Origin of the sequence: Moorena sp. SIO3H5 (assembly GCF_010692395.1) — a bacterium.
Taxonomy (GTDB): Bacteria; Cyanobacteriota; Cyanobacteriia; order Cyanobacteriales; family Coleofasciculaceae; genus Moorena.
In genome coordinates this window covers 1-53,979 of sequence record NZ_JAAHHS010000008.1, presented here as the reverse complement: position 1 = coordinate 53,979, position 53,979 = coordinate 1, and the positions used below count along the sequence as shown (strand labels likewise).

At 43.3% G+C, this 53,979-nt stretch carries 45 protein-coding genes and 2 pseudogenes; 21 read left to right on the top strand and 26 right to left on the bottom strand.

The window, feature by feature from the left end; all coding sequences use genetic code 11:
- From cbiB to F6K52_RS02280, 3 genes are all read right to left on the bottom strand, one after another.
- On the bottom strand, positions 1–848 hold an 848-nt coding region (gene cbiB / locus F6K52_RS02290; RefSeq protein ID WP_293073456.1), incomplete at its 3' end, for an adenosylcobinamide-phosphate synthase CbiB.
- The gene (locus F6K52_RS02285) at positions 848–1,237 is read right to left on the bottom strand and encodes a GFA family protein (protein WP_293073453.1); all 390 of its coding nucleotides are present in this window, start codon (positions 1,235–1,237) and stop codon (positions 848–850) included. The genes cbiB and F6K52_RS02285, both read right to left, overlap by 1 nt.
- 17 nt (positions 1,238–1,254) lie before the next feature.
- Positions 1,255–1,698, bottom strand: a complete 444-nt coding sequence (locus F6K52_RS02280; RefSeq protein WP_293073450.1) for an Rrf2 family transcriptional regulator — start codon at positions 1,696–1,698, stop codon at positions 1,255–1,257.
- Positions 1,699–2,345: 647 nt separating this feature from the next.
- Between F6K52_RS02280 and F6K52_RS02275 the strand changes: the two genes are divergently transcribed.
- A complete protein-coding gene (locus F6K52_RS02275; protein WP_293073447.1) occupies positions 2,346–2,759 on the top strand; it encodes an AbrB family transcriptional regulator in 414 nt (137 codons plus the stop codon).
- Between the two features lie 482 nt (positions 2,760–3,241).
- On the opposite strand, the gene F6K52_RS02270 is transcribed toward F6K52_RS02275, so the two are convergent.
- The gene (locus tag F6K52_RS02270) at positions 3,242–4,585 is read right to left on the bottom strand and encodes a glycosyltransferase family 39 protein (RefSeq protein WP_293073444.1); all 1,344 of its coding nucleotides are present in this window, start codon (positions 4,583–4,585) and stop codon (positions 3,242–3,244) included.
- Positions 4,586–5,615: 1,030 nt separating this feature from the next.
- Here F6K52_RS02270 and F6K52_RS02265 point away from each other — a divergent pair.
- The 3 genes from F6K52_RS02265 (at position 5,616) to F6K52_RS02255 (ending at position 10,649) form a co-directional block, all read left to right on the top strand.
- Positions 5,616–7,544, top strand: coding sequence for a cation:proton antiporter (locus F6K52_RS02265; RefSeq protein ID WP_293073441.1), 1,929 nt, complete (start codon positions 5,616–5,618; stop codon positions 7,542–7,544).
- A gap of 251 nt (positions 7,545–7,795) precedes the next feature.
- The gene (locus tag F6K52_RS02260; RefSeq protein ID WP_293073438.1) at positions 7,796–9,010 is read left to right on the top strand and encodes a decarboxylase; all 1,215 of its coding nucleotides are present in this window, start codon (positions 7,796–7,798) and stop codon (positions 9,008–9,010) included.
- A 301-nt stretch (positions 9,011–9,311) separates the two neighbouring features.
- The gene (locus F6K52_RS02255; RefSeq protein WP_293073435.1) at positions 9,312–10,649 is read left to right on the top strand and encodes a hypothetical protein; all 1,338 of its coding nucleotides are present in this window, start codon (positions 9,312–9,314) and stop codon (positions 10,647–10,649) included.
- Positions 10,650–10,653: 4 nt separating this feature from the next.
- Here F6K52_RS02255 and F6K52_RS02250 read toward each other — a convergent pair whose 3' ends face one another.
- Entirely contained in the window at positions 10,654–12,375 is a 1,722-nt protein-coding gene (locus F6K52_RS02250) for an asparagine synthetase B family protein (RefSeq protein ID WP_293073432.1), read from the bottom strand.
- Positions 12,376–12,733: 358 nt separating this feature from the next.
- On the opposite strand from F6K52_RS02250, the gene F6K52_RS02245 reads away from it, so the two are divergent.
- The 3 genes from F6K52_RS02245 (at position 12,734) to F6K52_RS02235 (ending at position 16,619) form a co-directional block, all read left to right on the top strand.
- On the top strand, positions 12,734–12,946 hold the full coding sequence (locus F6K52_RS02245) for a hypothetical protein (RefSeq protein WP_293073429.1): 213 nt from the start codon (positions 12,734–12,736) through the stop codon (positions 12,944–12,946).
- Between the two features lie 795 nt (positions 12,947–13,741).
- Entirely contained in the window at positions 13,742–14,869 is a 1,128-nt protein-coding gene (locus F6K52_RS02240) for a patatin-like phospholipase family protein (protein ID WP_293073425.1), read from the top strand.
- Complete coding sequence (locus F6K52_RS02235) at positions 14,859–16,619, top strand: hypothetical protein (RefSeq protein ID WP_293073422.1); 1,761 nt, start codon at positions 14,859–14,861, stop codon at positions 16,617–16,619. The genes F6K52_RS02240 and F6K52_RS02235 overlap by 11 nt, the downstream gene beginning before the upstream one ends.
- Before the next feature lie 274 nt (positions 16,620–16,893).
- Here the strand turns inward: F6K52_RS02235 and F6K52_RS02230 are convergent, their stop codons facing one another.
- Positions 16,894–17,067 (bottom strand): hypothetical protein, encoded by a 174-nt coding sequence (locus F6K52_RS02230; protein ID WP_293073420.1) that lies wholly within the window; start codon positions 17,065–17,067, stop codon positions 16,894–16,896.
- Here F6K52_RS02230 and F6K52_RS02225 point away from each other — a divergent pair.
- On the top strand, positions 17,066–17,500 hold the full coding sequence (locus F6K52_RS02225; protein ID WP_070396139.1) for a helix-turn-helix domain-containing protein: 435 nt from the start codon (positions 17,066–17,068) through the stop codon (positions 17,498–17,500). The genes F6K52_RS02230 and F6K52_RS02225 overlap by 2 nt on opposite strands.
- Here F6K52_RS02225 and F6K52_RS02220 read toward each other — a convergent pair.
- From F6K52_RS02220 to apcB, 5 genes are all read right to left on the bottom strand, one after another.
- Complete coding sequence (locus tag F6K52_RS02220) at positions 17,478–17,780, bottom strand: hypothetical protein (protein ID WP_293073416.1); 303 nt, start codon at positions 17,778–17,780, stop codon at positions 17,478–17,480. The two genes, F6K52_RS02225 and F6K52_RS02220, sit on opposite strands and share 23 nt — an antisense overlap.
- Positions 17,781–17,861: 81 nt before the next feature.
- Positions 17,862–18,443, bottom strand: coding sequence for a Uma2 family endonuclease (locus F6K52_RS02215; RefSeq protein ID WP_293073413.1), 582 nt, complete (start codon positions 18,441–18,443; stop codon positions 17,862–17,864).
- Positions 18,444–18,570: 127 nt separating this feature from the next.
- Entirely contained in the window at positions 18,571–19,146 is a 576-nt protein-coding gene (locus F6K52_RS02210) for a Uma2 family endonuclease (protein ID WP_293073410.1), read from the bottom strand.
- A gap of 33 nt (positions 19,147–19,179) precedes the next feature.
- The gene (locus tag F6K52_RS02205; RefSeq protein WP_293073407.1) at positions 19,180–19,863 is read right to left on the bottom strand and encodes an SOS response-associated peptidase; all 684 of its coding nucleotides are present in this window, start codon (positions 19,861–19,863) and stop codon (positions 19,180–19,182) included.
- Positions 19,864–20,154: 291 nt separating this feature from the next.
- A complete protein-coding gene (gene apcB, locus F6K52_RS02200; RefSeq protein WP_293073404.1) occupies positions 20,155–20,664 on the bottom strand; it encodes an allophycocyanin subunit beta in 510 nt (169 codons plus the stop codon).
- Between the two features lie 852 nt (positions 20,665–21,516).
- Here apcB and glnA point away from each other — a divergent pair.
- Positions 21,517–22,716, top strand: a pseudogene (glnA, locus tag F6K52_RS02195) (type I glutamate--ammonia ligase); the annotation flags it as partial.
- 313 nt (positions 22,717–23,029) lie between these two features.
- A complete protein-coding gene (locus F6K52_RS02190) occupies positions 23,030–23,209 on the top strand; it encodes a hypothetical protein (protein WP_293073401.1) in 180 nt (59 codons plus the stop codon).
- A 306-nt stretch (positions 23,210–23,515) separates the two neighbouring features.
- Here F6K52_RS02190 and psbU read toward each other — a convergent pair whose 3' ends face one another.
- Positions 23,516–23,989, bottom strand: coding sequence for a photosystem II complex extrinsic protein PsbU (gene psbU / locus F6K52_RS02185; protein ID WP_293073465.1), 474 nt, complete (start codon positions 23,987–23,989; stop codon positions 23,516–23,518).
- A 571-nt stretch (positions 23,990–24,560) separates the two neighbouring features.
- Here psbU and F6K52_RS02180 point away from each other — a divergent pair.
- From F6K52_RS02180 to F6K52_RS02165, 4 genes are all read left to right on the top strand, one after another.
- Positions 24,561–25,199 (top strand): peroxiredoxin, encoded by a 639-nt coding sequence (locus F6K52_RS02180; protein WP_293073398.1) that lies wholly within the window; start codon positions 24,561–24,563, stop codon positions 25,197–25,199.
- Positions 25,200–25,487: 288 nt separating this feature from the next.
- Positions 25,488–26,474, top strand: a complete 987-nt coding sequence (locus F6K52_RS02175; RefSeq protein ID WP_293073395.1) for a cysteine synthase A — start codon at positions 25,488–25,490, stop codon at positions 26,472–26,474.
- A gap of 568 nt (positions 26,475–27,042) precedes the next feature.
- The gene (locus F6K52_RS02170; RefSeq protein ID WP_293073392.1) at positions 27,043–27,408 is read left to right on the top strand and encodes a hypothetical protein; all 366 of its coding nucleotides are present in this window, start codon (positions 27,043–27,045) and stop codon (positions 27,406–27,408) included.
- Positions 27,409–27,713: 305 nt separating this feature from the next.
- Positions 27,714–28,307 carry a sigma-70 family RNA polymerase sigma factor gene (locus F6K52_RS02165; RefSeq protein ID WP_293073389.1) on the top strand — a complete coding sequence of 198 codons (594 nt, stop codon included), beginning with the start codon at positions 27,714–27,716 and terminating at the stop codon, positions 28,305–28,307.
- Positions 28,308–28,385: 78 nt separating this feature from the next.
- Here the strand turns inward: F6K52_RS02165 and F6K52_RS02160 are convergent, their stop codons facing one another.
- Together F6K52_RS02160 and F6K52_RS02155 are read right to left on the bottom strand one after the other, a co-directional pair.
- Positions 28,386–28,751: a hypothetical protein gene (locus F6K52_RS02160; protein ID WP_293073386.1), complete on the bottom strand. Its 366-nt coding sequence runs from the start codon at positions 28,749–28,751 to the stop codon at positions 28,386–28,388.
- Between the two features lie 403 nt (positions 28,752–29,154).
- Positions 29,155–30,297 carry a glycosyltransferase family 1 protein gene (locus F6K52_RS02155; protein WP_293073383.1) on the bottom strand — a complete coding sequence of 381 codons (1,143 nt, stop codon included), beginning with the start codon at positions 30,295–30,297 and terminating at the stop codon, positions 29,155–29,157.
- Between the two features lie 33 nt (positions 30,298–30,330).
- Between F6K52_RS02155 and F6K52_RS02150 the strand changes: the two genes are divergently transcribed.
- Positions 30,331–30,573, top strand: coding sequence for a hypothetical protein (locus F6K52_RS02150; protein ID WP_293073380.1), 243 nt, complete (start codon positions 30,331–30,333; stop codon positions 30,571–30,573).
- Here F6K52_RS02150 and F6K52_RS02145 read toward each other — a convergent pair.
- Together F6K52_RS02145 and F6K52_RS02140 are read right to left on the bottom strand one after the other, a co-directional pair.
- Positions 30,502–33,072, bottom strand: coding sequence for a CHAT domain-containing protein (locus tag F6K52_RS02145; RefSeq protein WP_293073377.1), 2,571 nt, complete (start codon positions 33,070–33,072; stop codon positions 30,502–30,504). The two genes, F6K52_RS02150 and F6K52_RS02145, sit on opposite strands and share 72 nt — an antisense overlap.
- A gap of 206 nt (positions 33,073–33,278) precedes the next feature.
- Positions 33,279–33,599 carry a hypothetical protein gene (locus tag F6K52_RS02140; RefSeq protein ID WP_293073374.1) on the bottom strand — a complete coding sequence of 107 codons (321 nt, stop codon included), beginning with the start codon at positions 33,597–33,599 and terminating at the stop codon, positions 33,279–33,281.
- A gap of 6 nt (positions 33,600–33,605) precedes the next feature.
- On the opposite strand from F6K52_RS02140, the gene F6K52_RS02135 reads away from it, so the two are divergent.
- A complete protein-coding gene (locus F6K52_RS02135; protein WP_293073371.1) occupies positions 33,606–33,938 on the top strand; it encodes a hypothetical protein in 333 nt (110 codons plus the stop codon).
- 73 nt (positions 33,939–34,011) lie between these two features.
- On the opposite strand, the gene F6K52_RS02130 is transcribed toward F6K52_RS02135, so the two are convergent.
- On the bottom strand, positions 34,012–34,716 hold the full coding sequence (locus F6K52_RS02130; RefSeq protein WP_293073368.1) for a hypothetical protein: 705 nt from the start codon (positions 34,714–34,716) through the stop codon (positions 34,012–34,014).
- A 62-nt stretch (positions 34,717–34,778) separates the two neighbouring features.
- Positions 34,779–38,963, bottom strand: coding sequence for a beta-ketoacyl synthase N-terminal-like domain-containing protein (locus F6K52_RS02125; RefSeq protein ID WP_293073365.1), 4,185 nt, complete (start codon positions 38,961–38,963; stop codon positions 34,779–34,781).
- Between the two features lie 790 nt (positions 38,964–39,753).
- On the opposite strand from F6K52_RS02125, the gene F6K52_RS02120 reads away from it, so the two are divergent.
- Positions 39,754–40,239 carry a hypothetical protein gene (locus F6K52_RS02120; protein ID WP_293073362.1) on the top strand — a complete coding sequence of 162 codons (486 nt, stop codon included), beginning with the start codon at positions 39,754–39,756 and terminating at the stop codon, positions 40,237–40,239.
- Positions 40,240–40,724: 485 nt separating this feature from the next.
- Here the strand turns inward: F6K52_RS02120 and F6K52_RS02115 are convergent, their stop codons facing one another.
- Together F6K52_RS02115 and F6K52_RS02110 are read right to left on the bottom strand one after the other, a co-directional pair.
- Positions 40,725–43,379, bottom strand: a complete 2,655-nt coding sequence (locus F6K52_RS02115) for a COR domain-containing protein (protein WP_293073359.1) — start codon at positions 43,377–43,379, stop codon at positions 40,725–40,727.
- A 26-nt stretch (positions 43,380–43,405) separates the two neighbouring features.
- Positions 43,406–43,549 carry a hypothetical protein gene (locus F6K52_RS02110; RefSeq protein WP_293073356.1) on the bottom strand — a complete coding sequence of 48 codons (144 nt, stop codon included), beginning with the start codon at positions 43,547–43,549 and terminating at the stop codon, positions 43,406–43,408.
- Positions 43,550–43,710: 161 nt separating this feature from the next.
- On the opposite strand from F6K52_RS02110, the gene F6K52_RS02105 reads away from it, so the two are divergent.
- A complete protein-coding gene (locus F6K52_RS02105) occupies positions 43,711–44,007 on the top strand; it encodes a UPF0175 family protein (protein ID WP_293073353.1) in 297 nt (98 codons plus the stop codon).
- A gap of 58 nt (positions 44,008–44,065) precedes the next feature.
- On the opposite strand, the gene urtE is transcribed toward F6K52_RS02105, so the two are convergent.
- The 4 genes and pseudogenes from urtE to urtC all read right to left on the bottom strand — a co-directional run bounded on the left by urtE (position 44,066) and on the right by urtC (position 47,759).
- Positions 44,066–44,767 carry an urea ABC transporter ATP-binding subunit UrtE gene (gene urtE, locus F6K52_RS02100; RefSeq protein WP_293073351.1) on the bottom strand — a complete coding sequence of 234 codons (702 nt, stop codon included), beginning with the start codon at positions 44,765–44,767 and terminating at the stop codon, positions 44,066–44,068.
- 624 nt (positions 44,768–45,391) lie between these two features.
- Positions 45,392–46,129: pseudogene (urtD, locus tag F6K52_RS02095) on the bottom strand (urea ABC transporter ATP-binding protein UrtD); the annotation flags it as partial.
- Entirely contained in the window at positions 46,119–46,328 is a 210-nt protein-coding gene (locus tag F6K52_RS02090; RefSeq protein ID WP_293073349.1) for a hypothetical protein, read from the bottom strand. The gene F6K52_RS02090 and the pseudogene urtD, both read right to left, overlap by 11 nt.
- 264 nt (positions 46,329–46,592) lie before the next feature.
- The gene (gene urtC / locus F6K52_RS02085) at positions 46,593–47,759 is read right to left on the bottom strand and encodes an urea ABC transporter permease subunit UrtC (protein ID WP_293073347.1); all 1,167 of its coding nucleotides are present in this window, start codon (positions 47,757–47,759) and stop codon (positions 46,593–46,595) included.
- A gap of 150 nt (positions 47,760–47,909) precedes the next feature.
- Between urtC and F6K52_RS02080 the strand changes: the two genes are divergently transcribed.
- Positions 47,910–48,044 carry a hypothetical protein gene (locus tag F6K52_RS02080; RefSeq protein ID WP_293073345.1) on the top strand — a complete coding sequence of 45 codons (135 nt, stop codon included), beginning with the start codon at positions 47,910–47,912 and terminating at the stop codon, positions 48,042–48,044.
- A gap of 136 nt (positions 48,045–48,180) precedes the next feature.
- On the opposite strand, the gene F6K52_RS02075 is transcribed toward F6K52_RS02080, so the two are convergent.
- The gene (locus F6K52_RS02075) at positions 48,181–49,350 is read right to left on the bottom strand and encodes a branched-chain amino acid ABC transporter permease (RefSeq protein WP_293073342.1); all 1,170 of its coding nucleotides are present in this window, start codon (positions 49,348–49,350) and stop codon (positions 48,181–48,183) included.
- A gap of 187 nt (positions 49,351–49,537) precedes the next feature.
- A complete protein-coding gene (gene urtA, locus F6K52_RS02070; RefSeq protein WP_293073339.1) occupies positions 49,538–50,830 on the bottom strand; it encodes an urea ABC transporter substrate-binding protein in 1,293 nt (430 codons plus the stop codon).
- Between the two features lie 735 nt (positions 50,831–51,565).
- Between urtA and F6K52_RS02065 the strand changes: the two genes are divergently transcribed.
- Positions 51,566–53,143, top strand: a complete 1,578-nt coding sequence (locus F6K52_RS02065) for an ATP-binding protein (protein ID WP_293073336.1) — start codon at positions 51,566–51,568, stop codon at positions 53,141–53,143.
- A gap of 134 nt (positions 53,144–53,277) precedes the next feature.
- Positions 53,278–53,979, top strand: a 702-nt coding sequence (locus F6K52_RS02060; RefSeq protein ID WP_293073329.1) for an iron uptake porin, incomplete at its 3' end; no start/stop codon positions are given.

The following is a 53,979-nucleotide window of genomic DNA, read 5'->3' as shown; positions in this document are numbered from 1 at the left end:
TCACCACTGTAAAAATTAGTCCCCCCCAGCTGAACCTCCAAAATCGCAGCAAAAGCCGATTCACTCCAGCCAGAGTTAGGACTCGGATCAGCAATAGCATCACGGCTACACAGACGCCAGACCTGCTGAGGTTTTCCAGACATCAAGGCTAGGGTAAATACGGTTAATCGACAGGGGATCCAGGTTAGTAAATCTTCGAATTTAGCAGTAAACCAACCTAAATGCGTGTAAGGCTCTCGACGGTAACCGACCATCGAATCTAAAGTACTGGCAGCTTTATAAGCTAAGGCCAGAGGAACACTACCAACTCCAGGAATCAACGCTCCAACAATGGCATAGAACAGAGGGGCTGTGACCCCATCGGTAGTGTTTTCCGCCACCGTTTCTAGGACAGCTCGTAGGATTTCCGACTCAGAAAGATTTTCTGTATCACGACCAACATATTGACTTAATCGAGAACGGGCTAGTTCTAATTCTCCGGCAGTTAAAGGTTGTAATACATCCACTGCTGCTGCCCGAAGAGAGCGACCAGCAAAACAACTAGCTAGCAATATCGTTGCTATGCCTATACCCAAAAATGGATTGAGCCAGATTCCTAGGAAGACAATAAACCATCCAGCTACTCCACTCCCAATAATTAGTCCAATACCCAACCCAATTCCTGCTAGGCGTCGTTGCCAAGGCTGCTGCCATAAGTTAATGGCTAACTGAGTAAAGTGAGAGATTACCCAGCCCATAACCTGCACTGGATGGACCCAACCCCAAGGATCACCGATCAGATAATCCAGACTAGCTGCCAACAGCAAAATGACACCATTAGTATGGTTATTAACCAGGATTTTAACCACTACTTTCTAATTTTATCGACATTCTCTTCCCAGTTCGCCCCATCAAAAGGAACAATGGTAAATCGAGATAGAACATCACCGTCAAAGCAACGTAGGTTGACAGAAATCCCATTGGGATGAGAGCGGGGTCGATAGAAAGGATGAATGCCACAGATTTGGCAGAATGTGTGCTTTGCCGTGTGAGTGTTGAAGGTATAAGTAGTCAACACTTGATCTCCCTTTAGTAAGCTAAATTGCTCAGGGGAGACAATCACGTGTAAGATGCCCTTTTTTTTACACATCGAACAATTGCAATCAATTGCCTGATGCTTGTTGACAATTACCCGGAAGCGGACAGCGCCACAATGACAGCCTCCCTCATAAGTAATCGGTTCGTTACTCTTTTTCATGGTTACGAAAAATTGATTCAAACAACGAAACTGGTTTCTTCTCCCATAGCCGCTTGCCAACTACGGGCATCATAATAAAGATCAGCAAGAGTTATAGTGTACAATGCTTCTTTAAGCTTTTGATGCAAACGATGCCAAAGTGTAAATGTAACCCAGTCTTCGGCTTGACCAGCGTCTGGGGTATGGTGGGGTAGTGGTTCGATAGTTTCACCCACTGCTTCTAGGATTTTGCCGAGGGAAATTTGTGTGGGTTCATAGGCTAATTGATAGCCTCCTTGAGCTCCACGAACTGACTTGACTAAGCCAGCACGGCGCATCTCAATCAGTAGTTTTTCTAGATATGGAGCTGGTAGACCTTGGCGTTTAGCGATCGCTCTAACCGATGTCGGTCCATACCCTGGTCTTAGGCTCAGATCTAGTAGTGCCTTAACACTGTAGTGTCCACGAGTGGTGAGCTTCATAATAAAATAGCAATCCAATCGGAAAGTGGACGTGGGAGTTAACCGGACAATTTCTTTGAAAGACGCTTAGTCGGAAACGATTTTATGACCTGTTTAAAGATCACGCTCGTTTAATGCACTCAGCTATCAGCATCAAGAGCAGGGGGAACCAAGGAACCCTCTCATCCTGAAGACTATACTTTGAGCGGTATGCTTTTAGCTATCGGCGTGCGATGCAGAAGCTTATATCTTAGACTATCAATGGCTGATAGCTGATAGCCCTTTGTCTGAATGCAACAGCTCAAAGAAAGTATAAAATAGTGTCACCCAATGGAGATAGCCATTGACTTGTGACAGGGATGGAAAGTACAGGTGGCTGGTGGGGAAATTGCCTACAAGAGTAGCCCATACTCTTTTAGCCAATTTTCCCGTCACCCTAGGCAATTTTCCTGTGACCCAGATGATCAAAGTTGTTCACAACCTATTCACAACCTATTGGTCTAGTTGAACGGTAGTTAAAAACTGACTATTAACGAACAAACTTGACACTATGGGTGTAATATAGTTTCATATACTGATATTAAACTAAGATTTTGTTATCTTAGTTGACAGTCAGTCCAGTAGAAATGCTGGATACCACTTAAGTCCTTAGTATTAGATTCAAGTTAATGGCTAGAAAGAAAAACATGTCTGCTCCGATCGTTCCTCTGCAGGGACAAGAATTGGTTGATAAAGTCAAAAGCCTAGGTAACCTGAGCAAAGAAGAAAAAGCTAGAGCCTGTGGCTACTACACCGTGACAAAAAACGGAGTAGAGCGAGTCAATATGATGAAGTTCCTCAATGCCCTTATTGATGCAGAGGGGATTGAATTAGACAGCAAAGTCAATGGCAATGGTCGTGGCGGACGCAGTGCCAGCTATCGGATTAGTGTGCAGTCTAACGGCAATCTTCTGATTGGCTCGGCTTACACGAAACAAATGGGTTTAAATCCAGGGGACCAGTTTGAAATCACCCTGGGACGCAAGCACATTCACCTTAAACAAGTTGATGAAGCAGAAGAAGAAGCACTTGAAGCATCCTGATCCGAATAGACAAGGCTTAGAAGGCCGTAATCGGTAAATGTGCTGTTGCTCAAAACGTCAGCATTCCGCCGTCAGTTATCAGCATTAGCGTTACTTGAAACCCTGTGCAAGTAGTAAAGAATTAATGATGCCCTCAAGAGAACCAATCCACGAGGCTTTAAACGGTAAGTGTGGTTTGAAAAGGAGCCCATAAGCTTACTCTCTTGATAAACCCAGGCTCCCAAAACATTAGCTGTTTGCAAAGACGGAAAGTAGCGCGTCAGCTGACTGCTGATAGCTGAAGGCAAACCCGATCACTGTCTGCTCGCGAAAGGGGTGTATCAATTTCCATCCCCATTTATGGAAACTTCCCAATAAGGCTTTTAATAACTCAATTGGGATATTGTATAAAAAACATCCAGTCAGGGGCATCATCAATTCTTCTGGCTGGCTTCAGTTTCCATTGCTCAAGGAGACCAGTATTAAGCAATAATTAAGTTGAACTAGATCAGAAATTCCAAAATCCCATGGTCAGAAGACATCAAAATCAGTAGTGAAATATAGCTTCCCCAGAATAAAATTACCATAAATTGTCTATCCCGTCGCGCAACCAACATCCCTGCTATAACCATGGTTAAAGGGACACAAGCGAAGAAAAGCCAGGAGCTGAGGTCAGGAGCTTTTGTAATTCCAAAGTGAAGCATAACAGTAATGGTAGCAAGACCTAGCAAACTCAAACCAATACTCCAAAAACGGGGATAAGATTTGCCAGAAGGCCAATGCCAAATCTCTGTAAGTTGGGCTCCACCAGCAAGGGCTAATGCTGGGTAAACTGGCAACACATACTCAGGCAATTTAGTGACAAAAAAAGAAATGGCGATCAAATAACCGCCAGCCCATACCAGTACTAATTTAGCCCAGCCCCAATGGCGATTCTGCCAAGCCTGCTGTAACCAGTAGTAAAAGAATAGTAACCAAGGTGCGGAAAATTTTAACATTTCCCCCAGGTAATACCAAGGAAGAGGATTTTGTCCATCCTCTGCTTTCCAGATCGGGCGTAGGGACTGGTAGAGAATGGCTTTAGTTGTAGTAACGGCTCTTTGATCCTGTACCAGCAATGGAACAGTGTACCAAGCAATAGCAGGACTATAGCCTAAAAGCAATCCCAACCACCAATAAGTAGAGGTCAGCAGTCTGGGAGTATCCCATGCTAGAAACAACAAAGTGATCGCTGTGATCAACAATGCCACCAGGATCCCCTTAGTAAGGAAAATCAAGGCTAATCCGATCCCCGCTGCCAGTGACCAGCGTGAGTCCCGACGCGATCGCAACACACACCACATCATCAACACCACAAAGCACAGATTAGCTCCATCCAGGATGGCCATACGCCCATAATGGGCTATTGGTAAGAAAGTTAGGTAAATCAAGCTAGAGAAAATAGCCTTCTGACGGCAGGGGAAGATTTCTCTAGCAAGACCATAGACTAGCAGTACCGACAGAACACTGAGGATGGCACCAGGTAAGCGCGTAGTCCACACATTGATACCACCAAACTGATAAGCCACCGCAATTAGCCAGGCTAGTAGGGGGGGGTGTTCAATTAGGGTTTCACCTTCGAGAGTTGGGTAAAGCCACTGCCCAAATTCCCCTGAGGCTGAAAGGAGTTGACTAGCAAGATGACTGATGCTTTGCTCTACCCCTTTCAAGGAGCCACTGCCCAAATTGATGCTAAACAACAATAGTGCTGCCAGGAGTAACCCTAACAGCGACAATCTCTCAATCCAGCGTTGAGTTCTACGTATGCGGTTTCCCGAGCCACCCCAAGTAAATGTTTTATGATCCATAAATTTACGTTTACCTTTACCTTTACCAATAATTCATAATTAAAGCTAGAAGTTTAACAAAAAACCATTAACGAAGCTAATTTTACCCTTCCCCACCAGACCACGAGCCATAATCAAATTTTTCGCTTCTACTTGGGGGATTATCCCACTGCTCTTCGCCATCCTATCTAATCTACTAACCCCGTTGTCTGGTGTTATTGACCACCGCAGTACAATTTTTACCTTTAACCTTTCAATTATGTCCTAAAACTAATCGTCTCTAACTAATCGTCTCTAACTAGTTAACAGGCAATTTTATTAAGCTGTTTACCCTTAGTGATGGCATGTCCGTTGTGGAACTGAGGTTGCTCAACTATCCAGCATGAATTAAAATTTAATTTTTTTTTAAATTACCAATCAACGTAGAAAAACCTTTGACCTATGAGTAGTGTGAGCTATGGCTCAAATCAATGATTAGATTGGTAAGCAATGGCAAGGTCTGACAATTATACACAAGATAAACACAATATCAACAAAACTAATTAGACAAGTAGGAGGATGACCTGGTAACAGACACTCTCAAAGCTCCCCATGACTATTTACACTCGCGTGGGTCTTATCTCCGGGAGGAAGTGTTGGTCAGCAATCGTTTAAGTAAGACACAACAGGAAACAGCTTTGCTTATAGTCTTGAGTAATTCAAACTTGAATTTTTTTCAAGACCTGTTGCCAAAGTTAAAAAATATTCTCCAGAATCCTTACCTGTTCACTGTTCCGAAGTTCCAAAGTTGCCTACTTCTGTAATAAGTCCTATGAAAGTGATACACTACCAGGACACAAAGGGCATGCTTAAGATAGGCTATAGACGGTTTTATTACTGTGACCTATAGCTCAGTCATTGACCATCGACTGCTACGAGCAATGTTCTAGAACTTACCTCAAGTTCAGATTCACTGCTAACCGATCACTTGTTGACCAAGCCAGCCCATGGAGTTGAACACAGAATAATGAGGAATTTCTACCTAAGTTGATCACTTGCGACACTTACGCATATGGAAAGCTCATTTGAACTAACCCTACAGATGGTTATCGCCATCTTCGCTGGGATCAGTGCCCAGGTAATGGGTGAGTATTTAAAAATTCCCAGCATTGTCTTTTTGCTGATGTTTGGCACTCTACTCGGACCCGATGGCTTCGGTCTTTTGCACCCACAGAAGCTAGGGGTTGGTCTAGAGGTAATTGTTGCCCTCTCAGTGGCAGTTATTCTGTTTGAAGGAGGGCTCAACCTAGATCTGCGGGATCTGGGCAAAGTGTCTGGTAGTCTGAGAAATCTAGTTACCATCGGAACACTTATTACCCTGTTAGGAGGTGGCATGGCGGCTCACTGGCTAGGGGAGTTTCCTTGGCCGATTGCTTTTCTCTATGCCTCTCTAGTGGTGGTCACCGGACCAACGGTGATTAGCCCTCTGCTAAAACAGGTGAAAGTGGATCGACGTGTAGAAACCCTCCTAGAAGGGGAAGGGGTTCTCATTGATCCAGTCGGGGCAATTCTGGCAGTGGTTGTCCTGGACACAATTTTAAATAGTGATGGTGGTGCAAATGCAGCATTTGCGGGTCTAGGTCTTCGTTTGAGCATCGGTGCTGTGATTGGGGGCTTAGGGGGCTGGTTAATGGGGTTTCTTCTCAAGCAAGCACGCTTCATCTCAGAAGAACTCAAAAACTTGGTGGTACTGGCTGGCATGTGGGGTTTGTTTGGCTTAGCTCAGATGGTTCGCTCTGAATCCGGTCTGATGGCAACGGTAGTGGCTGGAGTAGTTATGGGAGCCTCTGACCTGCCTGAAGAGCGCTTGTTGCGACGCTTCAAGGGACAATTAACTGTCCTTGGGGTTTCCATGTTATTCGTACTGCTCTCCGCTGACCTCTCAATCGCCAGTGTGTTTGCCCTAGGCTGGGGCAGTATCTTTACTGTCTTGGTGTTGATGTTGGTGGTGCGCCCCATCAGTGTGGTGGTTTGTACTTGGAATAGTGATCTCAATTGGCGGCAAAAATTATTTGTGTCGTGGATTGGTCCTAAGGGAATTGTCAGTGCTTCTGTGGCTTCCTTGTTTGCCATTCTCCTAACGGAACGGGGGGTTAATGGTGGTGACTCGATTAAAGCCTTGGTATTCCTCACAATTATGTTGACGGTAGTTTTACAGGGTTTGACCGCTCGCTGGGTCGCCAAATTGCTAAAACTTAACCCAGAGGACGAGGCAACTGGTGCTGTAATCATCGGTTGTAATCCCATGAGCCGTCTGATTGCTCGTTTGTTTCAAGAGCGAGGAGAGTCTGTTGTGCTGATTGATACAGACCCAGAAGCCTGCCAAAAAGCAAGGGACGAAAATCTGCGAGTTTTCCAAAGCAGTGGTTTGGATGTGGATGTTCTAGAAGAAGCTGGCATCGAATCGGTGGGAACGTTCCTAGCAATGACCAAGAATGGTGAGATTAACTTGGTATTGGCTCAACGAGCAGCGGAGGAGTTTAATCCACCGCGAGTCTTAGCTGTGTTTCCTCGTGACCCCCAAGTCAATAGCAACAATAATAAAACCAAGGTTAATCAGGCCTTCATAGCACAACTACCTATCAAAACTTGGATCCAGCACATTAATGATGGGCAAATAAAGTTGGGCAAAACCACTCTCAAGGAAGCTGGATTTGGTTTTCAGCGAGCTCATCTAAATGCCTTAATTCGCGCTGGAGAACTGGTACCTTTGCTAGTGGAAAGGGAAAAGAGTTTTCAAGTGGCGAGTGGGAATGAAGATTGGCAACCGGGGGATAATATTATTTACTTGCTCCATGACCCTAGACCAAAACTTCTGAAGCGTTTATCCGGTGGGACTTCTTCGTCTCGTCTGGCCCTCGAAAAGCTACCCAAAGTGGAGGAATTGCCAATTGCTACAGCGGTATCGAATACAACAGTAGATGAAAGTAGTGTGAACTAGATGTATAGCAAAGGGAACAGGGAACAGCGGATCTGGGAGTAGGCAATATGGCATAACAAATTATCACAATTCCTACAGGGATACCTGTTGCACCTAGAATACAAATAATGCTATTAGATGATAATGGTATTATTTGGTTGATAATCCAACAAAATTCACAAAATCTATCGGGTTAAATCTTTTGCAAGTTATAAATTAACTTGCTTTTTTTTTTGCCATCAAAGAGATTAATTTTAGGCAAAACCCTATCAATGATGCATCCTACTATCCTCGACACCCGAGGCCCCAACTACCAGGAACTTCTAAGTATCTATGGTTCTCCCCTTTATGTGTATGATGGCCTAGGCTTGAGAAAAACCATTGAGCAGATTACCCAGGCTATTCCCTATCCCCACACTAGGTTTCGCTTTGCGAGTGTCACTAATGGCAATATCTCCTTGCTCAGGATTTTTCGCGATGCCGATTGGGGACTCCATGCTAATACACCTGGTGATATTTATCTGGGTATGCTGGCTGGGTTCGTACCCCAACAGATTGTTTACAGTGGCAGCAATCTCAACCGTGCCGAAATGGTGCAGGTCCTAAATTGGGGAGTATCTACCCTTAATCTCGATAGTTTGGCACAATTACAGCTCTGTTGCGAGGTCTATCAATCATTACCAACAACTGCTAAACCTGCCCAACTCAAGCTAGGATTGCGGTTGAACGAACCAACCCTGACTGGAGATAGCCGGATTGGAGTTCGTCCCGAAGAGTTTCCAGATGCGATCGCTATTACCGAATCTGCTCAACTTAAACTGAGTGGATTACATTTTTATCGGGGTACCGGTACCAACGCCACCCTCGCCTTTACCCAAGTTATTGATGCCCTAATCACTATTGCGCAACAATTACCAGATTGGCACTACCTGGATTTTGGAGGTGGTTTTGGCTATCCCTATCGCCATCAAAGTATTACTTTTGATTGGAAGGAGTTTGGTCAGGTATTAACGGAAAAGTTACAGCAACTCGGAAGAAGGATTGAGCTAGTGATTGAACCAGGACGAGCTGCGATCGCAGGATGTGCAATATTACTAGCAACCGTTGTTTCGGTGAAATGGCAGGGGGATAAACAAATTGTTGGAGTTGACACCACCGTAGCCAATCTTTCCGTACCTTCTGTTCATGGAGGGTATCGAGAAATTGTCACCTTAACTACTCTACATTCAGACCCCCTTTACCAGACCGATGTTTGTGGAAATACTACCTATTCTCGGGACTATTTGGGACGGAATTGTAACCTGCCCAAACTAGCCATAGGAGATACTTTAGCAATCTTAGACGTGGGAGCCTACGGTTATGCAATGTCATCCCATTTTTTACATCGTCCCCGCCCAGCAGAAGTTTTGTGGGACCAAAACCACCATCGTTTAATTCGCCACCGTGAAGATTATCAGGTGTTGTTGGCAAATCAAGTATTTGAATAAAACCCCTTTGTTTAATTGTATGCTGTATAGCGTTTATTATAGCAATTCTATATCCCATAAGGTACACATTGATCCCCCTAAATCCCCCTTAATAAGGGGGACTTTGAGGTTAAGAAGCCTACCTGATAGCTATAAGAAACGCTATAGCTATTAGGTACACAATATTTTTTGCCTGTTGCCTATTGCCTATTCCCTGTTCCCTGTTCCCTGTTCCCTGTTCCCTGTTCCCTGTTCCCTGTTCCCTGTTCCCTTTGGTATACTTTGATAATCTAATCTCAATCACCTTTAATTTACGAAAATCATGAAATGCATTCAATGTAATACAGATAACAATTTCAAGGAGCGTATAGCTAACCAGGGACGTTGTAAACGCTGTAATCATCCCTTCGCCTTTGAACCAAAGACCATGGGTAAATTTAAGGTTACAGATTCATTTTTTAACCAGGTTATTAAGGACATTTCAGCTAACAACACCCTATTTTTTACTTATAAACAATTTTTATACTTTTTAGAGCAACGATTTAAGCGAAAAAGATTTGTTAATAGTAATCTATTTAGTGGTTTAGTTTACTTGTTTTTAACTATCCTAGGACTAGTTTGGTTACATTATTCAGGCTTATTAATCCAGAGCGAATCTTTGCCTTTGATATTAGGATTAGCCATCTGGAATTTTATTTGGATATACATATTATTTAAAATCAGTAATTCCCCCCAATTGAGTCTTCAAGTTCGTCGCAAGGGTGCAACTGAATTACAAATTGTTGGTGTTTTTATCTTGATTGTCGGATTATTTATCAGTTTTTCTAGCAGTTCCCGGCTAGGGTACTTGGTTACAGCTACAGTTGGCTTAAGCGCTTTGTGGTTAGGTTTAGTTCAGAAACGTCGCATTGCCAAAATTTCGGAAACCTTCTTGATCAGTGCTACACAAATGGAAGAATGGTTGAATCTATGGAGAAGAGCCAATGGTGAGGTTAATTTGATGCTGGATGCACCAACAACTGGTGTACAATCTTATCAGTCAAGTAGTAACCAAACTCCCGATTTGACAGCCTATAGCTTCGATCGTCTAGTGGTTTGCGACAAGGATGAAATTGCCCGAATGTTGATTGCCAATAACGTCCACTTTGAAAATAACTGTGCAGTCCTAGGTATTTCCGGCTATCCCCAACCCATCTTCAATATTACCATGGAAATGCTACGTCGTAATCCTGATTTGCAGGTTTTTGCCTTACATGATTGTAGTCCTGAGGGGATAAAAATTGTGCATGAACTGCGTAACAATCAAGGTTGGTTTGCAGGAAGTAATGTGGTGATTGTGGATGTGGGACTGTTACCCCGTCAAATTATGGCATCAGCAAAAACCATAAAAACTATGTTTGTTCAAAAGTCGGATAGCTCAGCACAAACCGCTAAAAATTTAACACCTCAAATTCGGCAAAATTTATCCCGTCAAGAATTGGAGTGGTTGGATGCAGGCTATTTTGTGGAGTTGGAATCCTTTCCCCCCCAAAAGCTAATTCGGATTCTCCAGCAGAGTATGGCAAAGAGTCAAGCAGTAGCTTTTGGTAATGAAGGAGCAGATGAAACAAGTAACAGTTTGTCATTTGAAATTTCATTTTATGTAGATAGCTTTGGTTAATTGATCATTTTCCATTAACCTGCAACCAAATTTCTAGACTAACTAGCAACCATAACTTGATACCATACCGTCGCCAGGTATCATTCTCATAGTTGAGCCATTCTCGAATTAAGGCTTGATTGAGATAGGGAGCGATGGCAGCTTTGCGATTCAATAATAATGCTTTTGCTTTTCGTTGCCAGTATTGCTTAAATCCTAATTTAACTGGAACCATCATGCCACTTTTGGGACGAAAGACAATTCGCTCTGGCAACAAGTCGGCTACAGCTTGTTTTAACACCGCTTTCTCTTGGGCTCCCATCAGTTTGTATTCCGGTGGAATCTGCATACTCAGCTCTACAATCCGCTGATCGAATAGGGGAGATCTCCCTTGTATAGTTGCTGCTTGGGTGAGATTACTAACTTTAGTTAAGATATGGTCAGCTCCTTTAAATTTTATATTTAAGGCCATCAAGCGATTCAAGTAACTGTTCTTTGAGTGCAAGTCTTCAGAAAACAGGTAGGGTTGATCACGCACTGCTTCCCAAATCTCTGGCTTTAGTAATTGAGGTAGATCCTTGGCACATTTCTTGAAGGAAAGCAGATAGGCTTGAAGGGGATCAAGGTGAGTAAAACTGTTATATAATTGGTTAAGCAACATCGGTTGATTTTTAGGTCCACCAAAGCAAGGGTCTCCCCCTTCACCGTTTAGTATTACCCCTACGGATTCTTTTGCCAGTTGCCCAATTAATAAATTAGGTACTGTTAAACCATCGCCAATGGGATCGTCCAACCATGCCATGGTTTCTGGTAGTCGCTCCCACATCTGCTGGAAAGTAATCTCCAGGATGTGATGATTTGTCCGACAGTGGTTGGCGACTAAGCTAGAAAATTCTAATTCATTGGCACAGTTTGCTCCAAAGTGAATTGAGAAAGTATGTACTGGTTCAGAATGTAACTGGGAGGCTAGGGCAGTAATACTACTAGAATCCAAACCCCCAGAGAGAAATACTCCCACTGGTTTCCCTACTGGTAAATAGTCTTGAACTACCTCTTCGAGAGACCTGCGTAATTGCTGAGAGTATACTTCTAAGCTGGGTTTATCCCCTGCATTTTCTGCTGTGGTATATTCTGGTAATTTCCAATAGGTTTGGATTTCGTGATCCGGGAAACAGATAACTGTACCTGGTCGTAATTCTCGCACACCTTGCCATAAGGTTTTGGCTCCGGGGACAAAAGCACAACATAGATAGTCCCGTAATGCTACTAAATCCAATTCTCCGTTGTGATGGGGTCTGAGGGAGCGCAAATTAGGAGCAATCCAACGGGTTGACCCACTATCGGTATAGTATAGGCTTTTTCCTCCAATGCGATCGCGCCCTAACCATAATTTTTTTTGTGTTCGATCCCAAATTGCTAATCCAAACACCCCTAGGATTTTGGTGAATGTATCTACTCCCCAATCGTCCCAAACCCTAGCTACCAATTTCAGATCCGATAGCAGATCACTATCTTTAGTACCCTGCAATCGTAATAGCTGTTGGCGATTACTTAACCATACATCTCCCACAATTACAAAGTTTCCAGAGGGACTTATTACCTGTGGAGAAGTGCCATGGGATGGCTGGGAAGGAAAAATAGCTAATTGTTGATCCTGCCATGTAGATCCAGTTAGTTGACTCACTTTTCCCCAGGCTAAATGCCAGGTTTGGGAGACAGTTGGTTGGGAATAATTATTATTGAACACTGTGAATGGGTTTGCTCATAGCCCGGCTGTTTTATTTTATAGCAGTTTTCTATCTTACGATTAATTTTATTTAAACTTTAGTTAATTTGATGTCGGTGGGCAGTGCCTATAAAACCGATTACAAACTGATTTTATCCCTCTAAAGTACTGCCCACCCTACGATTAATTTCTATTGCAAATTCCCGATTCCCGATTCCCGATTCCCGATTCCCGATTCCCGATTCGTTCATTCTTCATTCTTAATTCTTCATTCTTCATTTTGCTGATTTCTTAATAAAAAAAAATTTCTAAACCCCTTGACAATATATGTATTTATGGATAAATTAATAGTGTCCACAAAATCAATCCATAATTTCAGATGAGTAACAATTTTCCTCCTTCCGACAACCAAAGTCCTAAACCCAAGAAAGCCAAGCTCCTTTTGATCGGTTCTCCTGAAAAGGTTCGCAAAACAATTAATGCCATTTATTCCCTTAAGTATGCGGAGCCAGAGGAGTGGAGCACTCCGGAGCCCACCGGAAAGCCTGGTGAGGTTATGACCTTTTTGATTCGATATTTTTACGTAGATTAAGATAGGATTTTGCCAGGGGGCAACCCTGGCAAATCAGGACTGGTGAAGGATGTTTTGTGGAGGAAGATAAAGCAGCATGAAGCAGAATGAGTTGGAATGTTATTGCTTTCCAGCAGTTGCTGACTAACTCGGGAATCATGTCATAGTTGATCTGAAATTATCGATAGTTGAGTGCAGCTCAGCTGTATTTGTGGAAGGTTAAAGTAAAGAAATTGGTCAAGGATTGGGGTTAACCCAAACTTGACCTATTTTTTTTTAGGGAATAGGGAGATAGGGGAGATTTTTATTAAGTGCGTTCGCGTAGCGTAGCCCTTCGGGCTAATCGCCTTTGGCGCGGCTGAAGCCTTTGGCCACGCTACGCGAACGCCGATCGCGTAGCGTGACCTACGGTCAATGGCGAAGCGCTAGCTTTTTGGGCTAATCGCCTATCTTGTATGGTGCGTTAACAAAGTGTAGGGCACCTGTTTAACTATCAGTAATGGGTTCCCGTAGCGGCTCAATGGGCGCGCATCCTTTTCTTAACCAACACAGTGAAACGGCTACACGTTAGCTTACAAAAGGGTTTTGAGTTTTGAAGTGGAGTTAATGACGTGAGTCGAGAGAAAAAAAATTGGTGGTAACTCAAAAGATTCCAAAATTGGGTTTTGAGATCGTCTTTAAGATATAAAAGCCCCAAAAGCTTTGATTAGGAAGAATAAATTAAAATATCGAAAAGGCGGCTATAAGATTTTGTAGTCAAATTTTATCGATTAATTTTGAACACAAATTATTGCTAAAAATTAGTGAAAATAAATCATGAGCAATTCTAACTTCTTAATTCTGACATGCGACGGTGGTGGTATTCGTGGTTTAATCACTGCCATGATTATACAAAAACTGGATCAAGAGCTACATTTTCTTGATAAGATTGACCTGTTTTCAGGAACGTCAACAGGTGGACTAATTGCTTTAGGATTAGCTAGCGGTGTTCCCATATCCAAGCTAGTTGATATTTATGGTACTAGTAATTGTTCTCAGATCTTTAAACGCTATAATCCTAATGAATCCGTTGTAAATCGTTTGGTAAAAATTGTTATTGATAAATTACCTAATACTTCTAATATAAAAAAGGTTGTAGACAATATAAAGAAGCTTTTGTATGTCAAATATGACAACACTGGTTTAAAAAGTGTTTTGGAAAGCAATCTAACACAACCATCACAATCCTTAGGGGAGCTAAACTCTAAAGTTAGAGTAACAACATTTCAGCTAAACAATACTGATAAAAATACTTCCCCTTCCTGGAGACCAATTACACTTGACAATCTACCAAACAATCCAATTAAGAGCCAAGAAACAACAATCTTAGATGCGGCTCTTTGTACCAGTGCTGCTCCAGTTTATTTTCCTCCTTATAAGCATCCAACTTATGGACTCTGTGTAGATGGTGGCGTATTCGCTAACAACCCTAGCACATTAGCTTTGGCAAGAGTACTCAATTCAGGTCTTCTTGGAGAACGGAAACTCCAAGACATTAGAATGCTATCTATTGGTACGGGAAAAACTCAGCACGATCTTCCCCCTAGTTATCAGCCAGAAGGAACTTTAAGATATGGTGTAACAACCTGGCTTTGGCCATTATCAGCAGATAAAGTACCTAGATTTCCATTGCTTTCAGTCCTCATGGATAGTTCATCAATAATAGATAATTTTCAAGCAAAAATGTTATTAGGAGATTCACAATATCAGCGGATAAATGTCGAACTTACAGAAACTATTCATNTTTTCATTATACCACGGCAGGTGAGCAATCCCTCACCTGCCGTGTCGCGTTTCCACCTCGGATTAAAATCACGGGGCTACCACGCTCCCGCGTTCTTCCGTGTGGGAGAACGTTACCTTGATTCCTACCTACAAAGAGAATTAATGACTAATGATTCTTAACAACCCAAAATCCCAAGTGGACAAAAGCTGGAGTAGTTGGGTCATAGTTCTATTACTGCTGGTGTGGATAGCGATCGCAGCAGGTTTACGGTTTACCTATCTGGCCGGAAAACCCCCCTGGTCAGATGAATTTGCCACCCTAGTGTTTAGCCTGGGCAATAGTTTTCGGAGGGTACCGCTGGATCAGGTGATTACTTTAGATACCCTCTTAGCTCCCCTGAAACCAAACTCTAGTGCTAGCATCAATTCCGTTATTAATAACCTAATCACGGAGAGTAATCACCCACCACTGTACTTCGTCCTCACCCATCTGTGGCTGAAGCTGTTTCCAGGCCATGGGCAATTGGTATCCCTGTGGGTAGCGCGATCCTTAAGTGTCCTACTGGGAGTAATTTCAATTCCAGCCATGTTTGGCTTAGGTTGGTTAGGGTTTCGCTCTTCCCTAGTGGGTCACTTCGCAGCAGCACTAATGGCTGTTTCTCCCTATGGCATCTATCTGGCCCAAGAAGCTCGACACTACACTCTAGGGATTTTATTAGTTATCGCTTCAGTCAGTTGTTTGGTGTACGCTACGCGATTGACCTACAGTCACGCTACGCGATCGCTTCAACAGCAGACTCCCTTGCCGATTTACATAGCATTAATCTGGGTTATTGTCAATAGTTTGGGCATAGCTGTCCATTACTTTTTTGTCCTGGTGATCGCAGCTGTGGGACTGGTAATGCTTGGGTTGCGGATTGGGTCAGGGGGTTCAGTGTTTTCTTGGAAGTACTGGTGGCGAATTTACGCAGTGGCCCTCGGAACATTAATGGGAGTCTTAGTTTGGCTGCCAATTTTGCCACGCCCCTCCAGTAATCGTTTAACAGAGTGGGTTCACCAAGACACAACCCTGAGCAATTTGCTCGAACCTGTAGCTAGACTCTTGTCTTGGCTGATCACCATGGTAGTGATGCTGCCAGTAGAAGGGCAATCCCTACCGATTATGGTCGCCTCTGGACTAGTAACAGTAATATTAGTGGTCTTGATAGTGCAACTGTTGCGTCGAGGACTCAGAATTCAGAGGTTACACTCCCAGACTAAGGTCATGACTCAGATTTTGGGCGGGTTCGTGGTGGGAGCGATCGCATTATTCTTGTTAATCACTTACGGTCTTGGCATTGATTTGACCTTAGCCGCTCGTTACCAGTTTGTCTACTTCCCCATCGTAATTATGTTACTAGCAGCAAGCTTTGCCAGTTGCTGGAGAGCTGCCCAAGGGAAAGATCAGCAATGGGTAGCACTAATCCTGTTGATGGGATTGGTAGGTGGAGTGATAGTAGCATCCCATGTCAGTTACCAAAAAGCCGATCGACCCGATCTTGCGATCGCTAAAATGTTAGAGATTAGTCATTCCCAGTCTCAATCCCTGCCAGTCCTGATTGCCACAGTTCACAAAAGCCATGAACAAACAGGAGAAATGATGGGGTTAGCGTGGGAATTGAACCGTCGCCAAGTCGTTGATGCTGCCATTAATTCACCCCAGTTTCTCTTAGCACATAAAGACACCGAGCCAAGGGTAGCTACAGAAACCCTACAAAAAACTGTGGCTCAACTCCCTAAACCTTTAGAATTGTGGGTAGTCAATTTTTCTGCCTCTGTTGAGTTAGAAGCCCAAGGTTGTATTAAGGATAAACAATCTATATCTAAAGTCCCTGGTTATCGATTTCGACGGTATTACTGTCAGAACCACGGGGCTGAGGGCATTGAATAGGCGAGAGTGTGGGCACAGGGGGGAGTGTTGGAAGTGTGGGGGGAGAAGGAATAAATAGTTTTCGATAATTTGGTATAGTTAAAGATATTTTTGCTGATTTTTATCGTAATTACTGCACATAAATCAGCCATTTTGCTAAACGTTTATTAATCGATTCAAGACTTAATGCTTAATGCTTAATACTTAATGCTTAATACTTAATGCTTAATACTTAATGCTTAATACTTAATGCTTAATGCTTAATACTTAATGCTTAATACTTAATACTTAATACTTAATAATCTCTGTTCCCTGTTCCCTGTTCCCTGTTCCCTGTTCCCTGTTCCCTGTTCCCTGTTCCCTGTTCCCTGTTCCCTGTTCCCTGTTCCCTATAAAACTTGGCAATTGCTGTAATTGTATGGTATATTTCCGAATAAATTAATAGCGCTAGAGTAAGTTGTCCGATCATGATAGATACCACCCAAGCCGCCTATCTTCTAGGTATTTGTCCTCAACGAGTTCGCCAACTCCTGAAAGAGGGCAGAATTCAAGGAGCCGAAAAAGTTGGTCGCTTTTGGCGGATTCCCCTGTATAACGGTATGCCCAAGATAGTTCCCGGTAGCCGAGGACCACAAGGCTCCTGGAGAAAACAGCCCAGCAAATCCCTGACTCACATCTACCTCAACTCCGAAGTACTTCACAAGAATGAAACAAACCATACAACAGACCCAGTGATTACAGTTAAACGGGGTAATCGCGATATCAACTGTCATTATGTAGAAATCAGCGGGCCATCCCGGTTAGTCTATCGACCCGAGTCTCCCAAGAATGGTGGTGCCACCCTTTGGATAGAGGTTGAGCCTAATGTGGAGGTTGTAACTAAGGTTTTTGGTCAGTATTAACATCTTCAGAATTAAGCTCAACCACTTCTAGGCTGTATCCTCTTTGCTTAGCAATCCGCTTAGCTTTGGCTTGGGCTTGACTAGAGGAATCAAATTTTAGTGCTCCCCCTGCATGAGGACACCAATTTAACCGTTCCATACCACCTAATAACTCTAATGAAGCTAGGTAATTAGAGCTGTTGGATTCAAATAATACGTACCTAGGTCGGGATGAAGTGCTGTTAGTAACGTCGTGAGATTCTTGGCGACGTTGTTGTTTTAGTTTTGACGCACGACCCATAGCATACCTCTATAAAACTAGTGTTGAATGTTTAAAAAATTATCATTCCGGGGGCAAGTGATTAGTCACGAAAGCACAATCCTAGGTTGACCAAAGATAGTGTAAATCCAGGACAAACCCAGGCAAAACCTCCTCCCCTGATAAAGTCTTCGGAGAATCCAACACCTCCACCACTTGTCCTGGTCGATAAATTTCCACTTGCCGTGATTGAGGATTAATTAACCAGCCCAGACGTACCCCATTTTTTAGATATTCCTCCATCTTGGATTGAGTCACCGTTAACCGATCAGTTGGAGACATTAATTCTAGCACAAAATCCGGGCAAATCGGTGGAAACTTCTGGCGTTGCTCTGGTTTAAGTGAATCCCAGCGTTGTTGTTTAATCCACGCTACATCCGGAGAACGGTCAGCACCATTAGGGAGTTTAAAGCACGTCGATGAATCAAAAACTTTACCTAGCTTAGTCCGTCGATTCCAGATCACAAAATCAGCATTTATTTCTGAATTACGGTTACCAGTTTCTCCGCCAGTAGGTGACATAATAATCACTTCTCCCTTGGCATTGCGCTCAAATTTAATCTCCGGGTTATTTCGACATAACTGATAAAATTGGTCATCAGTCAGTTCAATAATAGATTTGAAACTTACTGTAAAAGTTGACATAAAATTTATAAATGCTATCGAAAATTGTCTAACAGATTTAACAGTAACTATTGCTTAATTATTGCTCAATTAAAAAATAGTGATGCTCTTAAATAATCGCTACACGAACGCCAAACAAATTTTAGGCTTACCAAAGATAGTTTAAATTTAGGACAAACCCAGGCAAAACTTCCTCCCCTGATAAAGTCTTCGGAGAGTTTAACACCTCCACCACTTGTCCTGGTCGATAAATTTCCACTTGCCGTGCTTGAGGATTGATTAACCAGCCCAGACGTACCCCATTTTTTAGATATTCCTCCATCTTGGCTTGAGTCACCGTTAACCTATCAGTTGGGGACATTAGTTCTAGTACAAAATCCGGGCAAATCGGTGGAAACTTCTGGCGTTGCTCTGGTTTAAGCGAATCCCAACGTTCTTGTTTAATCCATGCTACATCCGGAGAACGGTCAGCACCATTAGGGAGTTTAAAGCATGTCGAAGAGTCAAAACAAACCCCTAATTTAGCTTGTCGATTCCAAATACCTAAATCAATGATAATTTCAGCATTACGGTTACCCGTTTCTCCCCCAGTAGGTGACATAATAATCACTTCTCCCTTGGCATTGCGCTCAAATTTAATCTCTGGGTTATTTCGACATAACTGATAAAATTGGTCATCGGTCAGTTGGATAATGGAATTAAAATTTACTGTAAAAGCAGTCATGGTGATTGAAAATGTATAATGGTATAAACTATTTTACTTATTATCAATTTCCACAGGGATGATACACTCAGCACTATTATTTCTGACATTATTCACAGTAGTGCTAACGGGAGAAACACTCATCTTTTGGGCATCATAGGGAATCAGTAGTGGCTGCAATAGCTCCCGTTGACTTACCTGATGATGCAGCCATAAATCATAATCCCTAGGTTCTAATATGACTGGCATCCGATCATGGATCGGACTAATAATGTCATTAGCTACTGTGGTTATAATTGTACAAGAAGCAATTATCTCACCCGCTGGATTTTTCCAACGTTCCCAAAGTCCTGCAAAGGCAAACGGACGCTTATCTTTCATCTGAAAATACAACGGTTGCTTCTTGCCATCCTTTCGTCGCCACTCAAAAAAACCATCCGCTACAACCAAGCAACGCCGACGACGGAATGCACTACGAAATGCTGGCTTTTCTGCTACCGTTTCTGCTCTAGCATTAATCAGCTTTGCACCAATTTTAATATCCTTTGCCCAACTAGGAATCAAACCCCAACGTAACAATTGCCATTGTCGCTCACTATCGGTTGAGGGGTTTAAGACTGTTGCTACCAGCTGAGTAGGGGCAATATTGTACTTAGCCTCCTGGGTTGGTACATCATCTAAATCAAAAGCTCGCGCTAGGCTTACCCCTAGAGTTGTTAGGGTGAATCTACCACACATACTGGACGAAATTTAGTATTTATGTACTATCTTATAAGCAAGTTATCCGTCCTGAGTACTAAAAACCAGCAAGCCTGTATTGAGCGTTTCGGCAAAGCCGACGCTACGCGTTCGCGTAGCGTGGCCTACGGCCAATCGCAATTAAATCAGCAATTACCCGATTCCCGATTCCCGATTCCCGATTCCCAATTCCCGATTCCCGATTCCCAATTCCCTGCACGAAGCCCTATAGTACGGGCAACCAGTCCGGTCACCCGTAGAACCGTCAACTGTCAACGAACCATCAATGTATTAAAGATCTGTTTCGCTAAACTCACGATTCATGTGGTCAAAGGGCTGATCAACAAATCCGATATTCCCGATACCAGCTTCTGTTGCCATTGCTTTGACCATATCTTTCATAATCTCAATCCCACGAACCGTTGGACCGATTGGCACACCTAGGGAATTATAAGTTTCCCGCAACCCTTGTAGAACCCGCTCATCCAAGACATTGGTATCACCAGCAACTAAGGCATAACTAGCATAGCGCAGGTAATAATCCAGATCTCGTAAACAAGCAGCATAACGACGAGTTGTATAAGAATTGCCACCTGGACGCAACAGTTCAGGAACTTCCTCATACAGTTGTGCTGATGCTTGCTTGACAATAGAAGCAGCATTGCCATTGATTAAAGTAGCTACAGCCACCCGAGCGGTGCCAGTTTCAAAGTAAGACTTAAGTGAATCGATGGCATCCCGATCTAGGTAGCGACCTGAGCTATCATAATTCCTAATCAAGTTTGTGACTAAATCCCTCATTAAATTATTCTCCCAACAACAATCTTGATAATTTTGATTTACTATTGGTGTCTTCCCATGATTTAGGGCGAGAACTCAACAGGTACAGAGCGCTACACTATGCACTCCACAGGAGTTAAACAGCAAGTTCAATGTTTACTTAACTTCAGACGCTATAATTGGCTGGAGCTAAGCGTATACATATCTTTCATCACTAGATTGTACCCTGTTGCTTGTTGCTTTCATGCTTAATGCTTCTTTAGAATTCGGCGTTGCCCACCATCGATAGGAGCGATTAATTGCGCAAGACACTCCCAGAGGGGGGAAACAGGGAAACTAGAACCGACCGACCCAATGCTCCCACTAACCCCATTGCTTATATAGAGGCGATATAGAGGGATTTAGACAAAACCTTCCGTTAACCAGAGCCTAGTCTCGCCATAGTCTCCCTTGCTGAGCAGACAAAGACCTTCTCTTGAGCCTTTGTTGTAGCCTTTTTGCCAACCTGACTGAGTCTAGAACTCGAAAATTTAATTTTTTATTCATATGAGATCCGATCATCTTAGGACATTCTGTATTGTTAGATACATAATGTCCTACTTTCTATCCCTAGGATGAGTCAGGAATCAGGGAACTACAACTTTTCACTGTTCAAGGGAAAAGCAAATCAAGATGCTTTTAAGGAAATTGTGCTGCTTGCAGCACTCACAAAAAAAGTATCTCCCCACGAATAACTGACTCGGATGCTTACCCAGTCAGTCCTCGGTTTGGGAAAGCTTCAGTGTCGCCAATTTTGGTAGAGTCACTGACTCAAGTAATTTTATAAGGTTGTTTCTTTGTAAACACACGTAAAGCTGATCAAAGGAGTCATTCATGCCTGAAACCCCACAAGACGTCTTGAAAATGATTCAAGACCAAAACATAAAAATCATCGACCTTAAATTCATTGATATGCCAGGGATCTGGCAGCACTGCTCGTTTTACCAAGACCAAATAGAAGAGAGTTCCTTTGACGAAGGAGTTCCCTTCGATGGTTCAAGCATTCGGGGTTGGAAAGCAATCAACGAATCTGACATGGCAATGGTTCCTGATCCCACAACGGCTTGGATCGACCCATTCATGAAAGAACCAACCCTGAGCATGATTTGCAGCATTAAGGAACCGCGCACTGGGGAGTGGTACAGCCGCGATCCTCGCAGCATTGCTCAGAAAGCCCTTGACTATCTGAGCAGCACTGGCATTGGGGATACCGCCTTCTTTGGTCCAGAGGCTGAATTCTTTGTGTTTGATGATGTTCGCTTTGACCAAACCGAGAGCCAGTGCTACTACTATGTAGACAGCGTTGAAGGTCGTTGGAATTCTGGTCGAGAAGAAGCAGGTGGTAACCTCGGATATAAGCCTCGCTATAAAGAAGGTTATTTCCCTGTTGCTCCCACAGACACCCTGCAAGACATGCGTACCGAAATGCTGCTCACCATGGGAGAGTGCGGTGTACCCATTGAAAAGCACCACCACGAAGTCGCTACAGGTGGACAGAACGAGTTGGGTATCCGCTTTAACACCCTAATTAAGTCTGCTGACGATCTGATGATTTATAAGTATGTCATCAAAAATGTTGCCAAGAAGTATGGCAGAACTGTCACCTTCATGCCCAAACCAATCTTTAACGACAATGGTTCCGGGATGCATACCCACCAATCGATCTGGAAGGATGGGCAACCCTTATTCTGGGGTGATGGTTACGCCAACCTAAGTAAAATGGCGCTCAATTACATCGGTGGTTTACTCAAGCACGCCCCGGCTCTGTTAGCACTTACCAACCCCAGCACTAACTCCTACAAGCGACTAGTACCTGGGTTTGAAGCGCCCGTGAACTTAGCTTATTCCCAAGGTAACCGTTCAGCTTCCATCCGCATTCCTCTATCTGGCCCCAATCCCAAGGCCAAGCGGTTAGAGTTCCGTTGCCCTGATGCAACCTGTAACCCCTATCTCGCCTTCGCTGCCATGCTCTGTGCTGGTATTGATGGCATCAAGAACGAGATTGATCCCGGTGATTCTCTAGATGTGGATTTGTGTGATTCTGGTCCTACACTCCGTGCAGTGTTTGTTGCGCACAAGCAGACCTCATAGCCTTGAAATGGATATTGGTCTTAAGTATCTTGTCTAGCTCAGCATTATTCAGATACTTTCCTGCTTTAAACAATATTTGACGGCAATAATATATACCACAGTTAGTTAGCTTATTAGCTTCCGAACAAATAAATCCTATAACCGCTCTATTCTCGGGACTTGTAGTTATTATGTGCTGCTGGCAACCATACATTTTTATCGACATGTATGCTGTGTTATCTTAATTGTATACCCCAATAAGTAATGGGTCAAGTAAATGCCAGAGAAAACTATAAATAAAATGGGAAGACCAAGTCTTCATGGTGAACGAAAGAAGTCGTATAGTGTAACAGCAACAAGAGAGGCTTGGGATGGATTAAAGGAAATGGCAGCGGCTTCGGGATTGAGTCTTTCTGAATTCTTGGAGAGACTAGGCAGGACAAAAAAATTACCATAACACGATCACCGGGATAAATCCCGGCACGCTGGCCGTAGGCCACGCTACGCGAACGGAATCCACGTATGGGAATTAAGTGGCTAACTCTTGCTTGATGTTATTTTGTTTAGGGATAATAAACATCACTGTCTCGGTGTTTATTACCCTGACGGACAAGCACGCAGCGTAAACTATTTCAGCTAGTGTTTCTGTTCAGCTGAGTCAAAGCCCTTTAAACCCTGGATTGATCTAGCTAAGCGCTTAGCGCTTAGCTAGAAAAGCTTTATCTAGAGACAAAAAATCTAAAGTTAACTACCGATGGCGTTATTAGTACACGCCAGGATTATAGCGATCGTCGCCCGCATTATAAATCTCTGACCGAGGAGTCACGGTAAAATTACCTTGATCAATTTGCTTTTGTAACAGTTTCTTCTGGCGTTTGCTTAGTCCCGGAATTTTCAGAACATCTTCTACTGACTTGTAGTCCCCCTCCTTTTTAGCATAATTAACAATCTTACTAGCCAAGGTTGGGTAGAATCCGCGATATTGGCGAAACTTACGCATAGGAGTATTGTTCAGGTCAGTCTTCTTACCAAACTCCGTGCCTAACTTGCGATCAGCCGCATTGCTCTTCTTGGATGACCGAGCGATTAAAGCGGTAGATGAGGGCAACGTTAAGTTATTTAAAGAAAATGTGTCTGCTGAAGACATAGGGGAAGCGATCGCACTTTGGGGTAAGCCTAAGCACCCCAAGCTAAGCACTAGAAGGCATAACACTGCCAGATGAACCAGTTTTCTCATCATAAAACTCCTTACTTACACAACACAGCACTAAGAGAAATTAATCTCTGTGGGTTTAGTTTAATTTTTGTTTCTCATCATCTCATAATATCGAAGTCCAGACACAAGACCTCAACTTTTTCCAGAATATCAGAAGTTACCACCCTAGTTCATTGACAAATGTTGCTTTGTAAGGTATAAGCTATCAGCTTAAGCGCTACGCGCAATCCGTGCTTTTAGGTGCGACCCGTTCGCGCACCTATAGCGAATTTAATTCATAATGGGTCAAGCTTTAAATAAAATAAGCAACTCAAGTAGCATCAGCCTTGGCCATTGGCGAATGGCTGACCGCTGACCCCTGAGCGCTGACCCCTGACCGCTGACCCCTGACCCCTGACCGCTGAGCGCTGAGCGCTGACCGCTGACCGCTGACCCCTGAGCGCTGACCCCTGAGCGCTGACCCCTGACCCCTGACCGCTGAATAACGAATTCCTAAGCCAATCCTAAAATAGATCTAAAAGCTGAGGGATAAACCTGACTTTTGTGGCAGGATATCTATCCTGAGAAGAACAAATAGCAACAGGATTTAGCCATGACTCTACGATTGGGGGATACCGTACCCGACTTTACTCAGAATTCTAGCGAAGGTGAGATTAATTTGTATCAATGGGCAGGAGATAGCTGGGTAGTGCTGTTTTCTCACCCAGCGGACTTCACCCCAGTTTGCACCACCGAGTTAGGTATGGTAGCTAAACTCAAGCCCGAATTTGAGAAGCGCAATGTTAAAGTGATAGCCTTGAGCGTGGATGATGTTGACTCCCACAAAGGCTGGATTGGAGATATCAACGAAACCCAGACAACAACGGTCAACTACCCGATTTTGGCGGATCCAGATAAAAAGGTGTCTGACCTTTACGATATGATCCACCCCAACGCTGATAATACCCTAACCGTACGCTCTGTTTTCGTCATCGACTCACAGAAGAAATTGCGGTTAGTGTTAACCTACCCTGCTAGCACCGGTCGTAACTTTGACGAAATCCTGCGGGTGATTGACTCCCTACAGTTGACCGATGACTATAAAGTCGCTACTCCTGTTAACTGGAAAGACGGGGATGACTGCGTCATTGTACCATCCATCAAAGATCCAGAAGAGTTGAAGGAAAAGTTTCCCAAAGGATATGAGGTAATTAAGCCCTATCTGCGGATGACACCCCAACCTAACAAGTAATATCAAGTTCGGTTGAATACCCATAATAAAAGTGTGGGGAGATGGGGAGATGGGGAGATGGGGGAGATTTTTATTAAGCGATGCAGCGCCTTCATGCGGGGGTTTCCCCCATGAGCGACTGCATCAAGACAGGGTAAATATCCTGACATGATATAAAATAATTATCAGGTCTGAAGGATGAAGGATTAAGGATTCTTCATCCTTCATTCTTAATTCTTCATTCTTAATTCTTCATTCTTAATTCTTCATTCTTAATTCTTCATTCTTTATAATTTAAACTTGATTGAAATGGATATCACAGCAGGTTTTGTTGACACAGTTGGAAATACACCACTTATTCGCTTAAACAGCTTTAGCGAAGAGACGGGTTGTGAAATCCTAGGGAAAGCGGAGTTTCTCAATCCAGGAGGTTCTGTAAAAGACCGAGCTGCCCTCTATATTATTAAAGATGCAGAAGAAAAAGGCTTACTCAAACCTGGGGGTACAGTGGTTGAAGGAACCGCTGGGAATACGGGCATTGGTCTAGCTCATATCTGTAATGCTAAGGGATACAAGTGCCTGATTATTATCCCGGAAACTCAATCCCAAGAAAAAATGGATACCCTCAGAACCCTGGGAGCTGAAGTTCGCCCAGTGCCAGCAGTACCCTACAAAGACCCCAATAATTATGTAAAGCTTTCTGGACGCATTGCCCAAGAGATGGATAATGCCATCTGGGCGAATCAGTTTGATAATCTGGCAAACCGACAGGCTCATTATGAAACCACTGGGCCAGAGCTGTGGCAGCAAACTGACGGGAAAATTGATGCTTGGGTTTCAGCAACTGGGACAGGTGGGACCTATGCAGGGGTGGCGATGTATTTGAAAGAAAAAAATCCTAACCTTCAATGTGTGGTGGCTGACCCCATGGGTAGCGGTTTATACAGTTATGTCAAGACGGGTGTTATTAAACCGGAAGGTAGCTCTATTACAGAAGGTATCGGTAACAGCCGTATTACTGGCAATATGGAAGGGGCTCCCATTGATGATGCCATTCAAATTGATGACCACGAATGTCTCCGGGTAGTTTACCAGTTGCTGAGCCGGGATGGATTATTTATGGGAGGGTCTGTTGGGATTAATGTCGGAGCTGCTGTTGCTCTAGCTAAACAAATGGGACCTGGTCATACAATTGTGACTGTGCTTTGTGATGGCGGTGGTCGTTATCAGTCACGGCTATTCAATCGGGAATGGTTGGTATCTAAAGGACTTTCTGTGGGTGATTGCAGCTCTTGAGGAAAAAGGATCAAGGGTTCATAAGCTTTGTAAGTATTCAGCCAATGGCAACGGGAAACGGGGAACAGGGAGCAGAAAGAAATCCTTGACACTTGTTACTAATCTTTAAGAGTAACACAAATAAAAACAAATAAAAGTACCCTTTCGAGTACTGTCACAGATGCAAGCAAACTTGGTATTCTAATTGATATGGATCAATATCAAGCCTTGCTCTGTGAGCACCTTGAGCACCCTAGGCACCACGGATGTCCCTAAAAAGACACCTACACAAACCGGTGCCAAGGCTTTTCACTTTGGAAAGACACCTCAAGTCAACTGAGCTTTTGGTTATAACTGGAACCATTACTCCTTGCCTGTATAGGTTTAGGAGCTGATCGTTGTTTGCAAAAAGTGTAGCATGGGCGTCGCGGGTGAACTGACCGCTCAAACTAGATAAGTATAGATCAGTGTCACAAATCAAGACTTAATTCTCATTATTTATTAAGAATAATGATGAGGCTTTTTCAAGAAAAACTGAAGTAATAAGCCTGAACTTTGTATGTTGATTTTTCTAGAGGAAGTACACCCGATGCAAACCCAAGACCTCCTAAAATCCCCTAATCGTCAAAAATTTGATGCAGTAGTTGATTCTAGCTGGAACCAAAAAGAAAACTCTGAGGTATATACATTTATTAAACGCCAAATCCAGTACTTCAATCTTGAACAAGAACTTGATATAGGCCAGATACTTTTTGAGGGCTGTCTTCGTGGCGTTAGCAAAATTGAATCTGGACAAGATATTCAAGACCCCTCAGACTGGCTAAAATCTACCTGCTTCTACATAATCCTAGAGCATATCCGAATCACTTACGTCTACAGCAGTTTTGACTGGGAGCTGACCACAGGCAATTGGGAGGAAGCATCCCAAGGGCACGCCATGGGTAGCTACAACTAATGATGATTACAAGGGCTATAGTCAGCTATACTCATTAGGGTCACTCTGGGACAAATGTAAGTAGGGAGGCATCCTAAAAAACCCCTATGGAAAGATTTTTTATGCCAATTTGGCAACACAGCTCGTTAACCTCATTGTTTCATGGTTATACCCTTGATCAATTTATTTTCCCCGACCTACTTATCAATGTCACAAATCGAAGCTTAATCGTCACTAAGTGAATAATAGTGATGATAAGCTTTCTCAAATACAATTGAAAGTCAGGGGCATCATGTGCTTTTATCTTTCCCAAGGAAATACACTAGATGCAACCTAGAAAACCTCCAAAGTCCCCTAATCGTAAACAATTTGATGCCGCTGTTAATTCTCTTTTAAACCAAAGAGAGAAATCTGGACTGTTTGCATTTATTGAGTTCAGACTCAAGCAGTTCAATCTTGAACACAAATTTGATATATTTGACATATTTATCGAAAGCTATATTCGCGGAGTTAGCAAAATTGAATCTGGACAACATATTGAAAATCCATCAGCTTGGCTAAGAACAACCTGCTTAAATGTGATTAGAGAGCATTTTGCCAAGAAAGGAAAGCATTGGAAAAAAGAACGTGAATTTAGCTCTATAGAATACCAGATTAGCGCCAATGATACTTCCGATTATTTATCGGATCAATATGTCAAAGAAATATTGTCAGATATTAGACAACTAGTAAGTCCTCTAGATTTTGATATTTTTGTGTTACGAGTGATGGAGGAATTGTCCTGGATTGAAATTGAAGAACGGCTGAACTTGGCAAGTAATGCAGCCTTGCGCAAACGATATCAGCGTATGAGGAAAGTTTTGAGAGACTATTTTTTTGATATCGACAACTCTATGCTCGAAGACTATGGTTTATCCTGAAGTAAGCATATGCGCGTAGGGCATATGCTGAACGCGCACGCGTGCGCGTAGCGCATTAGCTGGATGTAATGGTGATTCTTAAGGATTTCCAGTGAAACAAGCAAATTTATGACGTAGAGTTTTACTGGTCTCAGGTGATTTCTGGCAAACAAAGATTTCTAAATACTCTTCCAACTTGGCGATTTGGTTTTTATAGGTATCAATATCATTGTCACTCAGCCAGCTAAAGTGTTTGGCTATAACTAGATCAGCTTTATCTATCAACAGGCTAAGGATTTGGTCAGCTTGGGCTAGTTCGAGGATCTCAGCCATACGGTTGGTCTCTGACATAGACAAACTTGGACGCGCTGCCAGTTGGCAATACTCCAGCAATAGTTCCAATCGGCGTAGATTTGATTGGGTTGGGCTTTCTGTTGAGATCGTGTACCTAGAAAATCTGTTCATGTCACACCACTTGTTACTTTGATTTGGCTTCAGTCTTGATTGCGCTTCACTACATTAGTGAGATTTTTTCTGTAATTAGGACAAGAATCCAAGGGATTTTACAAAAGCTTTATATCTCAGAGGTTTTTTATAAAGCAACCATGAAGGTTGATCAGGTTGAAGGTTGATCAGGTTGAAGGTTGATCAGGTTGAAGGTTGATCAGGTTGAAGGTTGAAGGTTGAAGAGGTTGAAGGTTGAAGAGGTTGAAGGTTGAAGGTTGAAGGTTTAATAAGCAGTAACCAGTAACCTGTAACTGGCTAACCTGTAACCTTGGCCTTTGGCCACGCTACGCGAACAACCAGCTAACCTGTTCCCTATTCCCTGTTCCCTGTTCCCTGTTCCCTGTTCCCTGTTCCCTGTTCCCTATTCCCTATTCCCTGTTCCCTTTGCTATATGAGTTAGAATCTCTACCGTAGCTTGCCCAGTTTTTTGCCAACTAAATTCACTGGCTCTAGCAAGACCTGCCATACGAAGATGCGATCGCATTTGAGAATCGGTTGCTACTGCTGCCATAGCTGCTGTGATTTCCTCAGGGTTGTAAGGATTGATTAATATAGCGGCATCTCCAGCTACTTCGGGTAAGGAAGAGAGATTAGCTGTAATTACAGGAGTACCGCAAGCCATTGCCTCTAATACAGGGATACCGAAGCCTTCCCAAAGACTGGGGAATACAAATGCGATCGCATGTCTAATCATGGTCGGTAACTGGTGCTGAGGAACATATCCCAGGAATTTGACCTGAGTGGATATATTCAGTTCCTCCGCTTGGGCTTCCAGCAATGGTGTGTAGCGTTTATCCGTTGCGCCAGCAATCCAGAGTTGGTAGTCCTGGCAATTGGGTAGAGCAGCGAAAGCCTCAATCAGCCGATGGAGGTTTTTGTGGGGGTCTGGGCGTCCGATGTAGAGAAAATAGGGACAATCTTCCTGGTTTTCCCCATTTTTTTCACCATCTACTGTATCCAGATAATAATATTGATTGGCATCGTAAGCCAGTAAGACCGGGGTGATTTTTGCAGCTGGAATCTTGAAGAAGTCAGTAAGGTCTCTAGCAGTAGCCCTAGAGTTACAGATGATGTGTTCTGCTTGACCAAGAACTTGGGGGATATAGTAGCGTTGGTAGGTAGTTAAGGGTGAGAAACCCTGCGGAAACCGTAACCCAATCAAATCATGAACCATTACCACATAGCGGCAATTGGTGAACAGGGGAGCTTCTGGAACAGGAGAAAACAGAAGATGCGTTCGCAATTTTTGATAAATTCGCGGCAGTTGAAACTGAGTCCACAACAGACGGCGAAAATGTCCTTTCGTGCCTTGTTCAGGGCTTAAGTTACCTGGAATTTCGTAGCAAGTGTAGGGAGTAGCACTACAGAAATTGCTAGACGCAGTGGAAGAAATTAGTAAGGTAGGGTCGAGAGCTTTTAAATAAGGAAAAAGATTAGCGGCATAGTTAGCAATACCCGTAGGTTTGGAAAATAGAATCGAGAGATTGACCAACAACTGGCTCATAAATAATTTAGAATTTAGAATTTAGAATTTAGAATGAGCTATTTTGAAATGCTATATAGCGTTTCTAGGACTCATGAGGTACAGTATTATTTGAGGTTGATTCCCGGTTTTAATGCAGTGCATCGCTATTCCCTGTTCCCTGTTCCCTGTTCCCTGTTCCCTGTTCCCTACTCCCTACTCCCTACTCCCTACTCCCTACTCCCTTTACAACCAATTACCGACCAGAATAAAAGGTGCCCAAAACAGAGGTTCGTTAAACTGGCTATCCCCAATTAAATCTAGTTGGGCTTTCCTGACAGCTTCTGCTTTGGTGATTTCTGGCTGTTTTAGATATTCGTAAAACTTGTTGATGAATATAGCAGTGGAGTCATCACGCACTTTCCACAATGTCCCTAAGGTAGAACGCGCTCCCGATTGAATCGCAAAACCCGCTAACCCTAACATAGCTTGATCGTCCCCTTTAGCCGTTTGACAAGCACTAAGAACGAGTAAATCAATTTGGTCTTCTCCCAACAATTGTTGACTACGGAGCAGTTGCTCTAATTCTTTGACATTAATTTTATTTTCCCAGGTTAATATAAACGTCTCCTCAGCTTTGGAGCTAAACTGACCATGAGTAGCTAAGTGTATCACATTAGAGGTTTTAGTAGTTATTTCCTTAGACACTCTGTTGCTAGTGAATTGTTGATTGAGCATGACTGAGTCTGGGTTCAAGCTTTTAGCAATTTGCTCAATTTCCTGCTTCACCCCTGGTAAAGATTTAAAGCCTTGACGAGCTTCACTCAATCCCCCAGCAATTATACTAAATTTCTCTTTTCGTAACGGTTGTGGATCCAGCAGTTGCAACCCTAGAGACACGGAAATATTGTATTTTTCTACGAGATACTGCTCTCCATCGTGTAAGGCTGCCATCGGCAGTTTACGTAATTTGCCATCCAGGATAAACACCAGGGTTTTGGTATCCGTTAAAATTTGCTCTTGTTCCGCAGGTCGGATTAGCCAGTCATAAACTTTTTGGAGGTGAGGTAAGCGTTGGTCTTGCTTAAAGACAGGATGGAGGGAGCTCAAAAATCTGGTCAGGGTTTGATCCACCTCTGCTGCAGACACAGAAGTAGAATAATAGCCAATGGGTTTACCGGGGGCGGAGACAATCACAGCTAAACGTTCTGGCAAAATAATCGGGTAAATTACCGTTGCTGACTTGTCAATCTGATCAATTTCGGCAAAATTAGCATCTAAACAAGCTTGCCGGAAAAAGTTATCCAGTTCTGCTAATTGTAAATCCTCAATGACCTGGCGTGCTTTTTTAAGATACTCTTGACTAGGATTACCCTCTAGCAACAATTCTACCAGTTCTCGGTATACTGGTTCAACGCTTTTTCGGAAGGAAAACTGGATATCAGGATTAATGGAAACCAAATCACCGCGCAAGGTTTTTAAGTCTTTGACTGCTTCGGTATATGCCGCGATCGCTTCCGTGGATTTTCCCTGTTTTTTGTGCAATTTACCTAATTCCCAAGCCGCTTGGGAACTAATTTCCGTAGCGTTAATTTGTTGGGCAATAATTAAAGATTTTTGAGTAAGCTTGATAGCATCAGCTAACTGACCATTGCTACCATAAAGTTTGCCCCAGTGATAGAGGGCATAGGCTTCAGCTTGGGCATCCTTGAGTTTTCGGGCAGATTTAACCGCTTCCACAAGGATTTGATTGACTTGTTGGAGCGTCAATGATTTACCTTGTTTACCCATTTGTTGCCAACTAGCGGCTAAGTTTACTGCCCCATAAACAGAGGAGCGACTGGGCTGTAACTGGCTCAGTTGTTGGTAAATTCGGGGAGCGATCGCATTAGCATTTTGCCACTGTTCTAATTTAACATAAAGGCGTAGTTGGTTGAGGCGAGTTTTAAATTGTTCTTCTGGATTGGTAGTGGCTTTTTCTGCCCGTTTAAAGTAATCTAATGCTGCTGAATTATCTCCAGCATCAAGGGCTGTATTGCCTAAACTCAACAGGATAATACCTAATTGGTTAGTGGCTTCCATATCCTGAGCAATAGATAAGCTTTGTTCGAGTACCTCTCTACTAGCGCTTACATCCCCCAACACTTCTAAAGCAATGCCTAAACTTCTGAGCATCCCTACTTTAACCGTAGAATTTTCGGTAGTTGATAATTGTTGATTAATCTCTTCGAGTATATCTTTGGCACGATTATAAAATCCTAAGCTTTGGAGGGCTTCAGCTTGGTTAATTTGGCTAATAAAAGCACCAGTTTTATCACCAGCTTGATCATAATACTTGTGTGCCTTTTCAAATGTTTCTAGGGCAGATTGGTTTTGTCCAGTGTGGAACAGGAGTCTAGCTTTGGTATTAAGAATTTGTGCCCACAGCAGAGGATTGTTACTGGTAGCTGATTCCACTAACTTAAGGCTGGATTCAATCGCGGTTTGGGCAACATCCCACTGACTTAGGTGTTGGTAAGCTAAAGATAGATAATTCAAACTCAAGGCTTGATGGAGAGAGTCACCCCGAGTTGCGTAATCTTGGGCTGCTTGTTCCCAAATTTCCGCTGCTTGGGCAAATTGTCCCCTGTTGAAATAAGCTCTGCCTTGGTTAAGTTTACTAACTTGACTGGTAGCCTGAGGAGTTTGGGCGTGCAAGGTTGGAGCAATACTGACTTGGGGGTGGTTAAGGGATGCGATCGCTAAACTAGGAGTAGCTATCAGTGCTAGCAATAAACTGGGTAATCCGACGGTGACTAAATTTAGGATGGTTTTCATGATTGTATTGGTAATAGATTAATGGTTAAAGTAGCTAAAGTAGGGTGGGCAAAGTCATCGCTCTCATTAATCATTATTGGCACCAAACTATCGCAAGCCCACCTTAGCAGTAATCAGTTAAAGTAGGGTGGGCAAAGTCATCGCTCTCATTAATCATTATTGGCACCAAATTGTCGCAAGCCCACCCTACAAGCTAAATCTAAAATCTAATCCTCTTTAATCGCACAAGTGGCTCGTAGGAAATCGAGCGCCTGGTTGGAGTTAACAACAGCGACTAATTCCACATTACCTTCCTCATTAATAATCCAAGCATTAGCTTCCACTATCGGTGCTTTGGTATTAGTTTCTGGTTTACTATCAAATGCTTCCGGTATGGCGCGTACTATGGATAGATCCGATATATCCCGCACATCCGATACAATTTGGCCACCTCGTACCATAGCACTGGGGTCTTGGGGGATGAAATACTTGTCTGCGAAAGCTTTATCTTTTATGCACAGTGCGGTGGTTGTTACAATTATTAACACTATGCCTTGGGAATCGGGAATCTAGAAGGAGATAGGGAGATAGGGAGATGGGGAGATGGGGAGATGGGGAGATGGGGAGATGGGGAGATGGGGAGATGGGGAGATGTTGGTGGAACAGGGATCTTGCCTGTTTCATTTCCAGGCGAACTCTTCCCTGTTCCCTGTTCCCTGTTCCCTGTTCCCTGTTCCCTGTTCCCTGTTCCCTGTTCCCTGTTCCCTGTTCCCTGTTCCCTGTTCCCTGTTCCCTGTTCCCTGTTCCCTATTCCCTGCTCCCTATTCCCTGCTCCCTGCTCCCTGCTCCCTGCTCCCTGCTCCCTGTTCCCTTTGCTATATAGTTAATCCGCAGAAGGGAAACCCTCTGCGGATTATTACCAAACCTATACTCGTGCACAGCCATCAGTGTTTCAGAACTCTAAGCAGCCATTGGTGTTTCAGATACTAGTGTCACCCGTCCTTGGGAATTGTATCCCACCTCTAAGATCAGGGAATTGGGATCATAAAGTTCAGTGATGACGGCTTGTGCTGTCGTTTCCGCATCCAACTCCGGACTGAAGTCAATAGCTCTGCAAAATACCCCTTGCCACTCTAAGTTGAGAGTTTTGGTTAGGCCAAACAGACCACCACCAATCACACCAAAGTCGATTTTTCCTCCTAGTCCAAATTCACCATCTAGATGAGCAGCGGTCAGAAAAGAACTACGCCCGTGATGTGCTGCTTGAGTTAGTGATGTCTTTAAGTGCTTAGCCATCAGAAACACATACTTGAGGATAGCCTTTTCAGCGTTGAGATAGGAGAATCGGTTATTATGGAGCTCTTGAGTGACAGGATGTAGGTGGATAAAGGCTTCAATGGAACCATAAGTCCCTAAAACCAATTGCAATTGCTGTTGCAAGTACTCCTCCCTCAACTCTGTCAGCAATAGACGATTGACTTCTGGGGGTAGGGGTGGCTGTTGGGCGACCAGAGACTGAGGTAAACTGATGACCACTACCTGCCAACCTCGTTGAATTAAGAGTTGCACTAGCCTGCTAGTGGTTAAGGAACCGTCATCGGTCAGTAAACAAGTAGGGCGCTGAGGTTTGGGAAATTCCCAGAAATCAGGAGTTGGTAGTGGCATCAGTTTGACAAGGCGACGTTGAATCGGGTGATTAGGAAGGGCTTGCTGATCTACCGGGTTGGCTAGGCTATTTTTTTTTTAGCCATTGACATTTGGCTTTCCAGGTACTCAACAATCTCACCAAGGGTGCGCTTTTCTGCTAGTGCCTCTGGACTCACTTTAGGCAGTTCAGGGTAGATATCCTGCACTGAACCCATAATTTCCACCCGTTTAATCGAGTCAATCCCTAAATCTGCCTCTAAATCCATCTCTAGTTCCAACATTTCTGGGGGATAACCAGTCTTGTCACTGACGACTTTTAACAAAGACTCGGCCAGAGCAGACTCTGATACAGCAGTGGCTTCAGTGGCTTCAGGTGACGAGACAGTTTCCGTAGTGGTAGGTGTTACAGGAGCCGCTGGAGATGGCACTGTCTCGGGAGTGCGAGCCTGAATATACTCAGAAATTTGACGAACCTTAGGCTGCTGAGGTACTTCTGCTACTACAGGTTGCGGTTGAGGAATAGATACAGGAGTTACTGGCTTGGTTGGCTCAGTGACTGAGGTAGTTTGAAATTGAGCAACCACTGGAGTAGTGGTGGGAGTGGGAGCAGGAGCAGGAGTCGGCTTAGGCAACTGTTGTTGAGGCAACTGTTGAGTGTTGGTAGAGGTAATTGGAGTAAGTTGTTGTTGCTGAACTGGTGCCTTTACTGGCTTCAACTGCACTGACTGTTTGGTTTTGCTAAGGATTAAGTTGCCAGACTGTTGCTGAATCAGTTGTAAAAAGATTTGAGCACACTGTGCCTGACTATTAAGATACTGCTCATGCACTCGCAGAATTTCTGATTGATGGTGACTAAATTGATTCAGTAGTGCTTCTAGACTGTTGCCTACGACAGGCTGAACATTATTACCGTTGGTTTGAGATGTAGTGTGTAACATGTCTTCTGATTCAATAATAGAAACAACAGGATTGAAATTTTGAGTGAAATCTGGAGTGAAATCTGGAGTATCAGTTGGTTCAGCGAAGGAAAGCACTTGGGCTAAATCAGGAGTGTGCTCTGGGGTATCTTGGACAAGACTCGGTGCCGAGGGCGACGGAGTTACATTTTCGCTAACCGTTATCATTTCAGATGGCAGAGATTGAGCCACAGGAGTTGTCTGATCCTCAGTTGCATTGATAGAGGTAATTAGCTCTCTTGTGCCATTTACCTGTGTGTGTGTGTGTCCGTTTCCGTGTGTTTCCACGTCGGTTTGTTCAGATAACAGGTTTGAGAGCAACTTAGAATCAGGTTCAGTGACAATTGATTTAACCTGTGACTTAACCTGGTATCCATCCTGCAAGGCTTGCTCAAAAGCAGCTTTGGTCTTCTCACTGATGTAGTTACTGCCACTTAAGGGCACCTGCATCCGTTTGGTACCTTTGGTTTTGGTAAGGATAGGCTCATGTTGATAAGGATCTAGGTTTTGTAAAGGTAAACCCGCTACCCGTAACTGCATCACTGCTTGCCGCAGTTGCAGATCACTATCTTTTTCCCGACTAGGATTGAGGGGGATAGCGATATGGGGGCGATCGCCTAGGGTATTTTTGACCAAATTGGTGAGGATTCGTCTCGGTCCAATTTCGATAAAGTAATAACCACCATTGGCGTAGATATTTTCTATTTCTTGCTCAAACCTCACTGACTTGAGCATCTGGGTTTCTAGGATTTCTTGAATCGCCTCAGGGTCATGGGGGTAAGGTTCAGTAGTGGTATTGGCATAGACTGAGAGTTTAGGATTGTTGAACGTAACAGACCGCAAGGCTTCAGCAAAAGGTTGACTGGCATAAGAGACAAACGGAGTATGGAATGCGGCTGATACGGGTAATAGGTTAACCGAATAGCCTTGTTTGGTCAGAATTTGTTGTAAGGTGGCAATTTCTGGCTTAGATCCAGATAGCACGACCTGATTCGGAGAATTATAATTGGCTATCTTCAGATAAGACATACCAGAGATGATTCGTTCTACCTTAGCGATATCCCCATTCACCGCTAGCATGGTGCCAGAATCACAATCGTTAACATTCTGGGGAGTACCCATAGCTTGACCCCGAGCTTTAACTAGGTAGAAGTAATCTGCGTCGCTTAATACTCCACCAGCCCAAAGCGCTGTCAGTTCTCCAAAGCTATGTCCTGCCACAAAATCCGGCTTAAACCCAGCTTGTTCCAGGATTTTATACAGACCCACACTGAAAGCACCAATGGCCGGTTGAGCATTTTCAGTACGCTGTAGAACCTCGGTCTGAATTGCCTTTTGATTATTCTCAAACCCAGGGTAAGGGAAAACAACTTGAGAAAGGGGTTTTAAACCATCGTTAATAAACAGGTCATCAAGAGCATTATAGGCATCTTGCACTGGAGGGAAGTTGAGTGCCAGTTTTTTACCCATTTCCAGGTACTGAGAGCCCTGACCAGGAAATAGAGCTACCACTTTGCCTTCAGAAGCAATACCTGTCTGGCGGTAGTAGATGCCACGGGGATGTTCCCAGGATTCTGCTTGCCCTTGTGTTTGCAGCATCTTTATCGTCAGCTTGAGCAAGTTGCAAGCTTCAGTTAACGATGTCGCCACAAACCCCACTCTAGCAGCATCCACAGGAACCACTAAGGATTTACAGGAGTTAATCAGTTCTTGATAGTGCTCCAGAGCAGTCTCTGATTCTAATTGGGCGATGACACCCTCACATCGACTTAACAACTCTTCTGGAGTATTAGCCGACAGTAGAATTGACCCAGGAGTCTTGTGTATACGAAACGGACCAGGTTGTGCTTTGGTATACTCTTCCAGGACGATATGAAAATTAGTACCTCCAAACCCAAACGAACTCACACCCGCCCGTCTGGGGTTATCGCCTTTCCGCAGCCAGGGTTGCACGTCTGTATTGAGGTAAAACGGAGACTCATCAATGTTAAACTTGGGGTTGGGTTGAGTGATATTAATCGTCGGGGGTAGAATCTTCTGATGCAGAGCTAGTGCTGTTTTAATCAGACTCGCAGACCCCGCCGCCGCCTTGGTATGACCAATTTGGGATTTAACACTTCCCAAGGCGATATGTTGTTTATTCGAGTTATTCTCGCTAAACACTTCATTTAATGCGGTAAATTCACAGAAATCACCGGCTGGGGTTCCCGTGCCATGGGCTTCCATCAAGCTAACTGTTGAGGGAGAAAAGCCTGCATCTTTATAGGCTCGACGCAATGCTTTGACTTGCCCTTCTGGACGAGGAGCGTAGATACTCTTGTATCGACCATCACTGGATGTACCAATACCTTTGATGACGGCATAAATGCGATCGCCATCCCGTTCCGCATCCTCCAGCCGTTTAATCACCAACATACCTAAACCTTCACCCACCATCATGCCATCGGAGGATGCATCGAACGGATTCAAATAGTCTTTTTTAGAAAAGGCAGGGGTTTTGGTGAAACACATGTAGTTGAGGATGGAGTTGTCGGTGTCAAACCCTCCCGTCAGCATCATGTCACAGCGACCTTCCAACAGTTCGCTAATCGACATTTTAAGGGCACTCAGGGAGCTAGCACAGGCTGCATCTACGGTACAGTTAGTTCCCCCTAAGTTCAGACGGTTAGTAATTCGTCCTGCAACCACATTGGTTAACATGCCAGGAAACGAGTTTTCTTCCCATGACACATAGGCTAATTTAATTTTCTCAATGATTTTTTGGGTATCCTCATCGGAGAAGCCAGTACTTTTGAGAACCTTTTCCCAAACCGGGTACTGTAAGCGAGTCGTCAGAGGTGTGATGCTTTTCCATAACCCACTGCCACCGAGGATGACTCCAGTCGTTTCCCGGTTAAATTCCCGAGATTTGTCATAGCCCGCATCTGCCAGTGCTGTTTTTGCCATCATCAGACCAAGCAATTGAGCAGAATCAATGGCTTCGAGGGTATCCGGTGGCAGACCAAATTCTAGAGGATCAAACTTGACATCTGGTAGGAATCCACCCCGTTTAGCATAGGTTTTGTCAGGAGTTTTAGGGTCTGGGTCATAATAGTCTTCTACATTCCAGTGGGAACTAGGAACATCAGTAATACAATCAACTTTGCCAAGAATATTTTCCCAATATTCCTGCAAATTTCTAGCGTTAGGAAACAAAGCTGCCATACCGACAATGGCAATCGGGTTTTGTTGCAGTTGAGAATGCCATTTATCTTGGCTTTTAGTAGTATTCTCAGTTGTTTCTAGATCAGGGGAAATGTTTTTATCCACTTCAACGAACTCCACTTAGCTTTATAGTTTTAATGTCAGCTATTATGATCTGAGCGAAATTGGTAATAGGTAATTAGTAATTTAGGAAGTGATTAACTGGATTTGATCTAACATCAATTTAGTCTTGACAACAATCATAATTTGATATATTACTTGTATAAGTTTTTGTACTCATACTGATAAATCCTTTATTGTTAGCTTCTAAAAACTTGTCCGGAGTCAGCTTAAGTTTTATGCCGACCAAAGATTATTTTTACAAAACTTCACAAAACTGACCTAGATCTAGGGGTTAACAAGATTGAGCAAAGCCTTGCCCCACTTGAGCTGAAAGCAATTTCGACCCCTAAGTCTAATCAAGGGGACAGGACTCACTCAGGGTGGATCTTATATATATAAGGAAGAAGGAAAGTGTGGGGAGATGGGGAGATGGCAAAAGGCAAGAGGCAAAAGGCAAGAGGCAAGAGGCAAGAGGCAAGAGTTTACTAAAACAGCTCAGCTGCTGGTATCAATGTCCTAACTTTAATCCGTAGTGCTATAGTCACACAGTGCGTTCGCATTCTCGCTCAATGGTATCGAGAGGCAACAGCGGTAGTATTTTTCTCTGGTCACCATAATCCATGGATCAAAGGTAATGCAAGACCCATTGGTCAGATCTAGCCCAGGACTAAAGTCCTAGAACAATTCAGGTCTATTGCCTCATGTTGTTTCACCCTCCCTGTTTTTAGGATAGAGACATCAAACAGAAATCAGGTTACATCAAACACTTAGAAATAGCTAAAGGGTGAACACCATGAACATCAAGCACTTTTCTCTACTTGCAGGTCTTGCAGCCATTACCCTCACTAGTTTTCCCATGGCAGCTAATGCCCAAAAAATGCATCGATCTTTCTCCAAGCTTAACCTCACTGACCAGCAGGAACAGCAGATTGACAACATCCGTAACAATACATACTCTGAAATTGAAGATATTCTCACTCCCCAGCAACAAGAGCAATTTGAAACTATAAAAACACTACGCGGTCAACTACGAGAGGCAAAAGAGGCTACGAATCTTTCCCAAGAGCAGCGAGAGGAAATCCGCGAAATTAAAAAGTCAGTACGAGAAGAGATGGAAAGTATGAATCTCTCTCAAGAGCAGCGAGGCGAAATCCGGGAGATTAAAAAGTCAGCACGGGAAGAGATGATGGGTATTCTCACCGACGAACAGCGCCAACAAATTCGTCAAGAAATGGGCTCACGTCGAGGTAAGCGTGGATTTAGAAGAGGATCATTCTAGGACTAGATATCTTTAGCGGACAGCTGATGTAGGGTGGGCAGTGCTGAATAGAGATCACCTTAAAAAGTCCGTTACTAGACACTGCCCACCGGACGATTCATCTAGCTGATGTAGGGTGGGCAGTGCTGAATAGAAAACACCTTAAAAAGCCCCTTACTAGACACTGCCCACCGGACGATTCATCTAGCTGATGTAGGGTGGGCAGTGCTGAATAGAGATCACCTTAAAAAGTCCGTTACTAGACACTGCCCACCGGACGATTCATCTAGCTAATGTAGGGTGGGCAGTGCTGAATACAGATCACCTTAAAAAGTCCCTTGCTAGACACTGCCCACTCTACTATTAATCTCTAGCGTTTCTAGGACTCATGAGGTACACAGAATTGTTTGACCATTGCCTCTTCCCTCTTCCCTCTTCCCTGCTCCCTGCTCCCTGCTCCCTGCTCCCTAAAACCCATAAATTTGTACCTCACAAGTCGTAAATTGCTATTGTTGCTCTTGTTGTGTTGCTGGCTCTGGACTAAACCATTCCATTACCTTGTCATTAAGAAGTCCGCTAAACAGCCATGCCCCTAATCCTACAACTAAACTCATCAGAGCAATTGTATTGGAGAGATTCCATTTCTTCTCTGTGGGTGACTCATTGACGGTAACTTTTAAATTCTTGTTGTTAGACTCTTTACCTCCTGCTCCTATTACCGTACTCCCGTCCCCAACCTTGAATTCGTTTTTTTCAGACATAGTTTTACTCCCTGTAGCATCAATATTAATAGTAATAGATCTATCAGCTTTGTTTAGCTGTCGATATATATCTGGTTGTTCATCTTTATTGAACTGATTTAAACCTATCACATCATCAATTAAACGTAATACCTTAACTGTATTATAGGGAGGACTACCACATTCAATGGTATCCTTACCATAACCAATCCGCTCTTTTAATTTATCAAATTGATAAAAATGAGGTTTTTGACTGTTTTTACAACTAGAACAATTACAGGGGATTAACTTACTACACCTCAATCGGTTATAAGAATCATGGATCTGATCTAGTTCGTAAGTAACAGTAGTCAACAAGTCTCGTTTATGTCTACCAGTAACTCTAATTTTAATTTCTCGCTGTTCGTAATATTCAATTACTTCTGCTTTGGTGTTATCTTTGTTTAAGATAACCCCACTTTTCCAGACATATTGCTGCTGGTCAATCCACTTATGAATTACCACAATAAACCGAGTTATAATACCTTTGGGCATGAATTCATAGGTATAGCGGAGAATTAGATTATCAGATTCATCCCAATCATACTCAGGTTGATTTAAAGTTAGTAGTTGTGGCGCGATGTAGCTATCTTTCCTCCCAGGGATTGGATAGCAAAGTTGAAACTTGATCATCAATTGTAGCAGTTCAGCGTGCATATAAGCATAGTTTTCTTCAGACCAAATTTTTTCTAAATCAGCGCGGTTAAAGCAACCTAGATTGCGAATAACGTCATCGTTATCCAGCACTTTATATACAGCATAAGTACCCCATTCCGGTTTGAGAATCACCGTTTTCTTTAATAGAGGGTCATCTTGAAAATGCAAACACACTCCCAGATCGTGTAGGTACCCGCTTAACTGTAATTTATCGTCGTATAAAGTAAACCCATTGTTTGAACAGATCGTTAGATATTCATCCAGACTGATGTGATTACGGCTATCTTCTTCTAAAGCGTCTCTGACTTGTTTCCATGTTCTAGGTAAAGCTGCTTTTTTGATGTGGGGGAGGTTGCTAATATAAAATTTAATTTTGGGAATAATATCCTCTAAACATCGCTTAGTAGCTAGGTTTGTTGCTAGGGTTTCTTTCAAATTGGTAAACTGTCCCCGTAAGGCGCGCTCGTTTATTTCTCTATGACGATCTTGTTTCTCATTCTTGATAATTAAAAGAGGACTGTTGTCGCTTAATAGTTCTACTATATTAAGCCAGTAGTAGAAGTCTGTGTCTTCTTTCCTTGTATCTGCTACTAGGGTGTAAAGGGAACGTTTGGTCAGGAAGAATTGATGGGTGGCGTGATAAATTTCTTGTCCCCCAAAGTCCCAGATATTAACCCGAAAGTCTCGACCGTTATCCAGTGGAAATTCCCATTGGATAATGTCAATTCCTTCTGTAGATTCTTCGTTTTTATGTAGTTTATAGTCTGGGTTTTCTATCTTTTTGGCTAGTGTTGTTTTTCCAGCACCTGCTTCACCGACAATCAGGAGTTTTGCTTCATAGATATAATCTTTTCCTTCTTTCAGTTGTCGGAAATAAGCTCTGATTGCTTCAATACCATTTTCTGCAATTTCTATTGGTGGAGTTTCAAGGGGATTTCCCCTTAAATCAAGCTTGGTTAAGTTGGTAAGCTTGGTGAGGTATTCTGGGACTGTTGTTAAGTTATTTTCCCTTAAATCAAGCAGGGTTAAGTTGGTAAGCTTTCCGATGGATTCTGGGACTGTTGTTAATTGATTTCCGCTTAAATCAAGCTTGGTTAAGTTAGTAAGCTTTCCGATGGATTCTGGAACTGTTGTTAATTGATTTTCCCTTAAATTAAGCTTGGTTAAGTTGGTAAGCTTTCCGATGGATTCTGGAACTGTTGTTAATTGATTTTCCCTTAAATTAAGCTCGGTTAAGTTAGTAAGTTTTCCAATGGATTCTGGGACTGTTGTTAATTGATTTTCGCCCAAAATAAGCTCAGTTAAATTGGTAATATTGGTGAGGGATTCTGGGACTGCTGTTAATTGATTTTTGTATAAATTAAGCTTGGTTAAATTGGTAATATTAGTGAGATATGTTGGGACTGTTGTTAATTGATTTTTGTATAAATTAAGCTCGGTTAATTTAGTTAGTTTTCCGATTGATTCTGGGAATGTTGTTAATTTATTCAAGCTTAAATTAAGCTGGGTTAAATTTGGTATTTTGGTGAAAAAATCTGGGATTGTTGTTAATTTATTTCCGCTTAAAATCAATACTTTTAACTGTGATAAATTAAAAACTTCAGTTGGAATTTTAGTTAACTGGTCACCATCGTCACCAAAAATAGAACCGCTTAAATCTAACTGTTTAAGCTGCTGCTCTTTTGCTTCTTTTATTCTCTTAACAAAACGTTCTGGTACAGCCATTTTTATTCAATTATAGCGGTTTTAAATTAGGTGAGGTACATTTTTTTAGGGAGTAGGGAGTAGGGAGCAGGGAGCAGGGAGCAGGGAGCAGGGAGCAGGTAAAAGGCAAGAGGCAAGAGGCAAGAGGCAAGAGGCAAGAGGCAAGAGGGAAAAAAACCTGTGTACCTCATTAAACTAAAAACTGCTATACTTATCAAGTTCGTAGGCTGCGTTAGGGACGGGGGAGCCATGATTGTAGTGTTAGGATAATCCCTCCCGTAACGCACCATCTGGTCAAACGGCAAAAATGAGATGCACCCTTTCAATAATAGCAAATTTTAGCACATAACTAATGTCAGAAGTCACAATTAACTTACCTGAAGAGGTTTTTAGTGCCCGTCGCCTTCCCCCAGAAGAATTTGTGCAGGAAATGCGGCTTGCTGCTGCTATCTACTGGTATCAAAAGCGAGAAATCTCGATGGAAAAAGCAGCCTCCGTCGCTGGGTTAAACCGTAGGGACTTTCTTGCCGCCCTATCCCGGGAACAAATTGATGTCTTTGCTGTTGACTTTGACGATCTAGAGCGCGAGATGAACATCAGCTTTCAGCCGTCAGCTGTCAGCCGTCAGCTTAAAATAAACCTTCCGTAGCGTGCGCGTAGCGCATTAGCTGATAGCTGATACCTGATAGCTGAATGCTTACGCCGATTCAAACCGCTAAGAATTGCTGAATCACATCCTGACTCAGTTCACTAGTCGCCCCTGATGCCACAATTCCACCCTTCTGCATGGCATAGTAGCGGTCAGCTTGTCGGACAAAATGTAGATGCTGCTCGACTAAGAGCACAGAAATCCCAGTAGTTTTAATAATCCGGCGCACAGCCGCTTCAATTTCCAAAATAATCGACGGTTGAATCCCTTCCGTGGGTTCGTCTAACACTAATAACTGAGGACGTCCCATTAATGCCCGTGCGATCGCTAATTGTTGCTGTTGTCCACCACTCAAGTCACCACCCATCCGGGACAACATTGATTTTAAGACCGGAAACAGCTCAAAGATAGTGTCTAGGATGTCGTCTTCAGCCTTTCTACCCCCTCGACGTGCTTCTAAACCCAGCAACAAATTCTCTTTCACCGTTACCCGAGGGATAATCTCCCTCCCCTGGGGAACATAGCCAATCCCTAATCTGGCTCGTTTATCGGTAGATAGTTTGCTAAGCGGTTGACCAGCAAAGGTAATAGTGCCAGTGCGGGGTTTCAGTAATCCCATAATCGTTTTTAGTAGAGTAGTTTTACCCACACCATTCCGTCCAATCAGGCAAACCATTTGTCCTGCTGGTACATTCAAATCTACATTTCTGAGAATATGGCTTTCACCGTAGTAGACATTTAAATTAGAAATTTGCAACATAAGAGTTTTTTAGAATTTAGAATTTAGAATTGGGAATTTAGAATTTAGAATTGGGAATCGGGAATCGGGAATCGGGAATCGGGAATCGGGAATCGCAAAAATCCCGATATATTGCATTAACTCTTGCCTATTGCCTTCCCCTCCTGGGAGGGGTTAGGGGTGGGTTCCTCTTGCCTATTGCCTATTGCCTATTGCCTTAAATGCCATAACACTTCACCCTTCACACTATCAATTTCCTACTTCTGCTTCCAAGCTTTTTACCACTTCTGCTGGCAGATCCAACAGCTTCACTAAGTTTCGGTAAGCCGCTGCTTCAGCATCGTTAATCTTTGGTTCGGTAGGTGTACGGGAACTTGATTTAATCACTTCATAAGCCAGCTTTACGATTAGTTTTCGTTCTTCAATACTTTCTATTTCAGTAGTCAACTCATCGATGGAAACATTAAGTGCTAAATAATTCTGTAACTCTTGTTGTAATTCTTGCTGTTGTTCGGCATCTGTCGCAAACACTTGGCTAAAGCGAGATATCATCACATCAATTTCTTCTGGTGCCAGATCACCATCAGACCAAGCCATAGCAGACACAATCCGTAGCATTTTCATTTGCTCTGCTGTAATCGATGGCTTTTCTCCTAAATACACTTCAATCACCCTGGGGTCATTTTGGACTTGATCCATTGTGCCTTCACACAACACTGACCCCTGATGTAACACGGTTACTTGACGAGCAATCTGGCGCACGAATTCCATATCGTGTTCAATCACAATAATGGAATGACTCTTGGCTAGAGCTAACAGCAAATCTCCGACATTTTCTGTCTCTTCATCGGTTAAACCAGCAACGGGTTCATCTACTAGTAATAAATCCGGAGCCTGAGCCACTAACATCCCAATCTCTAACCGCTGTTTTTCGCCATGGGAGAGTAACTCGGCCAGTAAATTCGCTTTTTCCACTAACCCAATGGTTTGCAGCAAACCCGCTACTGTCCGTTTTTCCCCCGGTAATGTACGTCCAAACAGGGTAGAAAACACATTTTTATCACGATTGCAGGCTAAATCTAAATTTTCCCGAACAGTTAGATTTAGGTAGACTCGTGGTGTCTGAAATTTTCGACCAATCCCGAAGCGAGAGATTTGGTGTTCAGATAAGCCTCGCAAATCCCTTCCTTTAAACAACACCCGTCCCTCCGTGGGCTGTACTTTCCCAGTCACTACATCCAGAAACGTAGTTTTACCAGCACCATTAGGACCAATCATCACTCGCAATTCCCCAGCATCCATACTAAAGTTAAACTGGTTAATTGCTTTGAAGCCGTCAAAACTTACAGTTAAGTTATCAATTTCAAGAATTTTAGAGTTCATTGTTTTTAGGGAATAGGGAGTAGGGAGTAGGGAGTAGGGAATCGGGAATCGGGAATCGGGAATCGGGAATTGGGAATCGGGAATCGGGAATCGGGAATCGGGAATCGGGAATCGGGAATCGGGAATCGGGAATTGGGAATTGGGAATCGGGAATCGGGAATCGGGAAAAAATCCTGTGTACATCATTGTCTTGATGCAATCGCGAATGAGGGAAATAACTAATGAATAATAACTAAGCTGTTGTCCATTTAAATTGGATATTATTCAGTTATGTAGCGTTTATAGGATTTATGAGGTACGCTTATCAACCTCAAAGTCCCCCTTGATAAGGGGGATTTAGGGGGATCCCTTTGTACCTCATGGCATAGAGAATTGCTAGAAAACAAACCCTATCCCCCTGCTCCCTGCTCCCTACTCCCTGCTCCCTTGTTCTCATAACCATGCAATGGAAATCAAGACCAGCTTAACGACCAACCTCTTCTTTTTCCCGTTGGACTACTGGGTCTTTTTCTAGGCTGGGGTAAGTTGTTATCACTGGTTTTTCGGCACCAAAAAGCGATCGCATTTGTTCAATGCCCTCGTCTCGCAACCAGCCGACAATACCATTAGGCAGTACTGTCACTACAATTAGGAACAGCGCGCCCTGGAAAAATAGCCAAACTTCGGGAAATTGCTCACTCAACAAGGTTTGAGCTAGTCTGACTAATAAAGTACCCAGAATTGCTCCGGCTAGAGTTCCTCGTCCTCCCACAGCCACCCAAATCACCATCTCAATGGAAAACGCTACTTCCATATAGCTGGGGGTAACAATCCCTGATTGTACCGTATAAAGCGCCCCAGCCACTCCAGCGATTCCCCCAGAAACCGCAAATACCAAGACTTTGAATCCAGTAGGATCGTAGCCAGAGAAACGCACCCGATTCTCATCATCCCGTATGGCAATTAACAACCGACCAAAGCGTCCACTGGTTAACCAACGGGACAATAAGTAGATCACAACCACACACAGGATACTAATTTCATAGAAAGCTAACTGAGCTTGTTTGGAACTTACTAACATCCCAAACAGGGTTTCGGTATCAGTTTTTAACCCGTTAGTACCATTAATTAGCTTTTGCTGTCCATTGAAAAAATTGAATAAAACCAGCAGTGCGGCTTGGGTCAAAATCGAAAAATAAACCCCTTTAATCCGGTTACGAAATACCAGATAACCCAGCAATCCTGCCACGATACTGGGAATTAAAACAATAGCAATTAGGGTAAAAGGAAACGAATAAAATGGCTGCCAGAAAAATGGCAGTTCTTTTACACCATAAAGGGTGAAGAATTCCGGTATTTCTCCTTCTGGTAATTGCAGTTTGAGGTGCATAGCAAAGGCATAGCCCCCCAACGCAAAAAATATACCATGTCCTAGACTCAGCAGTCCGGTATACCCCCAAATCAGGTCAATCCCAATCGCGACAATAGATAATGACAAAAAACGCCCCAACAGCTTGAGGCGAAAATCCGGCAATATCACTGGCATTAATAACGCGAAAACTAGAGCAATTCCTACGATTGCTACTATTTCTATAATTAACTTTCGTCGCCGCTGCTTTTTAATAGCTTTTGTTCTAGATACATAGGTCATAATTTCTGAAAATAGCAACTATAGCAGTTCTCAATTTGGTGAGGTATGTTAGCAAAGGGAGTAGGGAGTAGGGAGTAGGGAGCAGGGAGCAGGCATTAGGTATTAGGTATTAGGTATTAGGTATTAGGTATTAGGTATTAGGGAGTAGCGATGCAGCGCGGTCTTGGGGGTTTCCCCCATGAGCGACTGCATCAAGACGGGAGTAGAGAATTCAGAACAGGGAACAGGAATAAAAATCTCATTACTATTAGAAACACTATAATAGCGTTTATATTTGAGATGTAAACCTGTATGGTTTTTTTATTGGACAATAAACTCCAGATCTATTTCCCCTCCTGGGAGGGGTTAGGGGTGGGTTACTCTTGCCTCTTGCCTCTTGCCTCTTGCCTTTGATAATATGTTCACAACCCAAATACAAAACCTATAATTCTGCCGTGCGTCCTTTTTGTGGGAATATGCCTGAAGGTCTCACTTGTAAAAAAGTAATAATTAAAGCGAAGACCATAACTTTTGCCATACTGGTGGTCGCAAAGAAGGTAAAGAAGTCCGTTACCGGTTTAAGGAACTCCACTGGCATCAACATAAAGGCTATGCTTCCCGAACCAATCAGATAGGTAAGTGTACCAATTGCTAGGGCAGCTATTATGCTTCCGAATAAGTTTCCGACACCGCCAACCACCACTACCATAAAGGTATCGACGATATAATTTTGACCAGTATTGGGACCGACAGAACCTAGTAATGTAATCGCACAACCTGCTACACCAGCTAAACCAGAACCTAGGGCAAATGTTAAGGCATCTACCTTTTGTGTTGGGATACCTAAGCAAGCACTCATACTGCGATTTTGGGTGACAGCTCTAATCCGTAATCCCCAACTGGAACGATTTAAGAACCAGTAGGTACCCAATAGACAAATAATCGTCAAAATAATGATAAAGATCCGGGCATAGGGCAATTGGAAGTTACCAATCGGAAACCCCCCTTGAAGCCATGCCGGTGCAGTCACGTCTACATTTCTGGCACTAAACCAAGGTCGAGTAATTCCCCGTTGACCGGTTTGTCCTAACAACACCCCGGTTACGATCGCAATTCCTAGAGATAAGAATACCATCAAAGCGATCGCCCAATTGCGAATTCTCGGCCAATCTAAACGACGGCTTATCACCCACCTTGACCCAAAAAACAGCAGGCAAAATACCGCAATGCCAATCACCAATACCCAATTTACGCTGCGGACAAACTGCCGCAATATCAAACTTACCCCCCAAGTAGCGAGAAGGGTTTCCAACGGTCGCCCATATAGATAACGAATGACCCCCTTCTCCAATACCAGTCCTACCAACGCTGCCACCAGAAAAGCCATGGGCAGGGCAAATAAGATATAGACATTAAACAACGAATCGCCCAAAAAGGCTTTAAAGGTATTTTGGACAACATAGGTTGTATAAGCGCCCAACATCATTAACTCGCCGTGAGCAAGATTAATCACCCCCATCAGTCCAAAGACAACAGCTAGTCCTAGGGCAGCAATCAGTAGCACGGAGCCAATACTAATCCCGTTAAAAATTCCTTCTAGAAGTGGCAGCACAATTTAATAATTAACTCTGAATTATGAAGGATAAATTATGAATTATTTAGGATGAATTATGAATGGTTAAAACTACTTAATTTTTCTGTTTTTGAAGTTTACATTAAGCACTCAACACTCAACTAACAAAACTCAATTTTAAATGCTAAGTAGTTTACTTCATAGGTCATAATTCATCCTTGATAACTTATGCTTTCTCCTTTTTGTACTTTCCTCCCTTATTGGGATCGCTCCAGTCGCACCCATACCCTTTAGTTTCCGCTACATATTGATTCCAGGGGATGGGAGCAACAGGTTTAGGAGTGGATGAGACAATTTTGAACTGACCATCGGCTTGGATTTCACCAATGCGCACTGTCTTGGAAATGTGATGATTCGGATACATCTCTACTGGTCCTTCTGGTGCGCCAAATTTTTGACCGATAGCAGCTTTGCGCACAGGCTCTAGGTCAGTAGTTCCAGCTTGCTCTACCGCCTGCTTCCATAGGTAAACCATAATGTAAGCGGCTTCCATGGGGTCGTTAGTTACCCGGTCTTCGCCATACTCGGCTTTGAAGGCTTCCACAAACTGCTTATTGTCAAGGCTATCGACGGATTGGAAGTAGTTCCAGGCGGCGTACTGACCAATTAGAAATTCTGGACCAATCTGTCGGACTTCCTCTTCTGCAATACTCACCGACATAGTGGGATATTTATCTGGAGTAAGTCCAGCACCTTTGAGTTGTTTGAAGAAGGCGACGTTACTATCCCCATTGAGACTGTTGAAGATCACCCCACCATCTGGTAGTGCAGCTTTAATCTTAGAAATGATCGGGGTAACTTCTGTATTACCAAGGGGAAGGTAATCCTCGCCCACGGTCTCTCCACCCAGGGCTTTGAGTTGCTCCTTAATAATCGTGTTAGCGGTGCGAGGGAAAACATAGTCCGAGCCCACTAAGAAAAACTTTTTGCCCTTGTTTTTCAGCAACCACTCTACTGCTGGCTCAATCTGCTGATTTGGTGCAGCACCTGTGTAGAAAATATTCTTGGAACATTCCTGCCCTTCGTATTGCACAGGATACCACAGCATATGGTCTTTGGATTCAAACACTGGTAGCACAGCCTTACGGCTAGCGGATGTCCAGCAACCAAAAATAGTAGCGACTTGATCCTTATCAATCAGTTTGGCAGCTTTCTCAGCAAAGGTTGGCCAGTCAGACGCACCATCTTCAACAATAGGCTCAATTTTCTTGCCTAATACTCCCCCAGCTTCATTAATCTCCTTAATGGCAAGCTTTTCAGCTTCCACCACAGTAGTCTCACTAATTGCCATGGTGCCGGTCAGGGAGTGGAGAATACCCACTTTGATCGTGTCTTCCCCACCACTAGCACCTGAAGTAGCCGAGGTTTCACCATCAGCGCAAGCCTTCAACAGAAGACTGGTTCCCAATGCCGCCGAGCTATAAAGCAGAAATTTACGTCGTCCTAATCCACTTACCATACTTTCGTACCATCCTCTACCGAATTTATTTGTAGCCTCATTGAAAAAATTGCGAAGCTAGGGTGTGATATTAGACCTACGATTGCAAGTAAACTGTTAATTAGGATACAAAAAACCTAAACTTTCGATCAGTTCATGAAAAATTGACATTTTTTAACATTTTTTTTGATCAGATATACCCATGGTGAGCATTAATTATTCACATTCTGTTAATGAACTCTTTACAGTCTGGATAAGCAAAACCTCCCTTACAAAAGCAAGAGAGAGCAATCGAAGCCAGGATCTGTTACTATGGTTAAATAACCTCGAAAAAAGCATAGTTTTGCCTAAAAATAGCATGTTAAAGTCATTAGGCATCACCTATTCATGTTTTATTAATCAACTTATACACTTATGGTTGTCTTGTAGGCTGTTGTCTTGTAACTCAGTGTACAGATTGACCATTAGGTGCGCTTTCCGTGATGGCGAACGCGCCCCGCGTGACCTACGGTCAAGGGATTGCTCACCATCACCGGTCGCACCTAAAGTTGATGTATTAATAAACACGCTTCGACTAATCGGCTAACATTTGGCGAGATTTAAGCTTTGTCAGGGGAGAATTTCCAAGGATTTCACACTGGATGTCACACTAACTCACGGGCATCCAGAATCAGGAGGATCAATCAATTCCTAGCCAGTGCAAGCATTAGGCAGAAAGTTTTTGTTGGCTATGCACTCTCCATTAGTTTGGCAATTTTGGGAACAACCACTGGATTAGGGATTGGCCAGCATTATCAAAAGGCAGCACTAGCTGAACTCACTGGTGCCCAAAAACAAGAAAATCTCCTGAAAAATTTACAAATCGCGATTTTAGACCTACCTTCCTATCCCTACTTAGGTGGGGTTGCTGTTCCTTTGGAAGACCTACAGCTGGTTCAAGACAAAATTGACCAAGCTCAGCAACTGCTGTTGGAAGCGGAAGGGTTTGTCACAGAGTTTGAGACCTGTTCTCATACGAATACCGATCAGTTACTGGATTTACTGAAGACCAATACCATCATTATTGATTCCTACAAGACTCTGATTCAATCCCTGTTGTCGGAAATCGAGTCTGGAAACTTACCCTTAGATGCGCTTAAACTTGCCCAAAAGCAACTGTTGGAACAGAACAATCCTGAATTAACCACTGCCCTAGAAAGCTTTTTTGAGAAGTCAGACCAGCTGATTACAGCAGCTCAAGTCAAACAGACGGAAGCCTTGAGCGCCCTTAAGCGTGCTGAGCAGTGCTGCAATGGGATCATCTACAGCAGTATGATCGCCTCAGTTGCGATCGCAATCCTATTAGCTATTCATACCAGTAATGCGATCGCACAGCGAATCAAAAGCCTGACTGAGATCACCGAACAGGTCAAACAGGAGTCTAACTTTACCCTACAAGCACCAGTAACGACCCAAGATGAAGTAGGTGTCTTAGCCACTTCTCTCAATCAGCTGATTCACGGTATGGCTGACTACACCCAGGAACTCCAGCAAACGGAAATCCAGCTGATTCAAAACGAAAAAATGTCCAGTTTGGGTACTATGGTTGCTGGTATTGCCCATGAAATGAACAATCCCATAAACTTTATCTACGGCAATCTGTTCTTTGCCAGTGATTATATTGAGGATTTACTCTCTCTGGTCGAACTCTATCAGCAGTATTATCCCAACCCTGACCCAGAGATTCAAAATCAGCTCGAAGAGATTGATCTGGAATTTTTGGCCCAAGACTTGCCTAAAATCATCGCTTCCATGAAAGGGGGAGCTGAGCGCATTCGTGAAATTGTGCTTTCGATGAGGAATTTTTCCCGATTGGATGAAGCCAAGATCAAACCGGTTAACATCCATGAAGGAATTGACAATACCCTGGTTCTGTTCAGCAACCGCCTCAATCCAGGGATTGAGGTGATCAAGCAGTATGGGGATTTACCTTTGGTGGATTGCTACCCAGCTCAACTGAATCAGGTATTTATGAATATCTTGGAAAATGCCCTTGATGCCATAGAACACAAGAGTGTCGAATCTTGCCCATTCTCAGTCTTCACCATTCGGATTCAAACCGAGCTAGTTGACCAAAACTGGGTAGTTATTCGAATCGCTGACAATGGCCCTGGGATTCCCGCAGCAATTAAAGACCAGATATTTGACCCATTTTTCACTACCAAAGAGCCAGGTAAGGGCACTGGCTTGGGACTCGCCATTAGCTACCAAATTATTACCCAGCATCGAGGGAAAATTGAGGTGGCTTCAGAACCTGGTAAGGGAGCCGAGTTTGTAATTAGTTTGCCAATATAGTTGTGCCTAGGTGCTGACAGCATACTGTCAACAGTCAACTCTATAAGTAATATTTTGTATCAATGACTACAAACATTGGGGCAGAGCTTTGTTACTTTCATCCATTAGACTGATGACAGGTGTGAGTGAGAACAATGAATAAACAATTACGCACGATGTTGCTGATGAGTCCATTGATGTTGGTATCCCAATGGGCAGCATCTGAGGTAGCGATCGCACAAGAGGTTTCAGAAATCATTGATTCAGTAAACCGGTCGCAAATGCCTGCACAATCCAAGCAGGTGTCGGTTGATAAACTGATCAAACAGAGTAAACAAGACTCAGCTTCTATGGGTCAAGTCACCAGTGTTTCCCAACTGCGTGATGTCTCTCCTGGAGACTGGGCTTATGAAGCACTACGCAGTTTGGTAGAGCGCTACGGTTGTATTGCAGGATATCCCAATCGCACGTTTCGGGGGAATCGCGCCACAACCCGGTATGAATTTGCCGCTGGTTTAAATGCTTGCTTGAACCAAATTGAGCGTTTAATTGCTGCGTCTACCGCAGACTTTATCACTCGTGAAGACTTAGAAACCCTGCAAAGGCTGATTCAGGAGTTTGAATCAGAATTGGCTACTCTCGGTGCACGAGTCGATAACTTAGAAGGACGGGTGGCATTTTTAGAAGACCATCAGTTTTCTACCACCACCAAGCTAGAAGGGGAAGTGGTCTTCTCCATTGCCAACGCCTTTGGTGAAGACAGTGACAACCAAGTCGTGTTCCAAGACCGGGTACGTTTAGCGTTTGTCTCCAGCTTTACCGGTAAAGATGCCCTCTACACCCGTCTGGATGCCGGA

Excerpts from the sequence above, each read along its gene's own strand:
- F6K52_RS02180 (WP_293073398.1), top strand. The coding sequence starts at position 24,561 with ATGACTCTACGATTGGGGGATACCGTACCCGACTTTACTCAGAATTCT.
- F6K52_RS02265 (WP_293073441.1), top strand. The coding sequence starts at position 5,616 with ATGGAAAGCTCATTTGAACTAACCCTACAGATGGTTATCGCCATCTTC.
- F6K52_RS02270 (WP_293073444.1), bottom strand. The coding sequence starts at position 4,585 with ATGGATCATAAAACATTTACTTGGGGTGGCTCGGGAAACCGCATACGT.
- F6K52_RS02155 (WP_293073383.1), bottom strand. The coding sequence starts at position 30,297 with ATGAGCCAGTTGTTGGTCAATCTCTCGATTCTATTTTCCAAACCTACG.
- F6K52_RS02175 (WP_293073395.1), top strand. The coding sequence starts at position 25,488 with ATGGATATCACAGCAGGTTTTGTTGACACAGTTGGAAATACACCACTT.
- urtE (WP_293073351.1), bottom strand. The coding sequence starts at position 44,767 with ATGTTGCAAATTTCTAATTTAAATGTCTACTACGGTGAAAGCCATATT.
- F6K52_RS02260 (WP_293073438.1), top strand. The coding sequence starts at position 7,796 with ATGATGCATCCTACTATCCTCGACACCCGAGGCCCCAACTACCAGGAA.
- urtA (WP_293073339.1), bottom strand. The coding sequence starts at position 50,830 with ATGGTAAGTGGATTAGGACGACGTAAATTTCTGCTTTATAGCTCGGCG.
- F6K52_RS02235 (WP_293073422.1), top strand. The coding sequence starts at position 14,859 with ATGATTCTTAACAACCCAAAATCCCAAGTGGACAAAAGCTGGAGTAGT.
- F6K52_RS02115 (WP_293073359.1), bottom strand. The coding sequence starts at position 43,379 with ATGGCTGTACCAGAACGTTTTGTTAAGAGAATAAAAGAAGCAAAAGAG.
- F6K52_RS02225 (WP_070396139.1), top strand. The coding sequence starts at position 17,066 with ATGATAGATACCACCCAAGCCGCCTATCTTCTAGGTATTTGTCCTCAA.
- F6K52_RS02230 (WP_293073420.1), bottom strand. The coding sequence starts at position 17,067 with ATGATCGGACAACTTACTCTAGCGCTATTAATTTATTCGGAAATATAC.
- F6K52_RS02105 (WP_293073353.1), top strand. The coding sequence starts at position 43,711 with ATGTCAGAAGTCACAATTAACTTACCTGAAGAGGTTTTTAGTGCCCGT.
- F6K52_RS02210 (WP_293073410.1), bottom strand. The coding sequence starts at position 19,146 with ATGACTGCTTTTACAGTAAATTTTAATTCCATTATCCAACTGACCGAT.
- F6K52_RS02275 (WP_293073447.1), top strand. The coding sequence starts at position 2,346 with ATGGCTAGAAAGAAAAACATGTCTGCTCCGATCGTTCCTCTGCAGGGA.
- F6K52_RS02215 (WP_293073413.1), bottom strand. The coding sequence starts at position 18,443 with ATGTCAACTTTTACAGTAAGTTTCAAATCTATTATTGAACTGACTGAT.
- F6K52_RS02170 (WP_293073392.1), top strand. The coding sequence starts at position 27,043 with ATGCAAACCCAAGACCTCCTAAAATCCCCTAATCGTCAAAAATTTGAT.
- F6K52_RS02160 (WP_293073386.1), bottom strand. The coding sequence starts at position 28,751 with ATGAACAGATTTTCTAGGTACACGATCTCAACAGAAAGCCCAACCCAA.
- urtC (WP_293073347.1), bottom strand. The coding sequence starts at position 47,759 with ATGACCTATGTATCTAGAACAAAAGCTATTAAAAAGCAGCGGCGACGA.
- F6K52_RS02145 (WP_293073377.1), bottom strand. The coding sequence starts at position 33,072 with ATGAAAACCATCCTAAATTTAGTCACCGTCGGATTACCCAGTTTATTG.
- F6K52_RS02120 (WP_293073362.1), top strand. The coding sequence starts at position 39,754 with ATGAACATCAAGCACTTTTCTCTACTTGCAGGTCTTGCAGCCATTACC.
- F6K52_RS02165 (WP_293073389.1), top strand. The coding sequence starts at position 27,714 with ATGCAACCTAGAAAACCTCCAAAGTCCCCTAATCGTAAACAATTTGAT.
- apcB (WP_293073404.1), bottom strand. The coding sequence starts at position 20,664 with ATGAGGGATTTAGTCACAAACTTGATTAGGAATTATGATAGCTCAGGT.
- F6K52_RS02150 (WP_293073380.1), top strand. The coding sequence starts at position 30,331 with ATGAGCTATTTTGAAATGCTATATAGCGTTTCTAGGACTCATGAGGTA.
- F6K52_RS02190 (WP_293073401.1), top strand. The coding sequence starts at position 23,030 with ATGCCAGAGAAAACTATAAATAAAATGGGAAGACCAAGTCTTCATGGT.
- F6K52_RS02255 (WP_293073435.1), top strand. The coding sequence starts at position 9,312 with ATGAAATGCATTCAATGTAATACAGATAACAATTTCAAGGAGCGTATA.
- F6K52_RS02080 (WP_293073345.1), top strand. The coding sequence starts at position 47,910 with ATGCAGCGCGGTCTTGGGGGTTTCCCCCATGAGCGACTGCATCAAGAC.
- F6K52_RS02130 (WP_293073368.1), bottom strand. The coding sequence starts at position 34,716 with ATGCCACTACCAACTCCTGATTTCTGGGAATTTCCCAAACCTCAGCGC.
- F6K52_RS02280 (WP_293073450.1), bottom strand. The coding sequence starts at position 1,698 with ATGAAGCTCACCACTCGTGGACACTACAGTGTTAAGGCACTACTAGAT.
- F6K52_RS02285 (WP_293073453.1), bottom strand. The coding sequence starts at position 1,237 with ATGAAAAAGAGTAACGAACCGATTACTTATGAGGGAGGCTGTCATTGT.
- F6K52_RS02220 (WP_293073416.1), bottom strand. The coding sequence starts at position 17,780 with ATGGGTCGTGCGTCAAAACTAAAACAACAACGTCGCCAAGAATCTCAC.
- F6K52_RS02205 (WP_293073407.1), bottom strand. The coding sequence starts at position 19,863 with ATGTGTGGTAGATTCACCCTAACAACTCTAGGGGTAAGCCTAGCGCGA.
- F6K52_RS02245 (WP_293073429.1), top strand. The coding sequence starts at position 12,734 with ATGAGTAACAATTTTCCTCCTTCCGACAACCAAAGTCCTAAACCCAAG.
- F6K52_RS02110 (WP_293073356.1), bottom strand. The coding sequence starts at position 43,549 with ATGAGGTACACAGGTTTTTTTCCCTCTTGCCTCTTGCCTCTTGCCTCT.
- psbU (WP_293073465.1), bottom strand. The coding sequence starts at position 23,989 with ATGAGAAAACTGGTTCATCTGGCAGTGTTATGCCTTCTAGTGCTTAGC.